This window comes from Pseudomonas sp. NBRC 111130 (assembly GCF_001320485.1).
GTDB classification, from domain to species: domain Bacteria; phylum Pseudomonadota; class Gammaproteobacteria; order Pseudomonadales; family Pseudomonadaceae; genus Aquipseudomonas; species Aquipseudomonas vlassakiae.
The window spans coordinates 1-57,671 of sequence record NZ_BCBG01000032.1 but is presented as its reverse complement, the minus strand read 5'-3'; the positions used below and the strand labels follow the sequence as shown (position 1 = coordinate 57,671).

Here is a 57,671-nt window from a genome sequence, read left to right as displayed (position 1 = left end):
GCATCAGGAGCGGGAGACGGCACTCCACAGAAACACACGAAAATACCCGACTGTGATTTTCCATGGACGCGCGTACCTTCACTGTCTACGGTACTTTTCATGGCATGCCCAACTCGCGCCTGGCATTCTGCGGCGAATATCGAGACCCTTTGACTGGCCATTATCATCTTGGCCGCGGCCATCGTACCTACGACCCATTACTGATGAGATTCCATAGCGCTGATGCCCTGAGCCCCTTCGGTATAGGCGGCATCAATGCGTACAGCTATTGCTCCGGCGATCCTGTCAATCGAGTCGATCGCAATGGCGCATTCTCCTTACCGAACTCACTTTTCCTGACAGCCTTGGCAGAGGGTGCCCTCAACGTCATCGATGGGGTCTTGTCAGCGCTCAAGGTAGTCGTACAGGGGCGTTTGCAAAATGCCGCGCCTTCACTTACCCAGCAACTTCAGGTACTCGCCAAGACACACAAGGGTACTTTGAAAGTGACTGCATCGGCTTTGGTCTGGTCCGAACTAGGCAGTCCAAGCGTTCCATTGATAAAGGACAGTATCGTGGTGGGGGCTGCGGCCACCAGCCTCGGTGTCACGGAGCGCTTGCTGAATATCCAGCAGCATGCGGCTGTGGTGGTGCCCTATCTGTGGCAGTCACCAGCCCAGTTGCCCAGTGTAGCCGTTGAAGCACTGGGGATCCTGACAGGGGTAACCCCGGTGCTGACGGCAGGCAAAAATGTCATGCAGAGAATTCGTGGGAACGCGGTAGATCTGCCTGCTCGTGGATGAGCCAAGCACCAGGCAGCCAATCGCTTGCCTGCCTGGTTCGACCCTGTCTATTGCGCCTGCACTTCCTTCAGATACGGCGCCGGCTCCGCCCCGAGGTTGTTCAACACCCGCTGGCTGTACCAGTCAATGAAGTTGACCACACCAAACTCGTAAGTCTTCGAGTACGGCCCAGGCTGGTACGCAGTGGAGTTGATCCCGCGCTGGTTCTCTTCCGCCAGGCGGCGGTCCTGATCGTTGGTGGCGTCCCACACCTTGCGCATGTGCTCCGGGTCGTAGTCCACGCCTTCCACGGCATCCTTGTGCACCAGCCACTTGGTGGTGACCATGGTCTCCTGGGCGCTGATCGGCCACACGGTGAAGACGATCATGTGGTCGCCCATGCAGTGGTTCCACGAGTGCGGCAGGTGCAGGATGCGCATCGAGCCCAGGTCCGGGTTCTTGATGCGGCCCATCAGCTTCTGGCAGGCCTGCTTGCCGTCCATGGTCATCGACACGGTGCCCTTGAGCAGCGGCATGCGCACGATGCGGTTACGCAGGCCGTGGCTCTTGTGCAGGTACGGGATCTTCTCGGCTTCCCAGGCAGCGGCGGAGGCGGCCACGTGGTCCTTGAAGGCCTGGTCGGCGCGAGGGTCGTTGGTGTCGTCCCACTCCAGCAGGGTTTGCAGCAGTTCTGGGTGGGAACCGGAGCAGTGGTAGCACTCGCGGTTGTTTTCCAGCACCAGCTTCCAGTTGGCCTTTTCCATCAAGGTGGTCTGCACCGCCACCTTGGTGTTCTCCATGTCGTACGGTTCCATGTAGTGGTCCAGGGTGGCCAGGAACTCGTCGATAGCCGGTGGGTTTTCCGCCAGGCTGATGAAGATATAGCCGCCGGCCACCTTCACGTGCACAGGCTTGAGGCCGTATTGCTTCATGTCGAAATCGGCGCCCATTTCGGTGCCCGCGAACAGCAGGCGACCGTCCAGCTCATAGGTCCACTGGTGGTAGTGGCAGACCAGCTTGGCCACCTTGCCTTTGTCGCTCACGCACAAACGCGAACCGCGGTGGCGGCAGACGTTATGGAAGGCGTGTACCTTGCCTTCGGCACCCCGCACCACGAGGATCGGGTTCTTGCCGATCTGCAGCGTGATGTAGTTGCCCTTGGCCGGGATCTCGCAGGTCATGCCGGCGATCAGCCATTCCTTCTGGAAGATCTCCTGCATGTCGATCTGGAACAGACGCTCGTCGGTGTAGAACGGCTGGGGCAGCGAGTAGGTGCGCTCGCGGGTCTGCAGCATCTCGGCGGTGGCCTTGCGTGCAGGTTCCAGTGGATCGCCCAGGCTCAGGGTTGCGGTGACGTCCATCGTGTATTCCTCGGGGCCGTGCGCGGCCGGCTAAAGGTGGCTAATCGTTGTTGTGGTGCCGCAAGGCTGCTTTTCGCAAACAAACAGCTGGTTGTTTTGCCGTGGAGTGTGCGTCCGAAGGCGCCATGAACCGTATCCATGGGCGACATGGCCGATTTGAATTACGACGCGCCAGCCCTTGTAGCGCGGGGCTGGTCGCGATAAGCACGCCGATGTCGCTGGCAGGAATGTACGTCGCTCACGGCTTGCGCATTATCGGAGCCATAAAAAGGGCCATAGTCGGCCGCTGGAGATGAACATGTCCGATACCTTCCTCAATCCGGTCACCACCCAGACCTGGGCCAACGGCCGCCACATCGTGCGCTGCGTCAAGGTCATCCAGGAGACCTGGGACGTGCGCACCTTCTGCTTCATGGCCGACCAGCCGATCATGTTCTTCTTCAAGCCCGGGCAGTTCGTCACCCTGGAGCTGGAGATCGAAGGCAAGCCGGTGATGCGTTCGTACACCATTTCCAGTTCGCCGTCGGTGCCCTACAGCTTCTCGATCACGGTCAAGCGCGTACCGGGCGGGCTGGTGTCCAACTTCCTCCACGACACCATGCACGAAGGCGCCGAGCTGCCGGTGCATGGCCCGGTGGGGTTGTTCAACGCCATCGATTTCCCGGCGGGCAAGGTGCTGTACCTCTCCGGTGGCGTAGGCATCACCCCGGTGATGTCGATGGCGCGCTGGTTTTACGACACCAACGCCAACGTCGACATGGTGTTCGTGCACAGCGCCCGTTCGCCGAAGGACATCATCTACCACCGCGAGCTGGAACAGATGGCGTCGCGCATTCCCAACTTCAGCCTGCACATCATCTGCGAGAAGCATGGGCTGGGTGAGCCTTGGGCGGGCTACCGCGGTTACCTCAACCAGCGCCTGATGGAGCTGATCGCGCCGGACTACATGGAGCGCGTGGTGTTCTGCTGCGGCCCGACGCCGTACATGACCGCGGTCAAGCGCATGCTCGAAGCGGTCGGCTTCGACATGAAGAACTACCACGAGGAGTCGTTCGGCGCGACGCCCCCTGAGGCCAAGGCCGATGCCGTGGAACATGCCGAGCAGGCGGCCGACGCACCGGAAGTGGATGCATCGGACCTCAACCTGGTGGAGTTCATCGGCAGCGAGAAGAGCATTCGCGTCGCCCCGGGCGAGACCGTGCATGCAGCGGCAGCGAAGGTTGGCCTGATGATCCCGAAAGCCTGCGGCATGGGCATCTGCGGGACCTGCAAGGTGCTCAAGCTGGGCGGCGAAGTGGAGATGGAGCACAACGGCGGGATTACCGAGGACGACGAAGCCGAGGGCTACATCCTGTCGTGCTGCAGTGTGCCAAAGGGGGATGTGCGGATCGATTACTGATCCGAGATTGCCGGGGCTGCTTCGCAGCCCTTTCGCGACACAAGGCCGCTCCCACAGGTACTGCGCAGATTGAAGGCCTGCGCGGTACCTGTGGGAGCGGCCTTGTGTCGCGAAAGGGCCGCAAAGCGGCCCCGGCATTTTGAAGTCAGGTGCGGAACCGAGCCACCAGGCCATTGAGGTCCACCGCCAAACGCGACAGCTCGGCACTCGCTGCGCTGGTCTGATGCGCCCCGGTAGCACTCTGCACCGACAGGTCATTGATGTTCACCAGGTTGCGGTCTACTTCCCGCGCCACCTGCGCCTGCTCTTCCGCCGCGCTGGCGATCACCAGGTTGCGCTCGTTGATCTGCGCCACAGCCCCGGCAATGGTATCCAGAGCCATGCCCGCACCCTTGGCGATATTCAGCGTCGATTCGGCGCGCTCGGTGCTGGTGCGCATCGATTCCACCGCCTCTTCGGTACCGCCCTGAATGCTGCCGATCATGCGCTCGATCTCGCTGGTCGACTGCTGGGTGCGGTGCGCCAGCGCCCGCACTTCATCCGCCACCACGGCAAACCCCCGCCCGGCCTCACCGGCACGCGCCGCTTCGATCGCCGCGTTCAGCGCCAGCAGGTTGGTCTGGTCGGCCAGGCCGCGGATCACGTCGAGGACCTTGCCGATATCACGCGACTGTTCGGCCAGGTGGGTGATCAGCCTGGCGGTGGCCTGCACGTCGCCGCTCATGCGCTCGATGGCACCCACGGTTTCCATGACCAGGTCACGACCGTCGCCGGCCGAGCGGCTGGCTTCGCTTGAAGCCTCCGAAGTGCTGACCGCATTGCGCGCCACTTCTTCCACGGCGCTGGTCATCTCGGTAACGGCGGTGGCCGCCTGTTCGATTTCATTGTTCTGCTGCTGCAGGCCGCGGGCGCTTTCGTCGGTGACGCAGTTCAGTTCCTCGGCTGCGGAGGCCAGCTGGGTGGCGGAACCGGCGATCAGTTGCAGAGTGTCGCGCAGCTTGTCCTGCATGCGCGCCATGGCGCGCTGCAGACGGGCTGCTTCGTCGGTACCTTCGGCGCGGATGACTTTTGTCAGGTCGCCGTCGGCCACCTGCTCGGCGGCCTGCAGCGCTTCTTCGATCGGCTTGACGATGCTGCGGGTCAGCAGGAAGGCACAGAGGAAGGTCAGCGCCGTGGCGGCAATCAACAGGCCGATCACCAGGGCGAACGCAGTGTCGTACTGCTGGGCGGCGGTTGCGTTGGTGGCGCGGGTCTGCTCGGTGTTGATCTGGACCAGGGTCTCCATGACCTTGTTGATCTGCTCGGAATTGGCCAGCAGGTCGCGGTTGAGCAAGTCACGCAATTCGTCGAGGCGGTCGGCCTGGCTCAGGCTGCGCATGCGTGACTCGAGCTGTCGGTACTGGTTGAGCAGCTGGGTGTACTGCTCGAAGGCGGCACGCTCGTCGGCTGCCGTGATCATTGGCAGGTAGGCCTGCCGGGCACGGTCGATCTGGGCGTTGCGCTGGTCCAGCAGGTTGAGGGTGTCGCGCTGGGTTTCTGCTTCGCGGTTGAGCAGCAGCCGGTAGGACAATGAGCGCAGGCGCAGGTTGAGCGCAGCCAGTTCGTCGAGCGTCTTGATGCTGGGCACGCTGTTGACTTCAATGGTTACGCCGGCCTGTCGGATGTTGCCCATCTGCATCAGCGAGAAGATACCGAGGCCGAGCATGAGCGCGCCGATCAGAGCGAACCCGAGCAACGCGCGCGGTGCAATGTTCATGTTGCGTAGTGACATGGAGAGAGTCCAGGCTGGGTGGGGTGGCGCGGTCCATGCGACGGAATATGACCTACCTGTCTATCGGTCGTGACTGAACAGTCTTGAGGATGACCACATGAAACTTTTCAGCTCGCTGGCCCTTTACCTGACCGGCGGTTGATCCAGGTCGGAACAAGGGGCCAGATACCCTGTCAATCTGCGGGTTAGAAACCTTGAGAATCCGATATTTAATGGCGGGGGCTCACGCTTTTCTTTATCGTGTGCGCCCTTTGCAACAACCCGAGATAGACCCATGCTGGAAGCCTCCCTGAATCAACTCGAGCAACTGGTCAGCGACCTGATGCAGAAAAACGCTCAACTCACCGAGCAGAACACCGCCCTCGACCAGGCACTGGCCCAGGCCAAGGAAGAAAACGAAACCCTGCAACTGTCGCTGATGGAGCAGGAAGAGAAGCACGGCGCCACCGCCGCGCGCATCCAGGCGCTGGTTGAACGCGCCAGCGCTGGCGTCGTCGGCGCATGAGACTGCAAGCGCAGCCGATCAATGTCGTGTCGATTCTTGGCAGCGACTATTCGATCAAGGCGCCCGCAGGCCAGGAAGAAACCTTGGCCCAGGCCGTGCGGATGCTAAACACCGCGCTGAGCGAGACCAAACGCCAGTACCCGACCCTGATCGGCGACAAGTTGCTGGTGCTGGCCGCGCTGAACCTGTGTTCCAAGCAGGTCGAACTGCAAAAGGAACATCAGCAGACCCTCGAGCGCACCCAGGCGCAGATCGACGCCACGGTGGACGCCATCGTCAAGACTATTGCTGAGTCCTGATCGAATGCTGGGGGGCGCGTTGCGCCCCTTTCCGACCGGTCCGGCGCCCGGGCAAGGCCGCTCCTGCAACGCAAACGCGATCTCCTGTAGGAGCGGCCTTGTGTCGCGAAAGGACTGCAAAGCAGTCCCATTGTTCCAGATCACTGGATTAACTGAATACGCAAGTGTATACACTTCCCGCAAAACAATAATGAGCGGGGAACAGGGCATGCGTATCTGGCGTAAAAGCATCCAGTGGCAATTGATTGCAAGCATGGGTGCCGCCCTGCTGGCGAGCATCCTGGTGGTGGTGATCATCTTCACGGTGGCACTCAACCGCCTGACCGAACGTTACCTGGTCGACACCGCATTGCCGGCCAGCATCGAAGCCATCCGCAACGACATCGAGCGCATGCTCGGCCAGCCTCTGGTGGCTGCAGCCGACATTGCCGGTAATACGCTGCTGCGCGATTGGCTTGCCGCTGGCGAAAACCCCGCTCAAACCCCGCAATTCCTCGAATACCTGCAGGCTGCCAAGCAACGCAACCATGCGTTCACCACGCTGTTCGCCTCGACCGAAACGGGCAACTACTACAACGAGAATGGCCTGGACCGCATCCTCAGTCGCGGCAACCCCAATGACAAATGGTTCTACGGCTACATCGACAGCGGCGCCGAACGCCTGGTGAATATCGACATCGATCACGCCACGGGTGAGCTGGCGTTGTTCATCGACTACCGCGTGGAAAAGGCCGGCAAGCTGGTCGGCGTAGCCGGCATGGGCCTGCGCATGACCGAACTGTCGAAACTCATTCACGACTTCAGTTTCGGCGAGCACGGCAAAGTCTTCCTGGTGCGCAATGACGGCCTGATCCAGGTGCATCCGGACGCGGCCTTCAGCGGCAAGCGTCAGCTCGCCGAACAACTCGGCGCAGAAGCTGCCAAGGTGGTGATGACCGGTGGTGAAGGCTTGCGCAGTAGCCGCTTCAACCGCGACGGTGAAAGCTACCTGGCGCTCGGCCTGCCTCTGCGCGACCTCAACTGGACCCTGGTGGCCGAGGTTCCGGAGCAGGAAATTTACGCGCAGATGCACCAGACAGTGGGGCTGACCAGCCTGATCGGCGGCAGCGTGGCCCTTGTGTCGCTGCTGCTGGTGGTGCTGCTGGCGCGTGGCCTGGTGCGGCCGATCCGCCGCGTCACCGCCGCGCTGGTACAGATCGGCAGTGGCGGTGGCGACCTCAGCCACCGGCTGGACGATGCCCGTCAGGATGAGCTGGGCGATCTGGCCCGTGGCTTCAATCGCTTCCTCGACAGCCAGCGTGGCCTGATCGGTGAAGTGTTGCGCACCAGCGAGCGCCTGCACCAGTCAGTAGAGCAAGTGACCCAGGTGGTGAATAACACTGCCGAGCGCTCCGGCCGGCAGCAGGAAATGACCGAGATGGTCGCCACCGCCGTGCACGAGATGGGCCTGACTGTACAGGACATCGCCCGCAATGCTGGCGATGCGGCGCAGGCATCGCAATCGGCGCGGGATGAGGCGCTGCAGGCGCGCGAAGTGGTGCGGCGCTCGATCCAGGGCATCGAGGGCATGTCCGGGGATATCGGCAAGGCTGCCGATGCGGTCAGCCAGTTGGCCGATGAAGTCGCCTCGATCGATCAGGTGTTGGCGGTGATTCGCAGTATTTCCGAACAGACCAACCTGTTGGCGCTGAACGCTGCCATCGAGGCGGCCAGGGCAGGGGAGATGGGCCGTGGGTTTGCCGTGGTGGCTGACGAAGTGCGGACGTTGGCCCGGCGTACACAGCTGTCCACCGATGAAGTGCAGCAGATGATCCAGCGCCTCAAGCAGGGGGCGGGTTCTGCCGTGAGTTCGATGCAGGCGGGGCAGCAGGCGACTGGCAGTGGTGTGGCATCCAGCCAGCGTACTGGCGCGTCTTTGGGCGCGATTACCGACCAGGTCGAGCACATCAGCGACATGAACCACCAGGTGGCCACGGCGACCGAAGAGCAGTCGGCGGTGACCGAAGAGATCAACCGCACGGTGCAGGGGATTTCTGATTTGGCCCGGGAGACGGCGGCCGAGGTGCAAGGGTGTCGGGAGGAGTGCCAGGCGCTGCGTGGCCTGGCTGATGACCTGGCGCGGCAGATGGGTGGGTTCAAGCTCTAGATTGCCGGGGCCGCTTCGCGGCCCTTTCGCGACACAAGGCCGCTCCTACAGGTAATGCGTTCCCCTGTAGGAGCGGCCTTGTGTCGCGAAAGGAGGGCGAAGCCCTCCCGGCAATCTGTCAGGCGGTGATGATGCTGCGGATATCCGCCGCCAGTTCACGCACACGCTCTTGCTCGGTATCCCACGAGCACATGAACCGCGCCCCACCGCTACCAATGAAGGTATAGAACCGCCAGCCCCTGCTGCGCAGCGCTTCAATGGCAGGCTCCGGCATCTGCAGGAACACCCCGTTCGCCTCCACCGGGAACATCAGCTCGACCCCCGGCAGGTCACTCACCAGCGAGGCCAGCAACTGCGCGCAATGGTTGGCGTGATTGCCATGGCGCAACCAGGCGCCATTTTCCAGCAACCCGACCCACGGCGCCGACAAGAAGCGCATCTTCGACGCCAGCTGCCCGGCCTGCTTGCAGCGGTAGTCGAAGTCCTCGGCCAGCTGGCGGTTGAAGAACAGGATCGCCTCGCCCACCGCCATGCCGTTCTTGGTGCCGCCAAAGCACAGCACATCGACGCCAGCCTTCCAGGTCAGCTCGGCCGGGCTGCAGCCAAGGAATGCGCAGGCATTGGTGAAGCGCGCGCCGTCCATGTGCAGGTTCAGGCCAAGCTCCTTGCAGGTGGCGCTGATCGCCCTGAGCTCGTCGGGGCGGTAGACGGTGCCGACTTCGGTGGCTTGGGTGATGGTGACCACGCGTGGCTTGGGGTAGTGGATGTCCTGGCGCTTGAGCGCCACTTCGCGGATCGACTCGGGCGTCAGCTTGCCATTGACGCTGGGCGCGGTCAGCAGCTTGGAGCCGTTGGAAAAGAACTCTGGCGCGCCGCATTCGTCGGTTTCGACGTGGGCGGTCTCGGAGCAGATCACGCTGTGGTAGCTCTGGCACAGCGAGGCCAGGGCCAGGGAGTTGGCGGCGGTGCCGTTGAAGGCGAAGAACACCTCGCAGTCGGTTTCGAACAGGTTGCGGAAGTACTCCGATGCACGCTCGGTCCACTGGTCGTCGCCGTAGGCGCGGTCGTGACCTTGGTTGGCCTTTTCCATTGCCGCCCAGGCTTCGGGGCAGATGCCGGAATAGTTGTCGCTGGCGAATTGTTGGCTCTTGTCTGTCATGGCACTGTCCTGTGAACGACGCAGAACAGCACTCTAAACCATCGATTCAGCGGTTGCCTATACAACCCGTGCGCGACTTGATTTTGCCTGTGCCGGCCCCTTCGCGGGCACGCCCGCTCCCACAGGGTATCCATTGTCATCAAGGTTGGCGCAAAACCTGTGGTAGCGGGCGTGCCCGCGAAGAGGCCAACACCACAACCAATGTCGTAAACGCGCCATTGCAAGGCGTGCGCAGGCATCTGACCCGCCCCGCCCAGTCATAACATCGCCACAAAGGGCCACAGTGCCCCACGACAAAAAACGATCGCTGCCGGGAGATACACGATGTTCAGCAAGCAAGACCAGATCCAGGGTTATGACGATGCACTGCTGGCGGCGATGAATGCCGAAGAACAGCGCCAGGAGGACCACATCGAGCTGATCGCCTCGGAAAACTACACCTCCAAGCGCGTGATGCAGGCCCAAGGCAGCGGCCTGACCAACAAGTACGCCGAAGGCTACCCGGGCAAGCGCTACTACGGCGGCTGCGAGCACGTCGACAAGGTCGAGGCCCTGGCCATCGAGCGCGCCAAGCAGCTGTTCGGCGCCGACTACGCCAACGTCCAGCCGCACTCCGGTTCTTCGGCCAACGGCGCGGTCTACCTGGCCCTGCTGCAGGCCGGCGACACTATCCTCGGCATGAGCCTGGCCCACGGCGGCCACCTGACCCACGGCGCCAAGGTGTCGTCCTCGGGCAAGCTGTACAACGCTGTGCAGTACGGCATCGACACCACTACCGGCCTGATCGACTACGACGAAGTCGAGCGCCTGGCTGTCGAGCACAAGCCGAAGATGATCGTTGCCGGCTTCTCGGCCTACTCCAAGACCCTCGACTTCCCACGCTTCCGCGCCATTGCCGACAAGGTGGGTGCCTACCTGTTCGTCGACATGGCCCACGTTGCAGGCCTGGTTGCCGCAGGCCTGTACCCGAACCCGATCCCGTTCGCCGATGTGGTCACCACCACCACCCACAAGACCCTGCGCGGTCCACGTGGCGGCCTGATCCTGGCCAAGTCCAACGAAGAGATCGAAAAGAAACTCAACGCTGCCGTATTCCCGGGCGCCCAGGGCGGCCCGCTGATGCACGTGATCGCTGCCAAGGCCGTGTGCTTCAAGGAAGCGCTGGAACCTGAGTTCAAGAGCTACCAGAAACAAGTGATCGAGAACGCCCAGGCCATGGCCCAGGTATTCGTCGATCGCGGCTACGACGTGGTCTCCGGTGGCACCGACAACCACCTGTTCCTGGTCAGCCTGATCCGCCAGGGCCTGACCGGCAAAGATGCCGACGCCGCCCTGGGCCGCGCGCACATCACCGTCAACAAGAACGCCGTGCCGAACGACCCGCAGTCGCCATTCGTCACCTCCGGCCTGCGCATCGGTACCCCGGCAGTGACCACCCGCGGCTTCAAGGTTGCGCAATGTGTCGCCCTGGCCGGCTGGATCTGCGACATCCTCGACAATCTCGGTGACGCCGACGTCGAAGCCGATGTGGCGAAGAACGTCGCGGCGCTGTGCGCTGACTTCCCTGTTTACCGCTGAGTGGAGTAAACGAACATGCAACGCTACTCGGGCTTCGGCCTTTTCAAACACTCCCTCAGCCACCACGAAAACTGGCAGCGCATGTGGCGCACGCCGACCCCTAAAAAGGTCTACGACGTGGTCATCGTCGGCGGTGGCGGCCATGGCCTGGCCACGGCCTACTACCTGGCCAAGGAACACGGCATCACCAACGTTGCGGTGATCGAAAAGGGTTACCTGGGTGGCGGCAACACCGCCCGTAACACCACCATCGTGCGTTCCAACTACCTGTGGGACGAGTCGGCGCACCTGTACGAGCACGCCATGAAGCTGTGGGAGGGCCTGTCCCAGGACCTCAACTACAACGTGATGTTCTCCCAGCGTGGCGTCTACAACCTGTGCCACACCCTGCAGGACATGCGTGACTCCGAGCGCCGCGTCTCCGCCAACCGCCTCAACGGCGTCGATGGCGAGCTGCTCAACACGGCCCAGGTCGCGGCTGAAATCCCGTACCTGGACTGCTCGAAGAACACCCGCTACCCGATCCTCGGCGCCACCGTTCAGCGCCGTGGCGGTGTAGCCCGTCACGATGCCGTGGCCTGGGGCTTCGCCCGTGCCGCCGATGCCTTGGGCGTGGACCTGATCCAGCAGACCGAAGTGATCGGCTTCCGCAAGGAAAACGGCGCGGTCATCGGCGTGGAAACCAACAAAGGCTTCATCGGCGCCAAGCGCGTCGGCGTGGTCACCGCCGGTAACTCCGGGCACATGGCCAAGCTGGCCGGCTTCCGCCTGCCGCTGGAATCGCACCCACTGCAGGCGCTGGTCTCCGAGCCGATCAAGCCGATCATCGACAGCGTGATCATGTCCAACGCCGTGCACGGCTACATCAGCCAGTCCGACAAGGGCGACCTGGTGATCGGCGCCGGTATCGACGGCTGGGTCGGCTACGGCCAGCGCGGTTCGTACCCGGTGATCGAGCACACCCTGCAGGCCATCGTCGAGATGTTCCCCAACCTCTCGCGTGTTCGCATGAACCGCCAGTGGGGCGGCATCGTCGATACCTCGCCAGACGCCTGCCCGATCATCACCAAGACGCCGGTCAAGAACATGTTCTTCAACTGCGGTTGGGGGACTGGCGGCTTCAAGGCGACCCCGGGTTCGGGCAACGTCTTCGCCGCGAGCCTGGCCAAAGGCGAAATGCACCCATTGGCCGCGCCGTTCTCCATGGACCGCTTCTACAACGGCGCACTGATCGACGAACACGGCGCCGCCGCCGTCGCCCACTAACCGGAGCCACCGTCATGTTGCATATTTTCTGTCCCCACTGTGGCGAGCTGCGCTCCGAAGAAGAGTTCCACGCCTCTGGCCAGGCGCACATCGCCCGCCCGCTGGACCCCAACGCCTGTTCCGACGAGGAATGGGGTACCTACATGTTCTACCGTGACAACCCACGCGGTATTCACCACGAACTGTGGGACCACGTTGCCGGTTGCCGCCAGTACTTCAACGTCACCCGCAACACCGTGACCTACGAGATTCTGGAAACCTACAAGATTGGCCAGAAGCCGCAAGTGACCGCTGATGGCAAAGCTGCGATCGCACCGTCCGCCGTCAAAGGCCAAGGGGAAAAAGTATGAGCCAGACCTATCGCCTCGCCAGCGGCGGCCGTATCGACCGCAGCAAGGTCCTGAACTTCACCTTCAACGGCAAGACCTACCAGGGTTATGCCGGCGACAGCCTGGCCGCCGCGCTGCTGGCCAACGGCGTCGACATCGTTGGCCGCAGCTTCAAGTACTCGCGCCCACGCGGCATCATCGCCGCCGGTAGCGAAGAGCCGAACGCGATCCTGCAGATCGGCTCCAGCGAAGCCACCCAGATCCCCAACGTGCGAGCCACCCAACAGGCGCTGTACGCAGGCCTGGTCGCTACCAGCACCAATGGCTGGCCGAACGTCAACAACGACGTCATGGGCATCCTCGGCAAGGTCGGCGGCAACATGATGCCGCCGGGCTTCTACTACAAAACCTTCATGTACCCGAAATCGTTCTGGATGACTTATGAGAAGTACATCCGCAAGGCAGCCGGCCTGGGCCGTGCGCCGCTGCAGAACGACCCGGACAGCTACGACTACATGAACCAGCACTGTGACGTGCTCATCGTCGGTGCCGGCCCTGCTGGCCTGGCCGCCGCGCTGGCCGCGGGCCGCAGCGGTGCCCGCGTGATCCTGGCTGACGAGCAGGAAGAGTTCGGCGGCAGCCTGCTTGACACCCGCGAAACCCTCGACGGCAAGCCTGCCGCCGACTGGGTCAACGCCGTGGTCAAAGAGCTGCAAAGCCTGCCGGAAGTGACCCTGCTGCCACGCGCCACGGTCAACGGCTACCACGACCATAACTTCCTGACCATCCACGAGCGCCTCACCGACCACCTCGGCGACCGCGCACCGATCGGCCAGGTGCGTCAACGCGTGCACCGTGTCCGCGCCAAGCGCGTGGTCCTGGCTGCCGGCGCTCACGAGCGCCCACTGGTGTACGGCAACAACGACCTGCCGGGCAACATGCTGGCTGGCGCAGTTTCCACTTACGTCCGCCGTTACGGCGTGGCCCCAGGGCGCAAGCTGGTGCTGTCGACCAACAACGACCACGCCTACCGCGCCGCGCTGGACTGGCACGACGCCGGCCTGCAAGTGGTCGCCATTGCCGACGCTCGCCACAACCCGCGTGGTTCGCTGGTTGAAGAAGCGCGTGCCAAGGGCATCCGCATCCTCACCTCCAGCGCCGTGATCGAGGCCAAGGGCACCAAGCACGTCAGCGGCGCCCGTGTGGCGGCCATCGATGTGCAGGCGCACAAGGTCACCAGCCCCGGTGAAACCCTCGAATGCGACCTGATCGCCACCTCCGGCGGTTACAGCCCGATCGTGCACCTGGCTTCGCACCTGGGCGGTCGCCCTGTCTGGCGTGAAGACATTCTCGGCTTCGTGCCGGGCGATGCCCCGCAGAAGCGCGAATGCGTGGGTGGCATAAATGGCGTCTACGCCCTGGGCGATGTGCTTGCCGATGGTTTCGAAGGCGGTGCCCGCGCCGCCACTGAAGCGGGTTTCAAGGCCATCGTTGGCAGCCTGCCGAAAACCGTGGCGCGCAAGGAAGAGGCCACCGTGGCGCTGTTTCAGGTGCCGCACGACAGGGGCACTGCCCGTGCACCCAAGCAGTTCGTCGACCAGCAGAACGACGTCACCGCCGCCGCCATCGAACTGGCCACCCGCGAAGGCTTCGAGTCGGTCGAGCACGTCAAGCGCTACACCGCGCTGGGCTTCGGCACCGACCAGGGCAAGCTGGGCAACATCAACGGCCTGGCCATCGCCGCCCGTTCGATCGGCATCACCATCCCGGAAATGGGCACCACCATGTTCCGCCCGAACTACACGCCGGTGACCTTTGGCGCGGTAGCCGGTCGTCACTGTGGCCACCTGTTCGAGCCGGTGCGCTTTACCGCCCTGCATGCCTGGCATGTAAAGAACGGCGCCGAGTTCGAAGACGTCGGCCAGTGGAAGCGCCCTTGGTATTTCCCGAAAGCCGGTGAAGACATCCATGCCGCGGTTGCCCGTGAATGCAAGGCCGTGCGCGACAGCGTGGGCCTGCTGGACGCGTCGACCCTGGGCAAGATCGACATCCAGGGGCCGGATGCGCGCGAGTTCCTCAACCGCATCTACACCAACGCCTGGACCAAGCTCGACGTGGGCAAGGCCCGCTACGGCCTGATGTGCAAGGAAGACGGCATGGTCTTCGACGACGGCGTGACCGCCTGTGTCGGCGACAACCACTTCATCATGACCACCACCACCGGCGGCGCTGCCCGCGTATTGCAGTGGATGGAGCTGTACCACCAGACCGAATGGCCAGAGCTGAAGGTGTACTTCACCTCGGTCACCGACCACTGGGCCACCATGACCCTGTCCGGCCCGAACAGCCGCAAGCTGCTCAGCGAGCTGACCGACATCGACATGGACAAGGACGCCTTCCCGTTCATGACCTGGAAGGAAGGCAACGTCGGCGGCGTGCCGGCCCGCGTGTTCCGTATCTCGTTCACCGGCGAGCTGTCGTACGAAGTCAACGTGCAGGCCAACTACGCCATGGGCGTGCTGGAACAGATCATCGAGGCCGGCAAGAAGTACAACCTGACCCCGTACGGCACCGAGACCATGCACGTACTGCGCGCCGAGAAGGGCTTCATCATCGTTGGCCAGGACACCGACGGCTCGATGACCCCCGACGACCTCAACATGAGCTGGTGCGTGGGCCGCAACAAGCCGTTCTCGTGGATCGGCCTGCGTGGCATGAACCGCGAAGACTGTGTGCGCGAGAACCGCAAGCAACTGGTGGGCCTGAAGCCGATCGACCCGACCAAGTGGCTGCCGGAAGGCGCCCAGCTGGTGTTCGATCCCAAGCAGCCAATTCCGATGGACATGGTTGGCCACGTGACCTCCAGCTACGCCTCCAACTCCCTGGGCTATTCGTTCGCCATGGGTGTGGTCAAGGGCGGCCTCAAGCGCATGGGCGAGCGCGTTTACTCGCCGCAGGCCGATGGCAGCGTGATCGAGGCGGAGATCGTGTCTTCGGTGTTCTTCGATCCGAAGGGTGAGCGGCAGAACGTCTAAGGCCCCGGTACCAACCGATGTCCAGTTTGGAATGAGGTCTCTGTGGGAGCGGGCGTGCCCGCGAAGAGGGCGGTGAATCCACCCTCGCATTCGCGGGCATGCCCGCTCCCACAGGATGACCGTCTCCGGCAGGCATCGTGGTCGAATCCAGAATTCAAGGCAGGTAAGAAATGAGCGCTATCAACGTCTTCCAGCAAAACCCCGGCGCCGAGGCCAAGGCCCAGTCGCCACTGCACCACGCCGACCTGGCCAGCCTGGTTGGCAAAGGCCGCAAGAACGCAGGCGTGACCCTGCGTGAACGCAAGTTCCTCGGCCACCTGACGATCCGTGGCGATGGCCACGACCCGGAATTCGCCGCTGGCGTGCACAAGGCCCTGGGCCTGGAGCTGCCGGTTGCCCTGACCGTGGTCGCCAACAATGAGATGTCGCTGCAATGGGTCGGCCCTGACGAGTGGCTGCTGATCGTCCCGGGCGGCCAGGAACTGGCGGTCGAGCAGAAGCTGCGCGCGGCCCTCGACGGCCAGCACATCCAGGTGGTCAACGTCAGCGGCGGGCAGAGCCTGCTGGAACTGCGTGGCCCGAACGTGCGCGAAGTGCTGATGAAATCCACCAGCTATGACGTGCACCCGAACAACTTCCCGGTCGGCAAGGCCGTCGGCACCGTGTTCGCCAAGTCGCAACTGGTGATCCGCCGTACCGCCGAAGACACCTGGGAGCTGGTGATCCGCCGCAGCTTCGCTGACTACTGGTGGCTATGGCTGCAGGACGCTTCGGCCGAATACGGCTTGAGCATCGAAGCTTAAGGAGAGCGAACATGAGTCGGGCACCGGATACCTGGATTCTCACCGCCGACTGCCCGAGCATGCTCGGCACCGTCGACGTGGTGACGCGTTACCTCTACGAGCAGCGCTGCTACGTCACCGAGCACCACTCCTTCGATGACCGGCTGTCGGGGCGTTTCTTCATTCGCGTGGAGTTCCGCCAGCCGGACGATTTCGACGAGGCGGGCTTGCGTGCCGGCCTTGCCGAGCGCAGCGAAGCGTTCGGCATGGCCTTCGAGCTGACCGCACCCAATCACCGCCCCAAGGTGGTGATCATGGTGTCCAAGGCCGACCATTGCCTGAACGACTTGCTCTATCGCCAGCGCATCGGCCAACTGGCCATGGACGTGGTCGCGGTGGTGTCCAACCACCCAGACCTCGAGCCCCTGGCGCACTGGCACAAGATTCCTTACTACCACTTCGCCCTCGACCCGAACGACAAGCCGGCGCAAGAGCGCAAGGTGATCCAGGTGATCGAAGAAACCGGCGCGGAGCTGGTGGTGCTTGCCCGCTACATGCAGGTGCTGTCGCCGGAGCTGTGCCGGCGCCTGGATGGCTGGGCGATCAACATTCACCACTCGCTGTTGCCCGGGTTCAAGGGCGCCAAGCCTTATCACCAGGCTTACAACAAGGGCGTGAAGATGGTCGGCGCCACGGCGCACTACATCAACAACGACCTCGACGAAGGGCCGATCATTGCCCAGGGCGTCGAGGTGGTGGACCACAGCCATTACCCCGAAGACCTGATCGCCAAGGGGCGCGACATCGAATGCCTGACCCTGGCGCGGGCGGTGGGGTATCACATCGAGCGGCGGGTGTTCCTCAACGCTAACCGGACAGTCGTTCTCTGAACATTTCTGGGGCTGCTTTGCAGCCCTTTCGCGACACAAGGCCGCTCCTACAGGTATCGCATTCGCCTGTAGGAGCGGCCTTGTGTCGCGAAAGGGCCGCACAGCGGCCCCGGCTTTTCCCCTGCCGTTTAAAGGCATCTCCCTGTCGTTTCCAGTCAGTGCAAATCGCCGATTCAGGCCCACAATTCCTGCATTCCAGTAACACAAGCCGCCCATGGATGGCGGCGCTTTCCACCACCGCTGCATAAATAAAAATCAAGCGAGGTAAGAGCATGTCTGGCAATCGTGGAGTGGTGTATCTCGGCGCGGGCAAGGTCGAGGTGCAGAAAATCGACTACCCGAAAATGCAAGACCCACGCGGCAACAAGATCGAGCACGGCGTGATCCTCAAGGTGGTTTCCACCAATATCTGCGGCTCCGACCAGCACATGGTCCGCGGCCGCACCACTGCCCAGGTCGGCCTGGTCCTGGGCCACGAAATCACCGGTGAAATCGTCGAGATGGGGCGTGATGTCGAACGCCTGAAGATCGGCGACCTGGTGTCGGTACCGTTCAACGTCGCGTGCGGGCGCTGCCGCTCGTGCAAAGAGATGCACACCGGTGTCTGCCTCACCGTCAACCCGGCCCGCGCCGGCGGCGCCTACGGCTACGTCGACATGGGCGACTGGACCGGTGGCCAGGCCGAATACGTGCTGGTGCCATATGCCGACTTCAACCTGCTGAAACTGCCGGACCGCGACAAGGCCATGGAGAAGATCCGTGACCTGACGTGCCTGTCCGACATCCTGCCGACCGGCTACCACGGCGCTGTCACTGCCGGTGTAGGCCCTGGCAGCACCGTCTACGTCGCCGGTGCCGGCCCGGTCGGCCTGGCCGCTGCTGCCTCGGCGCGCCTGCTGGGCGCCGCCTGCGTGATTGTCGGCGACCTCAATCCGGCGCGACTGGCCCACGCCAAGTCCCAGGGCTTCGAAGTGGTCGACCTGTCCAAGGACACCCCGTTGCACGAGCAGATCGTCGACATTCTCGGCGAGCCGGAAGTGGACTGTGCTGTCGACGCGGTTGGCTTCGAGGCCCGTGGCCATGGCCACGAAGGCGCCAAGCATGAAGCCCCGGCCACCGTGCTGAACTCGCTGATGCAGGTGACCCGCGTGGCCGGCAACATCGGTATCCCGGGCCTGTACGTGACCGAAGACCCAGGCGCGGTGGATGCCGCCGCCAAGATCGGCGCGCTGAGCATCCGTTTCGGCCTGGGCTGGGCCAAGTCGCATAGCTTCCACACCGGCCAGACCCCGACCATGAAATACAACCGCCAGCTGATGCAGGCGATCATGTGGGACCGCATCAACATTGCCGAAGTGGTGGGGGTGCAGGTGATCAACCTGGATCAGGCGCCGGAAGGCTACGGCGAGTTCGATGCAGGTGTGCCGAAGAAGTTCGTGATCGACCCGCACAAGATGTGGGGCGCGGCTTAAAGCCAAATAAAGATGCCCTCGTTTGAGGGCATCTTTGCATTATCAGGACTGCGAGCGCCTGATTTGAGTATTGGCATCGGCTGCTGGTGTTGTGTTCGGGCTAACGGGTGTCGTGCTTTTTCGCCATAGCGCTTCGCCGGAGCGGGCAATTATCTCATTCTCGTTCATAAGGCTTGCAGCTTTTTCCAGATAGTTCAAAGCGGGGGCTTTGTCGCCTTCGTAATGCAGTCTGGTTAGCACACCAATTTCGGCACGGTTGCGCTTGAATGTCTCCACATCCGTTGCCTTGACGTGTGCGACTTCAGTGTTCGTGCTTGGGTTTCGGAATAGCTCGAAGACCCTGTTATCAGTACTCCTTTCAGTGACCGGGTTGTCGGCCTTCACCCTGAGGGGCTTGTTTAATTTTGAGCCAATTAGCCTCTTTCGATGAGCTGCGGTGTTGAAATTTGGCGACTTCAACCAAGAACCACCAGCCATCGCGATATTCTCGCGAGTAATCATTATCTGGCCATTTGACAGGTAAGTACGCATGTGTCCGCTTGGGTCGCTGCTGTTTATGGGGTCACCCTCGCAGTAGCAATATGCGTTCAGGCCCCCCTGTCCAAACGGGCTCCAACTATCGGCGGCAAGAAAGCGGCTGAGGCGTGCTGAGTAGGCGCGGTATCCATGCCCAAGCAAGTAGCAGGTGGAACTCAAGTCGAGAATTTCGCTATTGAAGCAAGCCGTAGTCCTTGTTGATGGCAGGGTTGGGTCGTGGCCGTAGGCTGAGTAAAGATGCTCCTCCAGGTCGCCTTCATCCGCAGCAACGAGAACCGATCCCTTATCATCAGTGGCTAGCAACGCGGTGCTTTGGTCACCCCCCACTTGATGCTCGGCTAATGGCTGAGCCTCATGCCGGAAGATGGTGCGATGCTGGTCGCCTTGCTTCACGGTGACCAGCTTGTTGCCTTGGTAAAAGAATAGTGAGTTGTTCGATGCTTTGCTCATGATCACGTCCTTGCTGCGCTGGATGAATGGACTCTGCTTATGCATCAGGCTAAACATTCTTGAAAATCATGTATTTCGTATTTCGGATTGTCTGTCCTGATAGTTGGCATCGTCGTAAGGGTCATCCCTAGGTGTGCGGGTGTCGAAGAAACCTCTTTTAGGTTTTGCACTGGGTGAAATCTTGGGTCTAAGAGTTTCCTGCAGAAGCTTCCTAGCCATTTCTATTTCTGGGTGACTATACGAGGTATCTGGTGGTGCGTATTTTTTTATGCCCTCAAGTTTTCTGATAGCTCTTGCTAAGGGAACAGAAAGATTTTCCTGTGCAGCTTTCAAATGGTTTTCTTTTTCCAAGTCGAATATTTTATTTTTATTGTACTTTTCGTGGATGGCACTTAGTTGCTCTCTCTTTTTTTGAAGCGTCGGTCTGATCTTTTCCAAAGCCTTGAGTCGTTGGGTAGTCTTTGTTGCCGAGCTTCTAAACCAAGTGCGCGGTTTGAGTAGCGAGAAGTGACCCGATGGATCGACCCTGTTGACAGGGTCGCCTTCGCAATAGATATAAGTGTTTAGTCCGCCTTTACTAAAGGGGCTAAATGCGTCTGGGCTGCAGAAACGCCCTAAACTGGGGCTATATGTTCGGTATCCATTGCCCAGTGCGTAACCTTTCGTTAGCAGATCAAGCCGTTGTCCGTTGAACGCGATTAAAGCTGTTGTATTGCTCGCTTCAAAATGACCATAGGGTGAATACGCCGTTGTATCAGGCGCCATGCCGAGAACAGAGTTGGCTTGATCCACTTGAAGCATTTGGGCTGCCTTCGCCTGCTCCAGTTGAACCAACGCGATGTCTTGTGACCACAGTAGGTGGCGAATGCCCTTGCCAGAAAGCTCACTTGCCAAGTGATCATTTTGATAAAAATGCATGAAACGCCCTTCTGCCAGCATTCTTCGACTTTTGCTCGATGGGGTTGTGCTTGATGCTTTGTTGTCCGTATTGGTCGCCATGTCTTCGAGTCTCAAGAAGCAATTGGAGATTCCAAATCTGCGCGTCTGCGCTTTCGGTCACAACTGGCAGATTTGTCAGGTGACAGGCTGCCCGGAACAAACCTCTGAATCTCCAGTCAAATCCGTCGTTTCCCAGGCCATCCCGGCCGACGAGGTCCCTCACGATGAAAGCATTCACCCTGGCAACCCTGATGACCCTGGCCGCAAGCCCGGTGTTCGCCTTCAACCTCAGTGATGCCGCCAACGCCGTCTCCGCCATGCAGAACCAGAAGCAGCAAGGCCAGGTACAGGCACCCGCAGCACAGGCCAACCTGCTCAACACCCTGGGCAGCCAGCTGAACATCACCCCCGAACAGGCCGTGGGCGGGGCAGGGGCCATGCTGGGGCTGGCGCGCAACAACCTGAGCAGCGACGACTATGGCCAGCTGACCAAGGCCGTGCCCGGCCTGGACCTACTGTCGGGCGCAAATGCCCTGGGCGGGCTGAGTGGGTTGGGTGAGTTGCTGGGCAACGACAAGGGCAGCCAGTCGGCCCTGGACAAGGCGCTGGGCAACGATGTGGAAAACCGTGGCGACCTGGACAATGCGTTCAAGGCGCTAGGGATGGATACCGGGATGATCGGGCAGTTTGCGCCGTTGATTCTGCAGTACCTGGGTCAGCAGGGGATTGCCGGGTCGTTGTTGCAGAATCTGGGGAGTTTGTGGACGACGCCGGCGCCGTTGACTCAGCCTTCGGTCTAAAACATCGCGCTGTACCTGTAGGAGCGGCCTTGCGTCGCGAAAGGGGTGCGTAGCCCCCCCAGCGACAAAAGGCCGCTCCTACAAGGGATCGCGCAAGCCCGGGAAAGCGGGGTTAGGCGGCTTCTGTGAAGTCCACCAGGCGTACCGGGCGGCGGAAGCCAGCGGTCAGTACCGCCAGGTAAGCCAGGCCGAAGGCAAACCAGCACAGGCCGATCACCAAGGTCAGGGCCGACAGGCTGGTCCACAGCCACAGGGTCAGCGCCAACCCCACCAGCGGCACCAGGCCATAGCACAGCAGCCCCTTGAGGTTACGCTGGGCGCCATCGTCCATCAGGTGCGTCTTCACCACCGCCAGGTTCACCGCCGAGAACGCCACCAGCGCACCGAAGCTGATCAGCGAGGCGAGGGTCGCCAGGTCGATCACCAACGCCAGCAGCGAGAACGCCGACACCAGCGCAATGGCGAATACCGGCGTGCCGAAGCGTGGCGACAGGTAGCCAAAGCTGCGCCGTGGCAGCACGTTGTCACGCCCCATGGTGAACAGAATGCGCGACACCGCTGCCTGCGAGGCCAGCGCAGAGCCCAGGCTGCCAGCGACGTACGCGGCGGTGAAGAAGTTGGCCAGGAACTGGCCGCCCGCCTTGAACATCACCTCGTTGGCCGCCGCATCGGCATTGGCGAAGGTGGTGCCCGGCAGCACCAACTGGCTGACGTAGGCCAGCACGGTGAACAGCACACCGGCAAACAGGGTGGTGAGAATGATCGCCCGTGGCACGTCGCGGCGGGCGTCGCGGCACTCTTCGGCCAGGGTCGAAACAGCGTCGAAGCCGAGGAACGACAGGCACAGCACCGCCGCACCGGCCATGATCGCGCCGAAACCAGGCTTGGAGCCATCACCCAGCAGCGGCGCCAGCAGGTCCAGCGGCTGGCCGGCCAGCGACTGGCACGACAGCGCCACGAACACCACGATGAATACTATCTGCGCGCCGACGATCAGGTTGCTGGTCTTGGCCACCGAGTGAATGCCAACCACGTTCAGCACCGTTACCAGCACAATCGAGGCCAGGGCGATGGACCATGCCGGGATGGCCGGGAATGCGATATTGAGGAAGAGGCCGATCAACAGGTAGTTGATCATCGGCAGGAACAGGTAATCCAGCAGCAGCGACCAGCCGGCGAGGAAGCCGACGTTGGGGCCGAAGGCCATGTTGGTGTAAGAGTACGCCGAGCCCGCGACCGGGAAGCGCTTGACCATGAAGCTGTAGGACGCGGCGGTGAACAGCATGGCTACCAGGGTGACCATGTAGGCGCCGGCAGTGCGGCCACCCGTCAGTTCGGTGACGATTCCGTAGGTGGTGAAGATGGTCAGCGGGACCATGTACACCAGGCCGAAGAACACCAGGGCGGGGAGGCCGAGGACACGGCGCAGTTGGGCGGAGTTGGAGCTGGGTGGGTTGGCCATCGATCGATCCAGGCATTTTTGTAGTTGTGCTTTGGTCGATTTTTATCCACTTGGGTGGGTGATGACAAAAAAGTATTACTTATTCTGATTATTAGCCTGGGTTTTAATTGGGGTTATTTGCATTTCTGTGCCGGCCTCTTCGCGGGCACGCCCGCTCCCACAGGGATGCCACAAGTCTTGAGCGCTGCGCTGTACCTGTGGGAGCGGGCGTGCCCGCGAAGAGGCCAGTACAGGCAATAAATTCAGTTCATCTCAGCGCGTAATTGCTCGATCCGCTGGTCCTTTTCCAGCCACAGCTGGTTGACCCAGGCCTGCACGGTCTGGCGGAAGGCCGGGTCATTCTCGTAATCCCCATCCCACAATGCCGGGTCCAGTTCACGCACCTGAATGTCGATAATCACCCGGCTGATGCTGCCATTGAGCAGGTCCCAGAACCCGGGCGCCTTGTTGCCGGGGTAGACGATTGTCACGTCCAGCAGCGCGTCCAGCTGCTCGCCCAGCGCTGCCAGCACGAACGCCACACCGCCCGCCTTGGGCTTGAGCAGGTAACGGTAAGGCGATTGCTGTTCGCGGTGCTTGGCCTCGGTGAAGCGGGTGCCCTCGAGGTAGTTGACCACGGTGACCGGCTGGCGCTTGAACAGCTCGCAGGCAGCCTTGGTGATCTCCAGGTCCTTGCCCTTGAGCTCCGGGTGTTTTTCCAGAAACGCTTTGCTGTAGCGCTTCATGAACGGGTAATCGAGGCCCCACCAGGCCAGGCCCAGCAGCGGCACCCAGATCAGCTCCTTTTTGAGAAAGAACTTGAAGAACGGCGTGCGGCGGTTGAGGCTTTCGATCAGCGCCGGGATATCGACCCAGGTCTGGTGGTTGCTGACCGCCAGGTACGAGGTGTCCTTGCGCAGGTTCTCGACGCCGCGAATGTCCCACTGGGTCGGGATGCACAGGGCGAAGATGGCCTTGTCGATTTCCGACCAGGTTTCGGCGACCCACATCACCGCCCACGAGACATAGTCACGCCCACGGCCCGGCAGCACCAGCTTGAGCAGGGCGAAGACCAGCAGCGGGCAGATCAACACCAAGGTGTTGAGCAGCAGCAGGATGGTCGTGAACAGGCCGGTAAGCAGGCGACGCATAAGGAAACTCTTGTTGTGGGAAATTAGCAGGGCGCAATGATAAGCAGCGCTGCGGCCTACGCCAAATGTCCAATGCCCGACGGCAGGGACAAATGTTTCACAACATGTTGGTTAGGCTTGTGACAGCGAACCTATCCTGCCAGTGCAGTCTAAGCACTGACCCTTCTCAAGGAAGCCTGCCTGTGAAATCTCTGCTTGCCCTGTTATCGCTGTTGGCGTTGCCGGTGATGGCCGCCGAACCCACGGTCTATGGCCGTTACGAGAACATCAAGTTGCCCGAGCTTGGCCAGACCCTGAAAGCCAAGATGGACACCGGTGCCTGGACGGCCTCGCTGTCGGCCAAGGACATCGAGCTGTTCACCCGCGATGGCGAGGAGTGGGTACGTTTCCGCCTGGCGACCAAGGACTCCGACGGCAAGGTGTATGAGCACGAGGTCTCGCGGATCAGCAAGATCAAGGGGCGTGCCGAGGAAGAGGACGAGGGCGATGCGCCGGAAATCTCCAAGCGGCCGGTGATCGACCTGGAGATGTGCCTGGGTGGCCAGAAGCGCACCATGGAGGTCAACCTGGTGGACCGCAGCCACTTCAACTACCCGTTGCTGATCGGTTCCAAGGCGTTGCGCCAGTTCAAGGCGGCGGTGAACCCGGCCAAGAAGTTTACGGCGGGCACGCCTGACTGCTGATTTGTTGCTGCCTGTACCGGCCTCTTCGCGGGCACGCCCGCTCCCACAATTACTGCACAAGCCTTGAATCCTGTGCAGTACCTGTGGGAGCGGGCGTGCCCGCGAAAAGGCCCTTCAGGCCACAGGTGCTGTAGCCACCATCGACGGCCGCTTGGCCACCTCGGCATACCACGCCGCCAGGCCAGGCTGGCGCTCACGCCAGCCGAACTGCGGCTGGCGCAGGTCCAGATAGCCTAGCGCACAGGCCACGCCGATCGCCGCAATATCGAACCCGGACGCCAGCTCCGCCAGGTGCTCCTGCTCAAGGTTCGCCAGGCTGCGGCGAATCTTCTCGGCCTGCGCTTCGAGCCAGCCATCCCAGCGCTTTGCTTCAGGCCGCAGGAAGCTCTCGTAGCGGCTCAGCACCGCCGCATCCATGATCGCGTCAGCCTGCGAAGCCAAGGTCATGCGCCGCCAGCGCGCCGAGCCCTCGCGTGGCAGCAGCGGCTGGCCGACATGCTGCAGGTCGAGGTACTCGCAGATCACCCGGCTGTCGTGCAGCACGGTGCCGTCCTCCAGGCGCAGGGCAGGGATCTTGCCGATCGGGTTGTCCTGGTTGAGCTGCTCGTCGCCGTTCACCGGGCTGATGTTCACCGGCTGCAGCGCGACACGGTCAAGCTGGCCGGTCTCGTGCAGCACCACCATGACCTTGCGCACGAAAGGTGACAGCGGCGAGTGGAACAGGGTCATCGTGCTCATGGTTCAGTTGCCCTGCAGGCTCGGAGGCAGGCACACGCCGGTGCCGCCGATACCGCAGTAGCCGTCCGGGTTCTTGGCCAGGTATTGCTGGTGGTAGGCCTCGGCGAAGTACACCGTCGGCGCCTGGTCGATTTCGGTGGTGATTTCGCCGAAGCCGGCCTTGCTCAGTTCAGCCTGGAAGGCGTCGCGGCTGGCCTTGGCTTGCTCCAGTTGTTCCGGGCTGGTGCAGTAGATAGCCGAGCGGTACTGGGTGCCGATGTCGTTGCCCTGGCGCATGCCCTGGGTCGGGTTGTGCAGTTCCCAGAACATCGCCAGCAGCTCGCGGTAGCTGACCTTGTCCTTGTCGAACACCACCAGCACCACCTCGGTGTGGCCGGTCAGGCCCGAGCAGACTTCTTCGTAGGTCGGGTGCGGGGTGAAGCCACCGGCGTAGCCGACCACCGTGCTGACCACGCCTTCTCGCTGCCAGAAGCGGCGCTCGGCGCCCCAGAAGCAGCCCAGGCCGAAGATGGCGAAATCGATGGCGCCGTCGAAGAACGGGCCGAGCAGTGGGGTGTCTTTGAAGACGTAGTGGAATTCGGGCAGCTGCATGGGCGTTTCGCGGCCAGGCAGGGCTTGCTCCGCGGTTGGCATGACGTTTTTGTTCACCAGGATTTCCGAACGCAGGACCATGGCCGTTCCTCTGTATGTCAGGTAGATAGGGGCTGGGGCATTCGCGGGCACGCCCGCTCCCACAGGTACAGCACAGGTTTCGAAGGTTGTGGTGTCCCTGTGGGAGCGGGCGTGCCCGCGAAAGGGCCCGAATGGGTTCTATAGTGCCCGAGCTTTGCGCAGCTGTCAGGCCATTGGACCGCGCGGGTAGCGCTTGAGTTTTTCTTCAAGCTCGCGGCCGGGGATTGGCCGGTCGAACAGGTAGCCCTGGCCGACATCGCACCGGTGCCGACGCAGGAACGCCAGCTGCGCCGGCGTCTCGATCCCTTCGGCCACCACCTTGAGCTTGAGGTTGTGGGCCATGGCCACCACCGCCGAGGTGATTTCCATGTCGTCCTGGTTGTCGGGGATCTCGTTGATGAAGCTGCGGTCGATCTTGATGATGTCGATCGGGAATTTCTTCAAATAGCTCAACGACGAATAACCGGTGCCGAAGTCGTCCATGGCCAGGGTCAGGCCCAGGGCCTTGAGCTCGTCGAGCTGGCGGTGGGTGTCTTCGGTCGCTTCCAGCAGCAGGCCCTCGGTGAGTTCCAGCTCCAGCAGGTGCGGGGGCAGGCCTTCTTCCTTGAGGATCAAACCGATCGAGGCCACCAGGTCGGGGTCGGAGAACTGCTTGGGCGAAAGGTTGATGGCCACGTGCAGGCAGCCCATGCCGGCTTGCTGCAACTGCTGGCTCATGCGGCACGACTGGCGCACCACCCACTTGCCAATCGGGATGATCAGGCCGGTTTCCTCGGCAACGCTGATGAACTGGTCCGGACGGATCATGCCGCGCTCGGGATGGTTCCAGCGTAGCAAGGCCTCAAGGCCAAGCAGGCGGCCGCTGCGCAGGCACAGCTTGGGCTGGTAGAACACCTCCAGCTCGTTCTGGGTCAGGGCGCGGCGCAGGTTGTTCTCGACGAACAGCTTGTAGCTGGCTTCGGCATTGAGCACTTCGGTGAACACCTGCACCTGGTGCTTGCCGTTGGCCTTGGCCTTGTGCAGGGCGAGCCCGGCGTTCTTCATCAGGGTGGTCGGGTCGCTGCCGTGCAGCGGCGCGCACGCCAGGCCCACCGAGGCGGTGACGTTGATCAGCTGGTTGTCGACGAACATCGGTTTGTCGAGGGTACGCAGCAATTGCAGGGCTACGCCCTGGCCGTCTTCCAGGCCGGTGTCGTCGAGCAGCACGGCGAACTCGTTGCTGGCGAAACGGGCGAGCACGCCGTTGACGCTCAGGCTGTTGCGCAGGCGCCGGGCCAGGCTGATCAGCAGTTTGTCGCCGGTCTGGTGGCCGAGGCTGTCGTTGATCCGCTTGAAGTTGTCGATGTCCACCAGCAGCAGGCAGATCGGGTTCTCGCTGTCGCGGGCGAAGCGCTCGTCGAGCTTGCGGATGAATGCCGGGCGGTTGCCCAGGTTGGTCAGGTTGTCGGTGTAGGCCAGGCGCTCGATGCGTTGTTGGGCCAGCTTGGTCTGGGTGACGTCTTCGTAGATGCCGATGTAGTGCGTCAGCTCTCGGTTGTCGCCATACACCTTGGAGATCGACAGCTGGCCCCAGTAAGGTTCGAGGTTCTTGCGCCGGCTCTTGAATTCGCCTTGCCAGCTGTTGCCCATGGCCAGGCTCGAAGGCGAGTCGAACAGCAGCTCGCTGAGGTTTTCCAGGGCGGGCAGCTCGGCCAGGTGGTGGCCCTGGACTTCCTCGGTGCTGTACTGGGTGATGGCGGTGAAGCTTGGGTTGACGTACTCCACCACGCCGTCGCGGTTGACCAGCAGGAAGGCGCTGGCGCTTTGTTCCACGGCCCGCTGGAACAGGTGCAGGGCGCTGGCGGCGGTGCGCCGGTTGTGGTTGGTGATGACCTGGGCGAACTGGTCGGCGAGCTCACCGGCAAAGGCGATTTCATCGGACTGCCAGGCGCGCGGCTGGCCAGTCTGCTCCAGGCACAACACGCCGACTACCTGGCCATCGACGCGGATGCTGGCGTCGAGCATGGCGTTGTTGTCGGCATACAGGCTCTCGGCCAGGTCACGGGTGCGCGGGTCGTGGTTGGCGTTGTGCGCGTCGATGGCACGGCTGGCGTGCAGGGCGTCCAGGTAGTCGGGGAAGCGGCTGGCATCGATCGGTTCGGGCAGGCGGTGCGCCTGCTCGTCGCGCAGCCAGGCGCTGATCGGCTCCAGACGCTGCTCTTCCAGGTGCCAGATGCTGGCGCTGTCAACCTTGTAGATCTCGCAGGCGCTGCGGGTGATCAGCTGGGCGGCTTCGAGCAGCGAGTTTTCGGAGCTGTAGCGCTGGCGGGCCAGGCGCAGGATGAGGTCTTGCTGGGCACGCACGCGTTCCAGGTGCTCAAGTTGCTCCTGCTGGGCACGCTGGTTGACCTGCAGGGCCAGTTGCAGGCGGTTGTTGCGCGATTCCAGGTCGTCGGTGTCGAGGTCACTGTCGTCGTCATCGAGCACCGTGAGGAAGCCGCGCAGCAGCTGGCGGTTGTGCTGCTTGAATGCCTCGCCGGCTTCCAGCAGGCGCAGCGCGCGGGCCTGGGTGTGCAGGGTGTAGCGCACACGGTAGTAGCCGCGGTTGCTCAGTTGCAGCTGGATTTCATCGTGCAGCCGGTAACGGGCCTCGGGCTCCATGAGGCTGGCATAGGGCGCATCGATCAGCGCACACAACTCGGCAGCGGGCAAGCCGAACTGGCGTTCGCAAGCAGGATCGAGGTAAAGCATCGCCCAGTTGGCTTCGTTCAGCCTTTCGAAACGCAGCATGCCGAGCCGCGAGGGCACGGGGAGCTGCGTCACGACCTCGGCCGCCACACGGCTGGCGGCATCGGGTTGGCTTTTCATCGAAGACTCGCTTGAAGGGGACGCGGCCTGGACGGCGGCGTATCTGGCAAGGTTGCATCATGTCCCTGAGGCTGGCAAGCGGCCATGAGGGCTGTCATGTATATGTTTTCGGCCGCCTGGCTGAAATCCTTAATTTGCCTTGAGAATTTGGGGCCGCTTTGCCCTCCCGGCTTTTCCACAGGCAAAAAAAAGCCCCGCCATTTGGCGGGGTTGAGGTACGAGCGTGGCAGCTCGAAAAGGGTGCTGCCCCTCCGCGCAGGGGCAGTGTGCCGCCTTACAGCAGCATGGTGCGGATATCGCCCAGCACGTCGCCCAGGCGCTTGGTGAAGCGCGCGGCGGCAGCGCCGTTGATCACACGGTGATCGTAGGACAGCGACAGCGGCAGCATCAGCTTCGGCTGGAAGGCCTTGCCATCCCAGACCGGCTGCATGGTCGCCTTGGAGACGCCCAGGATCGCCACTTCCGGCGCGTTGACGATCGGCGTGAAGCCGGTGCCGCCAATGTGGCCGAGGCTGGAGATGGTGAAGCAGGCACCTTGCATGTCGTCGGCCGACAGCTTCTTGGTGCGCGCCTTCTCCGCCAGTGCAGCGGCTTCGGCAGCCAGTTGCAGCAGGCTCTTCTGGTCGACGTTCTTGATCACAGGGACCAGCAGGCCGTCCGGGGTGTCCACGGCGAAGCCGATGTGCACGTACTTCTTGCGGATGATGGCTTTGCCGCTTGGCGCCAGCGAGCTGTTGAAGTCCGGCAGTTCCTTGAGCAGGAAGGCGCAGGCCTTGAGCAGCAGTGGCAGCACGGTCAGCTTGACGCCAGCCTTCTCGGCCACGGCCTTCTGCGCAACGCGGAAGGCTTCCAGCTCGGTGATGTCGGCGGAGTCGAACTGGGTCACGTGCGGCACGTTCAGCCAGCTGCGGTGCAGGTTGGCGGCACCGACCTGCATCAGGCGGGTCAGGGCGACCTCTTCCACTTCACCGAACTTGCTGAAGTCCACGGCCGGGATCGGCGGGATGCCAGCGCCGCCGGTAGCGCCAGCGGCTGCCGGGGCTTCCTTGGCCTTTTGCATCATCGCCTTGACGTAGACCTGCAAGTCTTCTTTGAGGATGCGGCCGTGCGGACCGGTGGCGGCCACTGCGCCCAGGTCGACACCGAATTCACGGGCCAGCTGACGAACAGCCGGGCCTGCGTGAACCTTGGCGTTGCTGCCGGCAGCCGGTGCGGTAGCGACCGGCGCCGGAGCTGCGGCCGGAGCAGCAGCCGGAGCGGCCGCGGCAGGCGCGGCAGCCGGGGCAGGTGCAGCGGCGGCTGGAGCCGGGGCAGCAGCAGGCGCTGCGCCAGCCACCTTGAGCTTGAAGATCAGGTCGCCAGTGCCGACTTCGTCTTCCAGCTTGCACAGGACTTCTTCGACCACGCCGGCAGCCGGCGACGGGATTTCCATGGAGGCCTTGTCGGACTCCAGGGTAATCAGCGACTGGTCGGCTTCGACGGTGTCGCCGACCTTGACCAGCACTTCGATGATCTTGGCCTTGCCCGACGAGCCGATGTCTGGCACGTGGATGTCCTGCACGCTGGCGGCAGCCGGGGCTGCGGCCGGAGCAGGGGCGGCTTCGGCGGCCGGAGCCGGCGCAGCAGCCTGGGCTGGAGCAGCGGCAGCAGCCGGAGCTTCAGGGGCCGCAGCAGCGGCGCCCTCGGCTTCCAGAACCAGCAGCTCGTCGCCTTCTTTCAGGCGGTCGCCCAGCTTGACCTTCAGTTCCTTGATCACGCCGGCCTTGGGCGCCGGGATCTCCATGGAGGCCTTGTCGGACTCCAGGGTCAGCAGGCTCTGGTCAGCCTCGATACGGTCACCGACCTTGACGAACAGCTCGATGATTTCACCTTCACCGCTGCCGATGTCAGGTACGCGAATGAGTTCGCTCACTTAAAAATACTCCTCAGCAGTCCAGTGGGTTGCGCTTGTCCGGGTCGATGCCGAACTTGACGATGGCGTCAGCCACAACCTTGGGTTCGATCTCGCCGCGGTCAGCCAGGGCTTCCAAGGCAGCCAGCACCACGAAGTGGCGGTCGACTTCGAAGAAGTGACGCAGCTTCTTGCGGCTGTCGCTGCGACCGTAACCGTCGGTACCCAGGACCTTGAACTCTTTGCTCGGCACCCACTGGCGGATCTGCTCGGCGAACAGCTTCATGTAGTCGGTGGACGCGATGACCGGGCCCTTGCGACCGTTCAGGCACTGCTCGACGTAGGTCTGCTGTGGCTTCTGGCCAGGCTTCAGGCGGTTGGCGCGTTCCACGGCCAGGCCGTCGCGACGCAGTTCGTTGAAGCTGGTGACGCTCCACACGTCGGCACCGACGTTGAACTCTTCACGCAGGATCTTCGCGGCTTCGCGGACTTCGCGCAGGATGGTGCCGGAGCCCATCAGCTGTACGTGGTGCGCGGCTTCGCGGGTGTCTTCTTCGAGCAGGTACATACCCTTGATGATGCCTTCCTCGACACCGGCCGGCATGGCTGGCTGCTGGTAGGACTCGTTCATCACGGTGATGTAGTAGAAGATGTCCTGCTGCTCTTCGGTCATCTTCTTCATGCCGTCCTGGATGATCACCGCCAGCTCGTAGCCGTAGGTCGGATCGTAGGTGCGGCAGTTCGGGATGGTGCCCGCCATCATGTGGCTGTGACCGTCTTCGTGCTGCAGGCCTTCACCGTTGAGGGTGGTACGGCCGGCGGTACCGCCGATCAGGAAGCCACGGGTGCGGCTGTCGCCGGCAGCCCAGGCCAGGTCGCCGATGCGCTGGAAGCCGAACATCGAGTAGAAGATGTAGAACGGCAGCATCGGCTGGTTGTGGCAGCTGTACGAGGTACCGGCAGCGATGAACGACGACATGGCGCCGGCTTCGTTGATGCCTTCCTCGAGGATCTGGCCCTTCTTGTCTTCGCGGTAGAACATCACCTGGTCTTTGTCGACTGGCTCGTAGAGCTGGCCGACCGACGAGTAGATGCCCAGCTGGCGGAACATGCCTTCCATACCGAAGGTACGGGCTTCGTCCGGGATGATCGGGACGATGCGCTGGCCGATGTCCTTGTCCTTGACCAGTTGCGCCAGGATGCGCACGAAGGCCATGGTGGTGGAGATTTCGCGGTCGCCCGAACCGTCCAGGATCGCTTTCAGCGTTTCCAGCGGCGGGGTCGGTACGCTGAAGCTCTTCGCACGGCGCTGTGGCACGAAACCGCCGAGGGCAGCACGGCGCTCGGCCAGGTACTTGGCTTCGGCAGAACCTTCTTCAGGCTTGAAGAACGGCAGGTTCTCGAGGTCCGCATCCTTGACCGGGATGTCGAAGCGGTCACGGAAGTGACGCAGGCTGTCGACGTCGACCTTCTTGGTGTTGTGCGCGGTGTTCTTGGCTTCGCCGGCACCGGTACCGTAACCCTTGATGGTCTTGGCCAGGATGACGGTTGGCTGGTCCTTGTGGTTGACCGCCTGGTGGTAGGCCGCGTAGACCTTGTACGGGTCGTGGCCGCCACGGTTGAGCTTCCAGATCTCGTCGTCGGACAGGTCTTCGACCATGGCCTTGAGCTCTGGGGTGTTGAAGAAGTTCTCACGAACGTACGCGCCGTCTTTGGCTTTGTAGTTCTGGTACTCGCCGTCGATGACTTCGTCCATGCGGCGCTGCAGGGCACCGTTGGTGTCCTTGGCGAACAGTGGGTCCCAGAAGCGGCCCCAGACCACCTTGTTGACGTTCCAGCCACCGCCACGGAACACGCCTTCGAGTTCCTGGATGATCTTGCCGTTGCCGCGAACCGGGCCGTCGAGGCGCTGCAGGTTGCAGTTGATGACGAAGATCAGGTTGTCCAGCTTCTCGCGGCCGGCCAGGGCGATTGCGCCCAGGGATTCCGGCTCGTCGCACTCGCCGTCGCCCATGAAGCACCAGACCTTCTGCTTGCCGGCCGGGATGAAACCACGGGCTTCCAGGTACTTCATGAAGCGTGCCTGGTAGATAGCCTGGATCGGGCCCAGACCCATGGATACGGTCGGGAACTGCCAGAAGTCAGGCATCAGCCATGGGTGCGGGTACGAAGACAGGCCGTTGCCGTCCACTTCCTGACGGAAGTTGTTCATCTGCTCTTCGTTGATGCGGCCTTCCATGAAGGCACGGGCGTAGACGCCTGGCGAGGCGTGGCCCTGGAAGAAGATCAGGTCGCCGCCATGCTCTTCAGTCGGCGCCTGGAAGAAGTAGTTGAAGCCGATGTCGTACAGGGTGGCACTGGAAGCGAAGCTGGAGATGTGGCCGCCCAGGTCCGAATCCTTCAGGTTGGTGCGCATCACCATGGCCAGCGCGTTCCAACGCACCATCGAGCGAATGCGGCGTTCCATGAACAGGTCGCCAGGCATGCGTGCTTCGTGGGTGACAGGGATGGTGTTGCGGTATGGCGTGGTGATCGCGTACGGCAGCTGGGAGCCACTGCGGGTGGCCAGCTCGCCCATGCGGGTCATCAGGTAATGAGCGCGGTCTTCGCCTTCTTTGTCGAGGACCGACTCCAGGGCATCCAGCCATTCCTGGGTTTCGATTGGATCGAGGTCTTGCATGGCTTGCTCCAGGGCGGAAAGGCCACCAGAATCGGGGGCCTGAGTTTGCGACTGGCCTTATGGGCAGACGTCGTGAATTCTTGGATTACCGGGGTGTCTCCCGGCGCCGTGTAGTTTTACTACATTTGCTTCGGCATTTCATGCTTTTGCACGTCACGGGTAGTAGTAAAACTACACAAATGCGACGTTTGGTCGCACCTCGGCTTGTGAGGAAAAACGTTCATGTTGGTTGGCGGTGTGTCGCGAACAGGTGGATCTTGATGTTTCTTGCCAATGTTTCGTTTTTTTCAGCTATTTCCAACTTTTGTATGACAGTCCAACCGAGGTCCGGCTCCCTCTTGGCCGCTTTTTCCCCTCCATTTCACGCCGATCAAGGATAGACCATGCGCCTACCTTTGCCGCTCGAACTGCCTGCTTCCCTGCAACCGCTGGTCGTTCGCAACCAGCAGTTCCTGCGCGATGCCGTGGCAGGCCACGCTGACCTCGACCTGAACACCTGGACGCCGTTGCACCGGCAACAGTTCGATCAGGTCGCCGCCGCCAGTGATTTTGTCCTTGGCGTTGCCCAGCGCGAGCCGGCCATGCTGTTCGCTTTGATCGCCAGCGGTGAACTGGACCGCCGTTACGCACCGGGCGAGCTTCGCGGGCAGATCGCCGCTGCAGCCCAGGCCGCGCAGAGCGAGGACGAGCTGGCGCGCAACCTGCGTCGCCAGCGCAATCGCCATCAGCTGCGCATCATCTGGCGTGACATTACCCGCCAGGCCGAGCTGGGCGAGACCTGCCGCGACCTGTCCGACCTCGCCGATGCAGCCATCGACGAAGCCTACCAGTGGCTGTACCCGCGCCACTGCCAGCAGTTCGGCACGCCGATCGGCAACCGTAGCGGCCAGCCGCAGCACATGGTGGTGCTGGGCATGGGCAAGTTGGGCGCGGTGGAGCTGAACCTGTCGTCGGACATCGACCTGATCTTCGCCTTCCCCGAAGGCGGTGAAACCGAAGGGGTCAAGCGCTCGCTGGAAAACCAGGAATTCTTCACCCGCCTGGGCCAGCGCCTGATCAAGGCGCTCGACCCGGTGACCGTCGACGGCTTTGTATTCCGTGTCGACATGCGCCTGCGCCCCTACGGCTCGGCCGGCGCCCTGGTGCTCAGCTTCAATGCGTTGGAGCAGTACTACCAGGACCAGGGCCGCGACTGGGAACGCTACGCGATGATCAAGGCGCGGGTGGTGGCCGGTGACCAGGCCGCTGGCGCGCAACTGCAGGAAATGCTGAAACCGTTCGTGTATCGGCGTTATCTGGACTTTTCTGCGATCGAAGCACTGCGCACCATGAAGCAGCTGATCCAGCAGGAAGTTCGGCGCAAGGGCATGGCCGACAACATCAAGCTGGGCGCTGGTGGCATCCGCGAAGTCGAGTTCATCGCCCAGGCCTTCCAGCTGATTCACGGTGGCCGTGACCTGAGCCTGCAACTGCGGCCATTGCTCAAGGTGCTGGCAATCCTGGAGGGCCAGGGTTACCTGCCGCCCGCCGTGGTGGCAGAACTGCGCGAAGGCTATGAATTCCTGCGCTACACCGAACACGCCATCCAGGCCATCGCCGACCGCCAGACACAGATGCTGCCCGATAGCGAACTCGACCGTGCGCGTGTCGCCTATATGCTTGGTTTTGCCGACTGGCAGAGCTTCCACGATCAGTTGATGTACTGGCGCGGCCGGGTCGACTGGCACTTCCGTCAGGTCATTGCCGACCCGGATGAGGACGAAGGTGAAGGCGAGCTGGTGGTCGGTGGCGAGTGGTCACCGCTGTGGGAGCAGGCCCAGGATGAAGAAGCCGCAGGTCGCCAGCTGGAAGAGGCCGGTTTCAAGCAACCGACCGAAGCCTTGCGCCGCCTGGCAGCGCTGCGCGCCAGCCCGCAGCTGCGTTCGATGCAGCGCATCGGCCGCGAGCGCCTGGATGCCTTCATCCCGCGCCTGCTGGCCCAGGCCGTGGAACACGACAACCCGGACCTGGTACTGGAGCGGGTGTTGCCGCTGGTCGAGGCCGTGGCACGGCGCTCGGCCTACCTGGTGCTGCTCACCGAAAACCCGGGTGCCTTGCGGCGCTTGCTGACCCTGTGTGCGGCCAGCCCGTGGATCGCCGAGCAGATTGCTCGCTACCCGTTGCTGCTCGATGAACTGCTCAACGAAGGCCGCCTGTTCAGCCCACCACTGGCGCCGGAGCTGGCTGCCGAGCTGCGCGAGCGGCTGACGCGCATCCCCGAGGACGACCTGGAACAGCAGATGGAAGCGCTGCGCCACTTCAAGCTGGCCCATAGCCTGCGTGTGGCAGCGTCGGAAATCAGCGGCAACCTGCCGTTGATGAAAGTCAGCGACTACCTGACCTGGCTGGCCGAAGCCATACTCGACCAGGTGCTGGCCCTGGCCTGGCGCCAGACCGTGGCCCGCCATGGTCAGCCCCGGCGCAGCGACGGTAGCCTGTGTGACCCAGGCTTCATCATCATCGGCTACGGCAAGGTCGGTGGCCTGGAGCTGGGCCATGGCTCGGACCTGGACCTGGTGTTCATTCACGATGGCGACCCGCAGGCGGAAACCGACGGCGCCAAACCGATCGACAGTGCGCAGTTCTTCACCCGCCTGGGTCAGCGCATCATCCACTTGCTGACTACCCAGACCAACTCCGGCCAGCTGTACGACGTCGACATGCGCCTGCGCCCGTCTGGCGCGGCGGGGTTGCTGGTCAGTTCGCTGGGGGCGTTCGAGCGCTACCAGCAGAGCGAGGCCTGGACCTGGGAGCACCAGGCCCTGGTGCGCGCCCGTGTGCTGGTGGGCTGCAAGCAGGTGGCGACGGCATTCGAGGGCGTGCGCGCCAAGGTCCTGGGCCAGCCCCGTGACCTGGGCAAGTTGCGCAGCGAAGTGAGCGAGATGCGTGCCAAGATGCGCGACAACCTCGGCACCAAGGCCACCCTTGCCGGCACTGCGGCCAATGCCTTCGATACCGGTGTGGCGTTCGATATCAAGCAGGATGCCGGCGGTATCGTCGATATCGAATTTATGGTGCAATACGCCGCTTTGGCCTGGTCTCACGAGCACCCGGCCATACTCCGATGGACCGATAACATCCGCATTCTGGAAGAACTGGAGCAGGCAAGGTTGATGCCGGCCAGTGACGCGGTGCTGTTGCGTGAGGTGTACAAGGCGTTCCGCTCGGCGTCGCACCGCCAGGCCCTGCAGAAGCAGGCCGGGGTGATCGATGCGGCGCAATTTGCCGATGAGCGTCGCGAAGTGCGGCGGATCTGGGGCGAATTGGGACTTACTTGAGATCGTCGGGGCCGCTTTGCGGCCCTTTCGCGACACAAGGCCGCTCCTACAGGCGATCGCATTCCCTTGTAGGAGCGGCCTTGTGTCGCGAAAGGGGCGCGAAGCGGCCCCAGCGGTTCCCCGGTGGTACACTGTCCGCCACATAGCCTGAATATAAAGAGGGGAGGCCAGGCTGTATGCAGCCTGTAGCCTCCCCGAGCGTTTCTGGACTAAGCATGAGAATACTGATCATTGGCCCCAGCTGGGTCGGCGACATGGTGATGGCGCAGACCCTGTTCCAGTGCCTGAAACAGCAGCACCCCGACTGCGTGATCGACGTGCTGGCGCCCGAGTGGAGCCGGCCGATCCTTGAACGCATGCCCGAAGTGCGTCAGGCCTTGAGCTTCCCGCTCGGCCACGGCGCGCTGGAACTGGCTACGCGTCGGCGCATCGGCAAGTCCCTGGCCGGCCAGTACGACCAGGCCATCCTGCTGCCCAACTCGTTGAAGTCGGCACTGGTGCCGTTCTTTGCCGGCATTCCCAAGCGCACCGGGTGGCGCGGTGAAATGCGTTTCGGCCTGCTCAACGACGTGCGCAAGCTGGACAAGGCCCGCTACCCGTTGATGATCGAACGTTTCATGGCCCTGGCCTACGCACCCGGTGCCGAGCTGCCGCAGCCGTATCCGCGGCCAAGCCTGCAGATCGAAGCGCAGAGCCGCGAAGCCGCCCTGGCCAAGTTCGGCCTGGCGTTGGACCGCCCGGTGCTGGCGCTGTGCCCGGGCGCCGAGTTCGGTGAGGCCAAGCGCTGGCCGAGCGAGCACTACGCCGCCGTGGCCGATGCGATGACCCGCCAGGGCTGGCAGGTGTGGCTGTTCGGCTCGAAGAACGACCACCCGGTCGGCGAGCAGATCCGCGACCGCCTGATACCGGGCCTGCGTGAAGAGTCGTACAACCTGGCGGGCGAAACCTCGCTGGCCGAGGCCATCGACCTGATGTCCTGCGCCGATGCCGTGGTGTCCAACGACTCTGGCCTGATGCACGTGGCGGCGGCGTTGAACCGCCCGCTGGTCGCGGTGTACGGTTCCACTTCGCCTGGCTTCACGCCGCCGCTGGCCGAACAGGTGGAAGTGGTGCGCACCGGCATCGAGTGCAGCCCGTGCTTTGACCGCACCTGCCGCTTCGGCCACTACAACTGCCTGCGCCTGCTGGAGCCGGGCAGAGTGATCGCCGCCCTGCACAGCCTGGGTGGTCCGAACCTGATCGATACCGTGGCCGAGGTCGACTAAGTGCGGGTACTGATCATCAAGACTTCGTCGCTGGGTGATGTGATCCACACCCTGCCGGCGCTGACCGACGCCGCCCATGCCATCCCGGGCATCCGTTTCGACTGGGTGGTGGAAGAAGGCTTTGCCGAGATCCCCAGCTGGCACCCGGCAGTCGACCAGGTCATCCCGGTGGCGATCCGCCGCTGGCGCAAGAATCTCTGGCAGACCCTCAAGAGCGGCGAATGGAAGGCGTTCAAGCAGCGCGTTCGCGAGCGCCAGTACGACCTGGTGATCGATGCCCAGGGCCTGGTCAAGTCGGCTTGGCTGACCCGCTACGTCAAGGCCCCTGTCGCCGGGCTGGACCGCTATTCGGCCCGTGAAGGCTGGGCCAGCCGGTTCTATGACCGGCCGCTGTCGGTCGCCGTTGGCCAGCATGCCGTGGAGCGAGTACGACAATTGTTCGCCATGGCCCTGGCCTATGACCTGCCGGAAGGCATCGGCCAGTACGGTCTCGACCTCGACCGCCTGCAATTGCCGCCGGCTGCGCCTTACGTGGTGTTTCTGCATGGCACCACCTGGGCGACCAAGCACTGGCCTGAAGCCTACTGGCGTGAACTGGCCGAGCGCATGGGCCGGCACAAGCTGCAGGTACGCCTGCCTTGGGGCAACCCCGCCGAAAAGGCCCGTGCCGAGCGCATTGCCCAGGGCTTGAACAACTGCCAGGTGCTCCCCAGATTGAACCTTGCCGGCGTCGCCCGTGTGCTGGCGGCGGCCAAGGCCTGTGTGGCGGTGGATACCGGCCTCGGCCACCTGGCTGCAGCGCTGGACGTACCGACCATTTCGCTGTTCGGCCCGACCAACCCAGGCCTGACCGGCGCCTACGGACGGACTCAGATTCACCAGGCCAGTGACTGGCCTTGCGCCCCCTGCCTGCAAAAGAAATGCACCTACAAACCGAGCGCCGACGACCTGCGCCGGTTCGATCTGAAACGCGAGTGGCCGCTGTGCTTCACTCGCCTGAATCCCGAGCATGTAGCGAGCCGCCTGAGCGCGCTGCTGCTGGCTGAGGATGTTCGTTGATGCAACTGGCTTTCGTGCTTTACAAATATTTCCCCTTCGGCGGGCTGCAGCGCGATTTCATGCGCATTGCCCTGGAATGCCAGAAGCGGGGCCACCAGATCCGCGTGTACACGCTGATCTGGGAGGGTGACATTCCGCCGGGCTTCGAGGTGTTGGTGGCGCCGGTCAAGGCGATCTTCAACCATCGCCGCAACGAGAAGCTCAGCGCCTGGATGGCCGCGGACCTGGCCAAGCGCCCGGTCGACCGCCTGATCGGTTTCAACAAGATGCCGGGGCTGGACGTCTACTACGCCGCCGACGGCTGCTTCGAGGACAAGGCGCAGACCCTGCGCGGCGGCCTGTACCGCCGCTGGGGCCGCTACCGGCATTTTGCCGAGTACGAACGTGCCGTGTTCGCCAAGGACGCGCGCACCGAAGTGCTGATGATTTCCGAAGTGCAGCAGCCGCTGTTCATCAAGCACTACGGCACCCCGGTGGAACGCTTCCACCTGCTGCCGCCAGGCATCTCCCAGGACCGCCGCGCGCCGGCCAACGCCGCCGAGATCCGCGCCGAGTTCCGCAAGGAATTCAACCTCGGCGATGACGACCTGCTGCTGGTGCAGATCGGCTCCGGCTTCAAGACCAAGGGCGTCGATCGGAGCCTCAAAGCCCTGGCCGCGCTGCCCTCGGCGCTGCGCAAACGCACCAGGCTGATGGTCATCGGCCAGGACGACCCCAAGGTGTTCCAGTTGCAGAGCGCCGCCTTGGGCTTGGGGGAGCAGGTGCAGTTCCTCAAGGGCCGCAGCGACATCCCGCGCTTCCTGCTGGGTGCCGACCTGCTGATCCACCCGGCCTACAACGAGAACACCGGCACGGTGCTGCTCGAAGCGCTGGTGGCCGGCTTGCCGGTGCTGGTGTCCAAGGTCTGCGGTTACGCTCACTACATCGCCGAGGCCGACAGCGGCCTGGTGCTGGACGAGCCGTTCGAGCAGGAGCAGCTCAATGCTTGCCTGCAGCGCATGCTTGAAGACGGGCAGGCCCGCGCCGGCTGGTCGCGCAACGGCCTGGCCTTTGCCGACAGTGCCGACCTGTACAGCATGCCGCAGCATGCTGCCGATGTGATTCTGGGACAGGAGAACGCATGAAGCTGATTTTGGCCGAACCCTTCAAGCATCTGTGGGCCGGGCGGGACGCCTTCGAGGCCGTGGAAGCGCTGCAAGGCGAGGTCTATCGCGAGCTGGAGGGCCGTCGCACGCTGCGTACCGAGGTCGATGGCGAGGGCTTCTTCGTCAAGATCCACCGTGGCATCGGCTGGGGCGAGATCTTCAAGAACCTGCTCACTGCCAAGTTGCCGGTACTCGGTGCCGGCCAGGAATGGCAGGCCATCCAGCGCCTGCATGAAGTGGGCGTGCCGACCATGACCGCGGTGGCCTATGGCGAGCGTGGCAGCAACCCGGCCAGCCAGCATTCGTTCATCGTCACCGAAGAGCTGGCGCCTACCATCAGCCTGGAAGATTTCAGCATCGACTGGGTCAGGCAGCCGCCCGAACCACGCCTGAAGCGTGCGCTGATCGCTGAAGTGGCAAAGATGACTGGCGGCATGCACCGCGCCGGGGTCAACCACCGAGACTGTTACATCTGCCACTTCCTGCTGCACACCGACCGGCCGGTGACGCCGGAAGACTTCAAACTGTCGGTCATCGACCTGCATCGCGCCCAGACCCGGGCGAAAATCAGCCGCCGCTGGCGCGACAAGGACCTGGCCGCGCTGTACTTCTCGGCGCTGGACATCGGCCTTACCCGGCGTGACAAGCTGCGTTTCCTGCGCGGTTACTTCCAGCGCCCGTTGCGGCAGATTCTGGCCGAGGAGGCCGCGCTGCTCGCCTGGCTCGAGCGCAAGGCGCAGAAACTCTACGATCGCAAGCAACGCTATGGGGATGCACTCTGATGGCGAGTTGGACACTGGCGCCAGGCTACGAACATCTGGCGTCGGACTTCGGCAGCCTCGATGCGGTCTTTGCCCTCAAGGGCGAACACCTCACGCGTGACCCGCTCAGCGAGGTTATCCGCGTCGAGCGTGACGGGGTCAACTACTACGTCAAGCGTTACACCGGCGCTGGCAAGCACATGCGCCGCTACCTGGGCCGGCCACGCATCAAGGCCGAATGGCAGAACCTCAAGCAGTTCGCCAAGTGGGAAATTCCCACTGCCGAGGTGGTGGCCTGGGGCCTGGAACGCAAGGGCCTGGCTTTTGGCCGGGGGGCGATGATCACCCGCGAGCTGCCGCGTACCGAAGACCTTTCGGCGCTGGCCGAGCGCAACGACCCACGCCTGGCCGACCGGGTCTGGGTCGACAAGCTGAGCCGTCAGCTGGCGCGCCACACCCGGGTGATGCATGAACACCGTTTTGCCCACAACGACCTGAAGTGGCGCAACCTGCTGGTCGACGACCTCGGTACGCTGTTCTTCATCGACTGCCCGACCGGCGACTTCTGGCGCGGCTTCATGTGGCGCCACCGCATGATCAAAGACCTGGCGTGCCTGGACAAGGTGGCTAAATATCATCTGTCGGCGACCCAGCGCCTGCGTTTCTATCTGCAGTACCGTGGGCGTCAGCGCCTGAATGTGCGCGACAAGCGGCGCATTCGCCAGGTGCTGAGCTTCTTCGAGGGAAGGGAATGACCGATTACCTGGCCAGCGCGGACCTCGCGTTGCTCAAACGCCATGGCTTGAACGATTTCGAAGCGCTGTGGGCGCTGCAGCTCGACGCCGTGGACGAACCCAACACCGGCCGCGGCGGCTGGAGCAGCGTCTATCGCCTGGAGCTGGAGGGCAAAGGCTATTACCTCAAGCGCCAGAGCGATTACCTGACCCGCACCTTGCACCGGCCGTTTGGCGAACCGACCTTCGCCCGCGAGTTCCGTAACATCAGCCGTTACCACAAACTGCACATCCCGGCCTTGCAGGCCGTGTTCTACGGCGAGCGCAAGCAGAACGGCAAGCACCGGGCAATCCTGATGACCCGTGCGCTGGACGAGTGGAGCGACCTCGAAGGTTTGCTGGCTCAGTGGCCACAGCTTGCCGATGACGCCCGGGCAGGGATCCTCAAGGCCTGCGGCCAGTTGGCGCGCACCCTGCACGGTGCAGGCCTGGTGCACGGCTGCTTCTATCCCAAGCACATCTTCCTGCGCCAACGGCGCGAAGGCTGGGAAGCGCAACTGATCGACCTGGAAAAGACCCGGCCGCTGCTGTTCGGCATGCGTGATCGCCTGCGCGACCTGGAGCCGCTGCTGCGACGTGCCGGGGCCTGGAGCGAGGCGGACGTGCGCCAGTTGTTGGCGGCCTACCTGCAGCAGCCTGGCGACAGCGCCCTGGTCGGCACTTGGCTGCAACGCCTGACGCAACGCCGTCGTGAAAAAGAGGCCCGCTGATGCGTTTGTCCGAACTCAAAGACGCCGGGCGCAGCCCGGCGCTGCCGTTGAGCATCACCCTGGCCGATGCCGCTGGCCCGGCTGACCTGCAATTGCTCAGCCTGCTGCGGGTGCTGCCCGGCCAGCGCTATGTCGGCGCTGGCATCTGGCGTGGCACCCCGGTGCTGGCCAAGCTGCTGGTCGGTGGCAATGCCGCGCGGCATTTCCAGCGCGAACTGGATGGCGTGAAGCTGTTGGCCAAAGAGGGCCTGACCACGCCGCAACTGCTGGCCGACGGCCTCAAGGAAGGCGAGGGTGGCTGGCTGCTGTTCGAATTCCTCGATGGCGCTGAAAGCCTGGCCGATGCCTGGGCGGCGGTGGAAAGCCTGCCGGTGCTGGCTGACGAGCAGCACCTGGTACTGGGCGAAGCCCTGACTGCCGTGGCGCACATGCATGCCCAGGGCCTGTGGCAAGAAGACCTGCACCTGGACAACCTGCTGCGCCACGGCGGCAAGCTCTACCTGATCGACGGCGCCGGCATCAAGGCCGAGACACCCGGCCAGCAGTTGTCGCGCCCGCGTGTGCTGGAAAATCTCGGGGTGTTCTTCGCCCAGTTGCCCAAGCGCCTGGAGCCGTTCATCGAAGAGCTGCTGGTGCACTACCTGCTGGCCAACGCCGAGCACGCGCTGCCGCTGGAAGCGCTGTTGAAGCAGGTGGACAAGGTGCGCAGCTGGCGGCAGAAGGATTACCTGGAGAAGGCTGGCCGCGAGTGCAGCCTGTTCAGTGTCGAGCGCAGCCTGTCAGGCCTGCGCGTGATCCGCCGCAACGAGGTGGAGGCCATGCTGCCGGTGCTCGAGCAGGCGGATGCACTGATCGACCAGGGCCACCTGTACAAGACCGGTGGTGCGGCCAGTGTGGCGCGTATCGAAGTGAACGGCCGCAAGCTAGTGCTCAAGCGCTACAACATCAAGAACACCGCCCATTGGTTCAAGCGCTTCTGGCGCCCGAGCCGGGCCTGGCATTCGTGGATAGAAGGGCATCGCCTGGAATTCCTCGACATCGCCACGCCGCGCCCGCTGGCGGTGCTGGAACAGCGGGTGATGGGCCTGCGCAGCCGCGCCTACCTGGTCACCGAATACATCGATGGCCCGGACCTCACCGCCTGCTTCGCGCCCTATGTGGACAACGGCGATGCCCCTGAAGAGCAGGTCGATGCGCTGGTACACGTGATGCAGCAGCTGATCCGCGAGCGCATAAGCCATGGCGATTTCAAAGGTCACAACCTGTTCTGGGACAAGGGCCAGTGGTCGCTGATCGACCTCGACGCCATGTGCCAGCACGCCACCCAGCTCAGTTTTGCCCCGGCCTACGCCCGTGACCGGGCGCGGCTGTTGCGTAACTGGCCGAGTGGCAGCGCGCTGCATCAACGACTGGACCGCCTGCTGCCGAGGCTGACCGAGTAAGACTCGGGCAGGGCCAGCCAGTCGCTGCTGCGTCCTGCCTGACGCACACGAATTCGCCACTGCCCGTCGCGCCAGCGCAGGATCGCCCAGGGTACTACTCCCGCTGTCTCGGCCTGGGCGATCGGTAGGTGGTAGCGGTCGGCAAGCAGGTGCCGGCGCAGGGGAAGCTGCCCTCCTTGGGTCTGCAGATACAGTTGCTCGTCGGCCTGGTGCAGGCCATCGATGGCTTCGAACGCTTCACCTTCAAGGGTTTCCGGCAGCCGGCACTCGGCGAGTAGCTGGGCCAGGTCGGGCACACCGTCGTACCACAGCACCGGCGAGTCAATGACCCAGTTGCCACTGGCCAGGCGTTTTACCGGCTGCTGCAGGTAGGCGTCTGGCTGTACCGGGTCGATTACCCGCCAGCGCTGGCCGTCGAAGGCCACCTTGTAGTAGCGCTGCTGGGCATCTTGGATGTAGTACTGGCTGAGCCCTTCGAACTCGGAGGCCTTTTCATAGACCCCTTCGGCGTAGATGCCGTCGATCCGGAAGCGCAGGTTATCCACCGTGGGCGTCACGCTGTAGCGCGAGGGCAATGGCAGCGGCGGTTGTGACGGCACGCCGCGCAGCACGCGCCGCATCAGGCCGGTGGCGGCCAGGCTGGTACCCGCATCGTTGGCATGGCTAAGGGCGTTGTAGGTGTGCTGCAGCACGCCATCAATGTCCTCTTGGCGATAGGCCTGCGCGCCACCCCAGATCTCGATCACCATTCGCCCCAGCGAGAGGGGGATGAACGCGCGGGCGGGCAGTGCCAGGCTGACCAGATCGAGCAGGCGCCAGGCCAGATCGATTCCTTGTTGCACATCGGCCTCTGCGGTGGTGCGGCTATTGGCGTCTGCGACGGCAATCAACCCGCGTGCCATGGACAGGTAATAGGCATGGAACAGGTCATCGTCAACGGCTGGCATGTGTAGCGCTGTACCGAGGCCACCCCTGATGAACAGGCGCCGGGCCTCTTCCCTGGGTAACTGTGGCAGGCGATCCAGCGTGTAATCCATAAGGCTGGTTTTCTGGCGCAGCAGGCGCAGCAGCGCGCGTGCGCTGGCCAGGCTGCGCCAGGCGCGTCGGTCAGGGGCATCGGGGGTATACAGGACGAACGAGCGTACGCCGGCCGTTTGGCTGTCGAGCAGCAGTACGCCCTGCACGGTATGGTTGTTGATCGTCAGTTGGTGCACGGTGACACGCACCCCGTCGACAGCTGGGCGCAGGGCATTGTGCGGGTAATCCAGCACCTTTCGCACCCAGCGGTAGTCGCGTTCCGAGTGGTCGCTGGCAAGGTGCCTGGCGTAACGTGCCTTGGCCAACTCGGCCTCCATGCGGGCACGGTTGACCTTGGCATGGGCGTTCAGCCGCCAGGCCCCCAGTGGAGCGTCGATCAGCTGTTTTTGCAGAAATTCGGTATAGCTGCCACCGACGCTGAGGCTTCTCACCAGGGCCTTCAGGTAGCTCGCAGTCAGTGCCGCTGGCAGCGGCTTGCCATGGCGGTGGGCGGCCCGTGCTGTCAGCCAGTAGTCATAGTCGAACCAGCTCACGTTACGCAGCGCCAGCTCATCCAATGGGTAGCTTTCCTTGATGGTTTCGATCAGTTCGCCACCGACTTTCTGTACGCCGCGCCAGGTGATGAAGCTGGAGGGGTGGAAGGGGTTGATATGTGGCCCGACCTGCCGGGTATGGACCACATGCACCAGGATGTCGCTGGCCGGGTAGGTCAGGCCGAGGTCGCTGCGCAAGCGTTCCTCGACTCTGTCCTTGGCCCAGTTGCGCAGGGTGTGCCTCTGGCGGAACTGGGCAAAGGTGAGTATGCCGGCAGTGGCGACGCTGTCGGCGGCTGCCACCAGCAGCTGCATGGTTTGCATGATATGGGTGAGCCCTTGCTCGCTGGCCGAGCGCAGCCAGTTGGGCAGGTTTTTTTCCAGTAGCAGTGAATAGCGGGTGTCGAGTAATGCTTGCTTGCCAGCCTCGTCTGTCAGGGCCATGGCCTTGCGCAACGCCTCGGCCGTGATCGGCAGGGTGGGCGTGTTCGTCCAGCTTTGCTGAAGGCGTTGACGCTGTGCCTCCAGCAGGCTGTCGACCTGCGCCTGGACCGGGTCGTCGGCGTACCATTCATAACGCAGGCGGTCGGCCAGGCAGGCGTTGCGCTCGCGCTGCGGATCGACCAGCAGGCGCAGAAGAGGCTTGCTCTGGATGGGATCATCAAGGCGCTCGCAGAGCTCCTGGTGCAACGCGGTGAGTGACGGGTAGGCCTCGATCCCTTGAGCGGTGCCGCACAGCAGTGCCGGCCCGGTGGCCTGTTGGCCGTCTAGCTGCTCGCCTTCCGGGCGGCCGGCCAGCACCACGAACATGCCGGGCAGTGCTGACCGCCAATGCGGGCGGTTGCGGCTGAGCACCGGGCGATAGACCTGGGCACGGCGTGCGAGTGGCTGGTGGTGGCGTTGCCAGGCCGCAGGCAGGTCCAGGCAACCGCGCAGCAGGTCGGCCTGCTCGGCAGCCAGTGTCTGGTCGCCCAGGCGCAGGTCAAGTTCGGCATGCATCAAAGCCCGGCGCAGGTCGGTGAGACGCATGCGCCGTGAGCGGCCCTGACTATCGGCATCGGCCCAGAATTGCGCCAGTCCGGCATGCAGTTGCTGGCGGGTCTGGGTGAGCGGGTCGGGGTTCGGCAAGGCGCTTAGCAGCGCCACGACTTGTTGGTCGAGAAACTCGATACGTTCCAGTGGCAGCATGGTGTACTCCATAAAAGTAGGCGCACACAAGCTGGCCATTGGCGCAGTGCAATGGGCGGTAACCGGTTATCGACCGCACAGTGCCCGCAGGCTGAGCACGGCCGGGATGCCCAGGCCCAGCCAGGCCAGGGCATCCCACGCGCCGTCACCGAGCAAGGCGGCGAACAGGCCGGCGGCGCCGAGCACGGCAATGCTGGCCGGCCAGGCGAAGACGCGCCGGGTGGCTTGCGACCTGTGGCTCATGCGCGCGTCTCCCGGGTCTTGCGCTGCTTGCCCCACCACAGGTACAGGCCGCTGCCGAGCACGATGAGGGTTAGCACATCGAGCACTGCCCAGAGGATCTGCATCGGTCGACCGCCGTAGTCGCCAAAGTGCAGCGGCTGCGACAACCCCATGGCGTCCATGTACCAGGGCCGCTCACCGACCGCCGTCACCTCGAGGGTGCGGGCGTCGATCAGCACCGGCGTGAAGAGGTGTGAGCTCAGGTGCGTGGCGCCATTCATGAACACTGCGTAATGGTGTTCGCTGGAGAAGCGCGTGCCGGGGAAGGCAATGAAGTCGGGGCGCATACCGGGTGCGGCCTGTTCGGCAATGTTCAGCAGGCGGGTGGCAGGTGCGCGATCAGTGAGTGTCGGGGCATCACGATAGGGTGCGACCATCGCGGCCAGGCTGTCGTTGCGCCAGGCAGCAATGACCAGGTCGGACAGGGCGCTGATCACGCCGGTCACGCCGACGGTGAGCGCCCAGGCCAGGGTGACCACGCCAATCAGGTTGTGCAGGTCGAGCCAGCGCAGGCGGCGGGACTTGTCGTGGCGCACGGTGGCGAAATCGAGACGGCGCATGAACGGCGCGTAGAGCACGGTGCCGGAGACGATCGCGACGACGAAAAGCACACCCATGAACGCCAGCAGCAGCTTGCCGGGGAGCCCGGCGAACATGTCCACGTGCAGGCGCAGCATGAGCATCATGAAGCCACCGTTGGCGGCGGGCATGGCCACGGCTTCGCCGGTGCGGGCGTCGAGCATGAAGGTGTGCGACGAGTTGGGTTCGGTGCCGGCAGTTGCGGCGGTGATCGCGAGTACGCCGTCGGGTTCGTCCTCGTCGAAGCCGAAGTACTGCACGACCTCGCCGGGGCGGTGCTGTTCGGCTTTGACGACCAGCTGTTGCAGGTCCAGATGCGGGGTGCCTGCCGGCATCTCGCGCAGTTGCGCAGCATCGCCGAGCAGTTGTTCGAGTTCGTGGTGGAAGATCAGCGGCAGGCCGGTGAGCGACAGCAACATCAGGAACAGGGTGCAGACCAGGCTGCTCCAGGTATGGATCACCGACCAGCGGCGGATGGTTGGGCTTTTCATCACGGTACCGATTTCTGTCTGTTGGACCGTGGGGCTGCTGCGCAGCCCTTTCGCGACACAAGGCCGCTCCCACAAGGAATAGATGATTTCCTGTGGGAGCGGCCTTGTGTCGCGAAAGGGGCGCAAAGCGCCCCCAGCTCACTCAGAACTTGTAGGAAGCACTGGCCACGACGCTGCGCTCGTCGCCGTAGTAGCAGTAGAAGCTGTCGCAGGTAGAGATGTAGTCCTTGTTGAACAGGTTGGTGGCGTTGACCGCCACCGACGCGCCCTTGAGGCTGGTGCTCAGGCGACCGAGGTCGTAGTGCACGGAGGCGTCGAACACGGTGTAGGCGTTGGCCTTGCCCAGGTAGGTGTTGGCCTGGTCGCCGTAGGTGTTGCCGGTGTAGCGCGCACCGCCGCCGATACCGAAGCCATCGAGCACGCCGCTGTGCCAGGTGTAGTCGGCCCACAGCGAGGCTTGCTGGTTGGGCATCAGCTGCAGGCGGTTGCCCTGGTACTGGCCATCCTGCACTTGCGACTTGGCCAGGGTGTAGGCGGCGGTCAGCTTGAGGTTTTCGGTGACATCGGAAACCGCTTCCAGCTCCAGGCCGTGGACTTTGACTTCGCCGGTCTGGCTAGTGATGGTTACCCCGCCGACGTTGTCGGTTACCGAGACGTTTTTCTGCGTCAGGTCATACACGGCTGCCGAGAGCAGGGTGCTGGAACCCGGTGGCTGGTACTTGACGCCCAGCTCCCATTGCTTGCCTTCGGTCGGTTTGAACGACTCGGAAGCGGACACTGCAGCGTTGCTGGACGGCTGGAACGACTCGGCATACGACAGGTACGGCACGAAGCCCGAGTCGAACACGTAGCTGATGGCCGCGTTGCCGCTGAATTTCTTGTCGCGCTGGGTGTTGGTGGCATCGCCTTTGTTGAGGAACTTGGTGCTGGTGTGCACCCAGTCTTCGCGACCGCCCAACGTCAGGCGCCAGTTGCCAAGGGCCATCTGGTCCTGGATGTAGACGCCGGTCTGATAGGTTTTCTGGTCGTAGTCGTAGAACGCCGTGGAGCGGTCCGGGCGAGTGATTGGCACTCCATAGACCGGGTTGTTTACGTTGCTGTCCGGCACGGAGCCGAAGATCGATAAGTAGTTGGTATTGACGCGCTGGTGGTCCAGGCCCAGCAGCAGGGTGTGGGTCACGTCGCCGGTGGCGAAGTCGGCCTGGAAGTTGTTGTCCACTGCAAACTGGCTGATGTCTTCATCGGTGTTGGTGGACATGCGGCTGACAGTACCATCGTCCTGCACCGGTGGTGTGGTCGGGTTATAGCTGCCGGGCGTGATGGTCTGGAACGCCAGGTCGGTCTTGGTGTAGCGCAGGTTCTGACGGAACTGCCAGACATCGTTGATGCGATGCTCGAAGGCGTAGCCCAGCGCGTAATAGGTACGGTCGTAGAACTCGTAGTCCGGGTCACCGAGGTTCTTGTGGTGGGAGACCTTGCCGAACGGCATATCGATTTTGGTGCCCTGGATCGGCCGGAACTGGCTGGTGGCGCCGGTATCGTCGCGGGTGAACTGGGTCAGCAGTGTCAGCGAAGTGTCTTCGTCGATGTTCCAGGTCAAGCTCGGGGCAATGTTGTAGCGCTTGTCGTCGATATGGTCGATCTGCGTGCCGCCATCGCGAACAACACCACTTACGCCGTAAAGGAATCGGCCCTCGTCATCAACCTTGCCGGTGCTGGCAAAGTTGATCTGGCGGTGGTTGTCGCTGCCGTACTGAAGTTCGATCTCGTGAGCGCTTTCAGCCTGGGGGCGGCGGCTGACCATGTCCAGCAGGCCGCCGGGCGGGGTCTGGCCATACAGCGAGGAAGCCGGGCCACGCAACAGCGCCAGGCGGTCGAGATTCCAGGTTTCGGCTTTCGGGTTGGCGTACACGCCGCGTGGCAGCGGCAGGCCGTCAAGGAACTGGGTTGGTTCGAAGCCGCGCACCCGCATCCAGTCGTAACGGGTGTCGCTGCCGAAGCTGGCGGAGACGATGCCCGGCATGTATTTCACGGCATCGTCGAGGCTGTGCACGCCACGGTCATTCATCTGCTGACGGGTGGCCACGGAGATCGACCGCGGCACTTCGACCAGCGCGGTGTCGGTCTTGGTTCCCGCTGCAGTGCGCTTGGCCAGGTAACCGTCGACCGGGCCCCAGGCGCTCTCGGACGCGCTGGCGGCATTCACGGTGGTCTCCGGCAGGGCCAGGGCGCCATCCGGCACGGCGACCAGGCTGTAGCTGCCCACGCTGCTTTGCTGCAATTGCAGGCCGGTGCCCTGCAGTGCGGCTTGCAGGGCGCCGAGGCCATTGTATTGGCCGTTGACCGGGGCCGAGGTCCGGCCGCTGACCAGCGCCGGGTCTATGGCCAGGGCGATGCCCGACTGGCTGGCGATCTGGTTCAGCGTAGTGGCCAGCGGCGCAGCGGGCAGGTTGTAGGCGCGTGGTGCCGACTGCTCGGCGGCGAACAGGGCGGTGCTGGACAAGGGCGCGGCCACGGCGATGGCCAGGGCCATCAGGCTGGGGCGCAGGATACGATCAACGGCACGGGACATGCAGCGGTTCCTCGACGGATAAGTGCTTACTGCTTCCTTGCCGAGCGAGATTGCGCAAGTGACAGGGGGAATCGGAAAAAAAGTGAGAATTATTTGAATCTGGCTTTCGCCTGCACTAACCCTTTCGCGGGCTCGCCCCACAGCGGGATCACAGTTTTCGAAGCTGTGATATTCCTGGGGGAGCGGGCGAGCCCGCGAAGGGATAGAAACTCATCTACTTGGGAACGACGGTCACCCACCACGGCGTATGCCGCTCGATCTTCACCGGCAGCGCCGGCACCAGCGAAGCCAGGGCCAGGTCGGTGTTGGTCAGCGGGAAGCTGCCGGTCACGCGCAGGTCGGCCACTTCATCGGCTACGCCCAGGTGACCGCTGCGGTAGCGGCCCAGCTGTTTCAGCAGGTCGGCCAGGCGCATGTTGTCGACCACCAGCATGCCGCGGGTCCAGGCATCGGCCCCGGCTGGCACCGGGCCTATCTGGCCGAGGCCGTTGGTGTTCATCAGTACTTGCTGGCCTTCGTGCAGGACCAGTTCGTCGCCGCTGTTGTGCGGCATGGCGGCTACTGACGACTGCAAGACTTCAAGGCGCGTGCCGTGGTCTTCGCGGCGCACCTGGAAGCGCGTGCCCAGCGGGCGCAGGCGGCCATCGTCGGTACGTACCAGTAACGGCCGAGGATCGTCGTGGCCGGTTTCCACCGAAATTTCGCCTTGGTGCAGCACCAGCACGCGCTGGTCGCCGTCGTAGTCGATATCCACGGCGGTGTGGCTATTGAGGCTCAGCAACGTGCCGTCGGTCAGGCGCAGGGTCCGCAGTTCACCGGTGGCGGTGCGCTGATCAGCGAGCCAGTAACTGGGTGCCAGCGACGGTGCGCCGACGCCGGCCAGCAGGGCACCTAGCAGGAACAGACCGGCCAGCCCCCCGCCGGCCTTGCCTATCCGGCGGCGCAGGCTGGCGCGCGATTGCAGCAGGGCCTGGCGAGCCGGGCCGGCAGCGGCGCTGACGCGCTGGTCGAGAGCGCCGAGCTGGCGCCAGGCACGGGCATGTTCTTCGCTGGCGGCATGCCAGCGGATGAACTCGTTGCGCTGGTCAGGCGTGCCGCTGCCATCGTCCAGGCTCATTTTCCAGGCGATGGCGGCCTCCAGCACGCGCGACGAAACCGGTGTGTTGTTCACCTGGGTTCCCCATACAGGGCCACGTAGCACTGGCGCATGCCCTGGGCGATGTACTGGCGCACGCGCGACACCGAAACGCCCAGGCGTTCGGCGATTTCGGCGTGGCCCATGCCATCCAGGCGGTTGTGCAGGAAGGCTGCACGGGCCTTGCTCGACAACTTGCCGAGCAGGCGGTCGATGGCCTTGAGGTCTTCGAGGATCAGCTGCTGGGTTTCCGGGGACGGGTGTTGTGCTTCGGGCATCGACGCAAGCTCCGCGAGGTAGGCCTGCTCCAGCGCCGCACGGCGGAAGTGGTCGAACATCAGGCCCTTGGCCACGGCGGCAAGGAAGGCGCGCGGTTCGCGCGGGGTGTCCAGCTGGTCGCGGCCGAGCAGGCGCACGAAAGTGTCCTGGCTCAGGTCTTCGGCGCGCTGGCGGCAGGCCATGTTGCGCTGCAGCCAGGCAAGCAGCCAGCCGCGATGGTCGCGGTACAGCGAGCCGACCAGTTCTGCGTGTGGGCGGTGGGCAGCAGACATGCAGCGTCCCCCGGAACGAATGCATTAACTAACGATAATTATTCGCGATTGTTACAGAGGCGGGGGGTGGGGTGCAATGGACGCTTATCGGATTGCCATCATTCAAGTCATGTTGCCTGTGCCGGCCCTTACGCGGGTAAACCCGCCCCGCGAAAGGGTCGGCAAAGCCACTGCATGATCAAAGACCGTGATGATGCGCTTTGCGCCGGCGCCAGCTGGCCAGCCGCTGCTCCAACTGCAACGGGCTGTCGAGCTGCTGGCGGCGGGCCTGGCTGAACAGGATCAGCGCCAGCTCCGCCGTGACCTGCGCATCGGCGCTGGCATGGTGACGCTCATCCACCTGCAGGCCGAAGCGCGCCACCCAGTCGTCCAGCCCGGCTTCGCGCAATACGGTGTCGGGGTTGAGCATCGGCGCCAGTTCCGCAACGTCGAGGAAAGGCAACTGCAAGCGATAACCGAGGCTTTCTTTCAAGGCCCTGGCAAGCATGCGCTGGTCGAACGGCGCATGGAACGCCAGCACCGGGCTGTCGCCCACGAACTCGAGCAGGTCGAGCAATGCCTCGGCCGGGTCGCAACCAGCCGCCAGGGCGCTCGGCCCGAGGCCGTGGATCAGCACGCTGGCGTTGGTTTTCTGCTCAGGGCGGTGCAGGGTGCGTTCGAATTGCTGGGCGAAATCGATGGCCCCGTCTTCGATAGCCACCGCGCCGATCGACAGCACAAGGTCGCGATGGGGGTTCAGGCCGCTGGTTTCCAGGTCAAGCACGACCCAGCGCTGCTCGCGCAACGAGCACACCCCCAACGGCCGTGCCTTGGGCAGCCGGGCCAAGCGCTGGCGCAAGGCGTCGTCCACCAGTGGGGCCGCGGGGCGCAGCCAGGCGAACAGGCTCACAACTGATACCGCAGCGCCAGGCTGCTCTGCAGGCGCTGGGCCTGGCGCAGGGATTCGCGCAGGATGCGCCGGTCCAGATGGTTGAGGCTGTCTGGATCGAGGCGGTTGGAGTAGGGCAGGTTGTCGCGAGTCTGGCGCTGGTGCTGCTGCATGCGGGTTTGCTGGATGAAGTGGTAGGCCTCTTCATAAGCTGCGCCGTCGAGCGCTTCGATGACCCCTTTGTCGACCAGCTGACGCAGGCGCTCGAGGGTGTTGCAAGCACCAATGCCATTGGCCAGGGCCAGCAGACGGGCACCGTCGACGAAGGGGGTCAGGCCCTGGACCTTGAGGTCGAGGGTGGCGGCCTTGTCGTTGCCCTGGCGGGTCAGCACGAATTCGCGCAGGCGGCCCACTGGTGGACGCTGGCGCAGCGCGTTTTCGGCAAGCATGCGCTGGAAGATGCGGTTGTCCGCCACCTGCTCGAGCAGCTGCCGACGCAGCTGTTCACAGCCCTGTTCATCGCCCCAGACCACGCGCAGGTCGAAGTAGATGCTCGAACCCAGCAGGTTCTCTGGGCTGGCTTCGCGCACAAAACCGGCAAAGCGCCGCGCCCACTGGGCACGTGACAGGCACAACTCGGGGTTGCCGGCCATGACGTTGCCCTTGCACAGGGTGAAACCGCACTGGGCCAGGCACTGGTTGATGTACTGCGCCAAGGGCAGCAAGCGTGCACGAATGATTTCGGCTTGGGCGTCGTCGGCGGCCTCGAAGAGGATGCCATTGTCCTGGTCGGTATGCAGGGTCTGCTCGCGGCGCCCTTCGCTGCCGAAGCACAGCCAGCTGAACGGCACGCCGGGGTCGCCGCGTTCGGCTATGGCCAGCTCGATCACCCGGCATACCGTGTGGTCGTTGAGCAGCGTGATGATCTGGGTGATCTGGGTCGAGGAGGCGCCATGAGCGAGCATGCGCTCGACCAGCTGGCCGATCTCACCGCGCATTTGTACCAGTGAATCAAGGCGTGGCGCGTGGCGGATGGTACGCGCCAGGTGTACCAGGTCGACCCGCTGCAACGAAAACAGGTCACGCTCGGAAACCACGCCACACAGCCGCTGGTTATCCACCAGGCAGACATGGGCGATGTGCCGTTCGGTCATCGCCATGGCGGCATCGAAGGCGCTGGCCTGGGGGCTGAGGTAAAAGGGCCTCGCTGTCATGTGCTGTTCGATCGGTGCAGCGAGCTCGGCATCGGCGGCGGCCACCACCTGGCGCAAGTCGCGAAGGGTGAAGATGCCGATCGGGTAGCGCTGCGGGTCGACCACGACGATGCTGCCCACCTGCTGTTCGTGCATCAGCCGTACCGCCTCGCGCAGCGGTGTATCCGGCGCGCAGACCACCGGGTGTCGCATGGCCAGTTCGCCCAGCGGGGTATTCAACGAGTACTGGGTGCCGAGGGTTTCCACCGCACGTTGGCGTACTTGCTGGTTGACTTGGTCGAGCAGGCTGCTGACACCGCGCAGTGCAAAGTCTCGAAACACGTCCGACATCGAGAACACGCGGATGAACGCGGCCTTGTTCAACTGCAGGCAGAAGGTGTCTTCACCCGCCAGGTGTTCGGTGCGCGTGGCACGCTCGCCAAGCAGCGCCGCCAGCGGGAAGCACTCGCCGCCAGTGATCTCGAAGGTGGTTTCCACCCCGGGCTTGACCAGGTGCTGGCGCTCGCCGACCACACGGCCTTGCTTGACGATGTAAAAGTGCTCGACGGGGCCATCCGTGGGTTTGATGATGCTTTCGCCGCTGGCATAGAAGCGCAACTGGCATTGTTCCACCAGAAAGGCCAGGTGGCTCTGCTCCATCTGGTTGAACGGCGGGAAACGCTGCAGGAACTGCAGGGTGCCCTGGATGTTCTGCAGTACTGCCGTTCTACCCGCCTGACTGTAGACGTCCTTTTTGCTCATGACACTGACCGTATCGCTACGCCGAACTATATATATCTATATATAGGTGCCGGCCTTGTTGTTCTCGGCCCCCATGGTCGGCTGGCAGCGGGGTGGTGCCCATTGGACGTAAGTCTAGTGAAGCATGACTGTCAAAGCGCCGACGAAAGGTGAGCCGATTTACGTAGCTTTCGTGGTCATAACCCTTGAGCGGGATTTTTTTGACGAGATGAACATGGCTGAGCATGACGACATCCTGAGTGACGCCGAACGCGAGGCCCTGGCCGTGCTCAGTGCGCCCATTGCGCACAGCCCGGTGGTGTTGATCGTCGATGACGACCCGGTCAACAGCGATGCGCTGAAGTGGTACCTGAAAAGCTGGGGTATCGAATGCATGACCGCTGACGGCGTTGAGGAAGCGATGTTCAAGCTGCATTACGAGCCGCGCATTGCGCTGTTGATCACCGATCTGCGGATGCAGCCCTGCAATGGCCTGGACCTGATACGGCAGATCCGCGAATCGGAACGGGCAGCATTGTCGATCATCGTGGTGTCGGGCGACACCGATGTGGAGGAGGCGGTGGACGTGATGCACCTGGGGGTGGTGGATTTTCTGCTGAAGCCGGTGGATCTGGAGAAACTGCTGGGGTTGGTGAAGAAAGAACTGAAGATCGAGTAGTGCAGGGCTGGGGCTGCTTTGCAGCCCTTTCCGACCGGTCCGGCGCCCCGGTCGGAAAGGGGCGCAAAGCGGCCCCATGCGGTTTAAAGCCCGTTACGCGCCTTGAATTCGCGACGGCGGCGGTGCAGCACTGGCTCGGTGTAGCCGTTCGGCTGCTTGGCACCTTCGATGACCAGCTCGATCGCCGCCTGGAACGCGATGTTGTCGTCGAAATTCGGCGCCATCGGGCGGTACAGGGCGTCGCCAGCGTTTTGCTTGTCGACCACTGCAGCCATGCGCTTGAGGCTTTCCAGCACCTGCTCCTGGCTGACCACGCCATGGCGCAGCCAGTTGGCCAGCAGCTGGGCCGAGATGCGCAGGGTGGCGCGGTCTTCCATCAGGCCGACATCGTTGATGTCCGGTACCTTCGAGCAACCTACGCCCTGATCGATCCAGCGCACGACATAGCCGAGGATGCCCTGGGCGTTGTTGTCCAGCTCGTTGCGGATCTCTTCAGCCGACCAGTTGGTGTCGGCCGCCAGCGGGATGGTCAGGATGTCGTCGACCGAAGCCGGGGTGCGCAAAGCCAGCTCGCGCTGACGCGCCTGCACGTCGACCTTGTGGTAATGCAGAGCGTGCAGGGTGGCGGCGGTTGGCGACGGTACCCAGGCGGTGTTGGCGCCGGCCAGGGGGTGAGCGATCTTCTGCTCGAGCATGGCGGCCATCAGGTCAGGCATCGCCCACATGCCCTTGCCGATCTGCGCACGGCCTTGCAGGCCAGTGGCCAGGCCGACGTCGACGTTGTTGTTCTCGTAGGCGCCGATCCACTTCTCGTTCTTCATGGCGCCCTTGCGCACCACTGCGCCGGCTTCCATCGAGGTGTGGATTTCATCACCGGTACGGTCGAGGAAGCCGGTGTTGATGAACACCACGCGCTCGGCGGCCGCCTTGATGCAGGACTTCAGGTTGACCGTGGTACGGCGTTCCTCGTCCATGATGCCGACCTTCACGGTATTGCGCTTCATGCCCAGCAGGTCTTCTACGCGGCTGAAGATCTCGGCGGCGAAGGCGACTTCTTCCGGGCCGTGCATCTTCGGCTTGACGATGTACACGCTGCCGGTGCGGGTGTTTTTGCGGCTGGTGTTGCCGTTGAGGTTGTGCAGGGCGATCAGGTTGGTGAACAGGCCGTCCTGGATGCCTTCAGGGATTTCGTTGCCCTGAGCATCGAGGATCGCCGGGTTGGTCATCAGGTGACCGACGTTGCGCACGAACAGCAGCGAACGGCCGTGCAGGGTTACGCTGCCGCCATTGGGCGCGGCGTATTCGCGGTCCGGGTTCATGGTACGGGTGAAGGTCTTGCCGCCTTTGCTCACGTTTTCGGCCAGGTCGCCCTTCATCAGGCCCAGCCAGTTGCGGTAGACGATGACTTTGTCATCGGCATCGACGGCGGCGACCGAGTCTTCGCAGTCCATGATGGTGGTCAGTGCCGATTCCATCAGGATGTCTTTGACGCCAGCGGCATCGGTGCTGCCGACTGGCGTGCTGGCGTCGACCTGGATTTCGAAGTGCAGGCCGTTGTGCTTGAGCAGCACAGCGGTCGGTGCCTTGGCATCGCCATGGAAGCCGATCAGCTGGGCGTCGTCACGCAGGCCGCTGTTGCTGCCGCCTTTCAGGGCAACGACAAGCTTGCCGCCTTCGATGCGGTAGCCGGTGGAGTCGACGTGCGAACCGGCAGCCAGTGGCGCGGCTTCGTCGAGGAAGGCGCGG

45 protein-coding genes and 1 pseudogene (1 of these 46 running past the window's edge) are annotated in these 57,671 nt (G+C 63.3%); 24 read left to right on the top strand and 22 right to left on the bottom strand.

Features of this window, described 5'->3' with window-relative positions; all coding sequences use genetic code 11:
* Window positions 1–56, top strand: partial view of an RHS repeat-associated core domain-containing protein gene (locus tag APH33_RS26685; RefSeq protein ID WP_082433619.1) — the end only. 805 nt of this gene lie to the left of the window's left edge; 56 of the gene's 861 nt are visible here — the last part of the coding sequence; the start codon falls outside the window, past its left edge; its stop codon occupies window positions 54–56.
* Between the two features lie 6 nt (window positions 57–62).
* Complete coding sequence (locus APH33_RS15780) at window positions 63–782, top strand: RHS repeat-associated core domain-containing protein (protein ID WP_082433618.1); 720 nt, start codon at window positions 63–65, stop codon at window positions 780–782.
* 47 nt (window positions 783–829) lie between these two features.
* Here the strand turns inward: APH33_RS15780 and gbcA are convergent, their stop codons facing one another.
* Window positions 830–2,122, bottom strand: coding sequence for a glycine-betaine demethylase subunit GbcA (gbcA, locus tag APH33_RS15775; RefSeq protein WP_054886039.1), 1,293 nt, complete (start codon window positions 2,120–2,122; stop codon window positions 830–832).
* Between the two features lie 298 nt (window positions 2,123–2,420).
* Here gbcA and gbcB point away from each other — a divergent pair, with 298 nt between their 5' ends.
* Window positions 2,421–3,521, top strand: coding sequence for a glycine-betaine demethylase subunit GbcB (gene gbcB / locus APH33_RS15770; RefSeq protein WP_054886038.1), 1,101 nt, complete (start codon window positions 2,421–2,423; stop codon window positions 3,519–3,521).
* 145 nt (window positions 3,522–3,666) lie between these two features.
* Here gbcB and APH33_RS27980 read toward each other — a convergent pair whose 3' ends face one another.
* Both APH33_RS27980 and APH33_RS27975 read right to left on the bottom strand, forming a co-directional pair.
* Window positions 3,667–4,530 (bottom strand): methyl-accepting chemotaxis protein, encoded by an 864-nt coding sequence (locus tag APH33_RS27980; protein ID WP_371263254.1) that lies wholly within the window; start codon window positions 4,528–4,530, stop codon window positions 3,667–3,669.
* A pseudogene (locus tag APH33_RS27975) lies at window positions 4,522–5,277 on the bottom strand (MCP four helix bundle domain-containing protein); the annotation flags it as partial. The pseudogene APH33_RS27975 and the gene APH33_RS27980, both read right to left, overlap by 9 nt.
* A 289-nt stretch (window positions 5,278–5,566) precedes the next feature.
* Here APH33_RS27975 and APH33_RS15760 point away from each other — a divergent pair.
* From APH33_RS15760 to APH33_RS15750, 3 genes are all read left to right on the top strand, one after another.
* A complete protein-coding gene (locus APH33_RS15760; RefSeq protein WP_054886036.1) occupies window positions 5,567–5,797 on the top strand; it encodes a hypothetical protein in 231 nt (76 codons plus the stop codon).
* The gene (locus APH33_RS15755) at window positions 5,794–6,096 is read left to right on the top strand and encodes a cell division protein ZapA (RefSeq protein WP_054886035.1); all 303 of its coding nucleotides are present in this window, start codon (window positions 5,794–5,796) and stop codon (window positions 6,094–6,096) included. The genes APH33_RS15760 and APH33_RS15755 overlap by 4 nt, the downstream gene beginning before the upstream one ends.
* 208 nt (window positions 6,097–6,304) lie before the next feature.
* A complete protein-coding gene (locus APH33_RS15750) occupies window positions 6,305–8,242 on the top strand; it encodes a methyl-accepting chemotaxis protein (protein WP_054886034.1) in 1,938 nt (645 codons plus the stop codon).
* Window positions 8,243–8,360: 118 nt separating this feature from the next.
* Here the strand turns inward: APH33_RS15750 and APH33_RS15745 are convergent, their stop codons facing one another.
* Window positions 8,361–9,401: a low specificity L-threonine aldolase gene (locus tag APH33_RS15745; protein WP_054886033.1), complete on the bottom strand. Its 1,041-nt coding sequence runs from the start codon at window positions 9,399–9,401 to the stop codon at window positions 8,361–8,363.
* Window positions 9,402–9,725: 324 nt separating this feature from the next.
* Between APH33_RS15745 and APH33_RS15740 the strand changes: the two genes are divergently transcribed.
* The 7 genes from APH33_RS15740 (at window position 9,726) to fdhA (ending at window position 18,753) form a co-directional block, all read left to right on the top strand.
* Window positions 9,726–10,979 (top strand): serine hydroxymethyltransferase, encoded by a 1,254-nt coding sequence (locus tag APH33_RS15740; RefSeq protein ID WP_054886032.1) that lies wholly within the window; start codon window positions 9,726–9,728, stop codon window positions 10,977–10,979.
* Between the two features lie 15 nt (window positions 10,980–10,994).
* Window positions 10,995–12,245: a sarcosine oxidase subunit beta family protein gene (locus tag APH33_RS15735; protein ID WP_003255680.1), complete on the top strand. Its 1,251-nt coding sequence runs from the start codon at window positions 10,995–10,997 to the stop codon at window positions 12,243–12,245.
* A gap of 14 nt (window positions 12,246–12,259) precedes the next feature.
* Entirely contained in the window at window positions 12,260–12,595 is a 336-nt protein-coding gene (locus APH33_RS15730) for a sarcosine oxidase subunit delta (protein WP_054886031.1), read from the top strand.
* Window positions 12,592–15,609, top strand: a complete 3,018-nt coding sequence (locus APH33_RS15725) for a sarcosine oxidase subunit alpha (protein ID WP_054886030.1) — start codon at window positions 12,592–12,594, stop codon at window positions 15,607–15,609. The genes APH33_RS15730 and APH33_RS15725 overlap by 4 nt, the downstream gene beginning before the upstream one ends.
* Before the next feature lie 170 nt (window positions 15,610–15,779).
* A complete protein-coding gene (locus APH33_RS15720) occupies window positions 15,780–16,412 on the top strand; it encodes a sarcosine oxidase subunit gamma (protein ID WP_054886029.1) in 633 nt (210 codons plus the stop codon).
* 11 nt (window positions 16,413–16,423) lie between these two features.
* On the top strand, window positions 16,424–17,281 hold the full coding sequence (gene purU, locus APH33_RS15715) for a formyltetrahydrofolate deformylase (protein ID WP_054886028.1): 858 nt from the start codon (window positions 16,424–16,426) through the stop codon (window positions 17,279–17,281).
* A 272-nt stretch (window positions 17,282–17,553) separates the two neighbouring features.
* Window positions 17,554–18,753, top strand: coding sequence for a formaldehyde dehydrogenase, glutathione-independent (gene fdhA / locus APH33_RS15710; RefSeq protein WP_051095434.1), 1,200 nt, complete (start codon window positions 17,554–17,556; stop codon window positions 18,751–18,753).
* Between the two features lie 42 nt (window positions 18,754–18,795).
* Here fdhA and APH33_RS15705 read toward each other — a convergent pair whose 3' ends face one another.
* A complete protein-coding gene (locus APH33_RS15705; RefSeq protein WP_177332405.1) occupies window positions 18,796–19,740 on the bottom strand; it encodes an RHS repeat-associated core domain-containing protein in 945 nt (314 codons plus the stop codon).
* 66 nt (window positions 19,741–19,806) lie between these two features.
* Window positions 19,807–20,739 carry an RHS repeat-associated core domain-containing protein gene (locus tag APH33_RS26675; RefSeq protein ID WP_082433617.1) on the bottom strand — a complete coding sequence of 311 codons (933 nt, stop codon included), beginning with the start codon at window positions 20,737–20,739 and terminating at the stop codon, window positions 19,807–19,809.
* Between the two features lie 164 nt (window positions 20,740–20,903).
* On the opposite strand from APH33_RS26675, the gene APH33_RS15700 reads away from it, so the two are divergent.
* Window positions 20,904–21,479 (top strand): DUF2780 domain-containing protein, encoded by a 576-nt coding sequence (locus tag APH33_RS15700; RefSeq protein WP_054886026.1) that lies wholly within the window; start codon window positions 20,904–20,906, stop codon window positions 21,477–21,479.
* Window positions 21,480–21,591: 112 nt separating this feature from the next.
* Here the strand turns inward: APH33_RS15700 and APH33_RS15695 are convergent, their stop codons facing one another.
* On the bottom strand, window positions 21,592–22,941 hold the full coding sequence (locus APH33_RS15695; protein ID WP_054886025.1) for an APC family permease: 1,350 nt from the start codon (window positions 22,939–22,941) through the stop codon (window positions 21,592–21,594).
* A 242-nt stretch (window positions 22,942–23,183) separates the two neighbouring features.
* Window positions 23,184–24,071 carry an acyltransferase gene (locus APH33_RS15690; RefSeq protein WP_054886024.1) on the bottom strand — a complete coding sequence of 296 codons (888 nt, stop codon included), beginning with the start codon at window positions 24,069–24,071 and terminating at the stop codon, window positions 23,184–23,186.
* Window positions 24,072–24,253: 182 nt separating this feature from the next.
* Between APH33_RS15690 and APH33_RS15685 the strand changes: the two genes are divergently transcribed.
* On the top strand, window positions 24,254–24,754 hold the full coding sequence (locus APH33_RS15685) for an ATP-dependent zinc protease (protein WP_054886023.1): 501 nt from the start codon (window positions 24,254–24,256) through the stop codon (window positions 24,752–24,754).
* Window positions 24,755–24,868: 114 nt separating this feature from the next.
* On the opposite strand, the gene APH33_RS15680 is transcribed toward APH33_RS15685, so the two are convergent.
* The 5 genes from APH33_RS15680 to aceE all read right to left on the bottom strand — a co-directional run bounded on the left by APH33_RS15680 (window position 24,869) and on the right by aceE (window position 33,582).
* Window positions 24,869–25,492: a glutathione S-transferase gene (locus APH33_RS15680; RefSeq protein WP_054886022.1), complete on the bottom strand. Its 624-nt coding sequence runs from the start codon at window positions 25,490–25,492 to the stop codon at window positions 24,869–24,871.
* A gap of 3 nt (window positions 25,493–25,495) precedes the next feature.
* Window positions 25,496–26,164 carry a peptide-methionine (S)-S-oxide reductase MsrA gene (msrA, locus tag APH33_RS15675; protein WP_054886021.1) on the bottom strand — a complete coding sequence of 223 codons (669 nt, stop codon included), beginning with the start codon at window positions 26,162–26,164 and terminating at the stop codon, window positions 25,496–25,498.
* 165 nt (window positions 26,165–26,329) lie between these two features.
* Complete coding sequence (locus APH33_RS15670) at window positions 26,330–29,011, bottom strand: bifunctional diguanylate cyclase/phosphodiesterase (RefSeq protein WP_054886020.1); 2,682 nt, start codon at window positions 29,009–29,011, stop codon at window positions 26,330–26,332.
* 274 nt (window positions 29,012–29,285) lie between these two features.
* Window positions 29,286–30,923, bottom strand: coding sequence for a dihydrolipoyllysine-residue acetyltransferase (aceF, locus tag APH33_RS15665; protein ID WP_054886019.1), 1,638 nt, complete (start codon window positions 30,921–30,923; stop codon window positions 29,286–29,288).
* A 13-nt stretch (window positions 30,924–30,936) separates the two neighbouring features.
* Window positions 30,937–33,582 carry a pyruvate dehydrogenase (acetyl-transferring), homodimeric type gene (aceE, locus tag APH33_RS15660; RefSeq protein WP_054886018.1) on the bottom strand — a complete coding sequence of 882 codons (2,646 nt, stop codon included), beginning with the start codon at window positions 33,580–33,582 and terminating at the stop codon, window positions 30,937–30,939.
* 383 nt (window positions 33,583–33,965) lie between these two features.
* Here aceE and glnE point away from each other — a divergent pair, with 383 nt between their 5' ends.
* The 8 genes from glnE (at window position 33,966) to APH33_RS15620 (ending at window position 44,075) form a co-directional block, all read left to right on the top strand.
* Window positions 33,966–36,899: a bifunctional [glutamate--ammonia ligase]-adenylyl-L-tyrosine phosphorylase/[glutamate--ammonia-ligase] adenylyltransferase gene (gene glnE / locus APH33_RS15655; protein WP_054886017.1), complete on the top strand. Its 2,934-nt coding sequence runs from the start codon at window positions 33,966–33,968 to the stop codon at window positions 36,897–36,899.
* A gap of 215 nt (window positions 36,900–37,114) precedes the next feature.
* Window positions 37,115–38,164: a lipopolysaccharide heptosyltransferase II gene (gene waaF / locus APH33_RS15650; protein WP_054886016.1), complete on the top strand. Its 1,050-nt coding sequence runs from the start codon at window positions 37,115–37,117 to the stop codon at window positions 38,162–38,164.
* Window positions 38,165–39,223 carry a lipopolysaccharide heptosyltransferase I gene (gene waaC / locus APH33_RS15645; protein WP_054886015.1) on the top strand — a complete coding sequence of 353 codons (1,059 nt, stop codon included), beginning with the start codon at window positions 38,165–38,167 and terminating at the stop codon, window positions 39,221–39,223.
* Window positions 39,223–40,347 (top strand): glycosyltransferase family 4 protein, encoded by a 1,125-nt coding sequence (locus APH33_RS15640; RefSeq protein WP_054886014.1) that lies wholly within the window; start codon window positions 39,223–39,225, stop codon window positions 40,345–40,347. The genes waaC and APH33_RS15640 overlap by 1 nt, the downstream gene beginning before the upstream one ends.
* Window positions 40,344–41,150: a lipopolysaccharide core heptose(I) kinase RfaP gene (gene rfaP / locus APH33_RS15635; RefSeq protein ID WP_054886013.1), complete on the top strand. Its 807-nt coding sequence runs from the start codon at window positions 40,344–40,346 to the stop codon at window positions 41,148–41,150. Before APH33_RS15640 ends, rfaP begins: the two co-directional genes overlap by 4 nt.
* Window positions 41,150–41,884 carry a lipopolysaccharide kinase InaA family protein gene (locus tag APH33_RS15630; RefSeq protein ID WP_054886012.1) on the top strand — a complete coding sequence of 245 codons (735 nt, stop codon included), beginning with the start codon at window positions 41,150–41,152 and terminating at the stop codon, window positions 41,882–41,884. The genes rfaP and APH33_RS15630 overlap by 1 nt, the downstream gene beginning before the upstream one ends.
* Window positions 41,881–42,633 carry a lipopolysaccharide kinase InaA family protein gene (locus tag APH33_RS15625; protein ID WP_054886011.1) on the top strand — a complete coding sequence of 251 codons (753 nt, stop codon included), beginning with the start codon at window positions 41,881–41,883 and terminating at the stop codon, window positions 42,631–42,633. The genes APH33_RS15630 and APH33_RS15625 overlap by 4 nt, the downstream gene beginning before the upstream one ends.
* Window positions 42,633–44,075: a lipopolysaccharide kinase InaA family protein gene (locus APH33_RS15620; protein ID WP_054886010.1), complete on the top strand. Its 1,443-nt coding sequence runs from the start codon at window positions 42,633–42,635 to the stop codon at window positions 44,073–44,075. Before APH33_RS15625 ends, APH33_RS15620 begins: the two co-directional genes overlap by 1 nt.
* Here APH33_RS15620 and APH33_RS15615 read toward each other — a convergent pair.
* From APH33_RS15615 to APH33_RS15585, 8 genes are all read right to left on the bottom strand, one after another.
* Window positions 44,036–46,834 (bottom strand): dermonecrotic toxin domain-containing protein, encoded by a 2,799-nt coding sequence (locus APH33_RS15615; protein ID WP_054886009.1) that lies wholly within the window; start codon window positions 46,832–46,834, stop codon window positions 44,036–44,038. The genes APH33_RS15620 and APH33_RS15615 overlap by 40 nt on opposite strands.
* 66 nt (window positions 46,835–46,900) lie before the next feature.
* Entirely contained in the window at window positions 46,901–47,077 is a 177-nt protein-coding gene (locus APH33_RS27425) for a hypothetical protein (protein ID WP_177332403.1), read from the bottom strand.
* Window positions 47,074–48,186 (bottom strand): PepSY domain-containing protein, encoded by a 1,113-nt coding sequence (locus APH33_RS15610; RefSeq protein WP_054886008.1) that lies wholly within the window; start codon window positions 48,184–48,186, stop codon window positions 47,074–47,076. Before APH33_RS15610 ends, APH33_RS27425 begins: the two co-directional genes overlap by 4 nt.
* Window positions 48,187–48,328: 142 nt before the next feature.
* Complete coding sequence (locus APH33_RS15605) at window positions 48,329–50,758, bottom strand: TonB-dependent siderophore receptor (RefSeq protein ID WP_054886007.1); 2,430 nt, start codon at window positions 50,756–50,758, stop codon at window positions 48,329–48,331.
* A 214-nt stretch (window positions 50,759–50,972) separates the two neighbouring features.
* On the bottom strand, window positions 50,973–51,929 hold the full coding sequence (locus APH33_RS15600; RefSeq protein WP_054886006.1) for a FecR domain-containing protein: 957 nt from the start codon (window positions 51,927–51,929) through the stop codon (window positions 50,973–50,975).
* Window positions 51,926–52,444 (bottom strand): RNA polymerase sigma factor, encoded by a 519-nt coding sequence (locus APH33_RS15595; protein ID WP_054886005.1) that lies wholly within the window; start codon window positions 52,442–52,444, stop codon window positions 51,926–51,928. The genes APH33_RS15600 and APH33_RS15595 overlap by 4 nt, the downstream gene beginning before the upstream one ends.
* A gap of 178 nt (window positions 52,445–52,622) precedes the next feature.
* Window positions 52,623–53,333: a PolC-type DNA polymerase III gene (locus APH33_RS15590; RefSeq protein WP_054886004.1), complete on the bottom strand. Its 711-nt coding sequence runs from the start codon at window positions 53,331–53,333 to the stop codon at window positions 52,623–52,625.
* The gene (locus tag APH33_RS15585) at window positions 53,330–55,267 is read right to left on the bottom strand and encodes a putative nucleotidyltransferase substrate binding domain-containing protein (protein ID WP_054886003.1); all 1,938 of its coding nucleotides are present in this window, start codon (window positions 55,265–55,267) and stop codon (window positions 53,330–53,332) included. The genes APH33_RS15590 and APH33_RS15585 overlap by 4 nt, the downstream gene beginning before the upstream one ends.
* A gap of 214 nt (window positions 55,268–55,481) precedes the next feature.
* Between APH33_RS15585 and APH33_RS15580 the strand changes: the two genes are divergently transcribed.
* Entirely contained in the window at window positions 55,482–55,925 is a 444-nt protein-coding gene (locus APH33_RS15580; protein WP_054886046.1) for a response regulator, read from the top strand.
* An 83-nt stretch (window positions 55,926–56,008) separates the two neighbouring features.
* Here the strand turns inward: APH33_RS15580 and APH33_RS15575 are convergent.
* On the bottom strand, window positions 56,009–57,671 hold a 1,663-nt coding region (locus APH33_RS15575), incomplete at its 5' end, for a malate synthase G (protein WP_054886002.1).

Bases quoted from the DNA above. Each gene is read 5' to 3' on its own strand.
- APH33_RS15625 (WP_054886011.1), top strand. From the start codon at position 41,881: ATGACCGATTACCTGGCCAGCGCGGACCTCGCGTTGCTCAAACGCCAT.
- APH33_RS15680 (WP_054886022.1), bottom strand. From the start codon at position 25,492: ATGAGCACGATGACCCTGTTCCACTCGCCGCTGTCACCTTTCGTGCGC.
- APH33_RS15720 (WP_054886029.1), top strand. From the start codon at position 15,780: ATGAGCGCTATCAACGTCTTCCAGCAAAACCCCGGCGCCGAGGCCAAG.
- APH33_RS15595 (WP_054886005.1), bottom strand. From the start codon at position 52,444: ATGTCTGCTGCCCACCGCCCACACGCAGAACTGGTCGGCTCGCTGTAC.
- gbcA (WP_054886039.1), bottom strand. From the start codon at position 2,122: ATGGACGTCACCGCAACCCTGAGCCTGGGCGATCCACTGGAACCTGCA.
- APH33_RS15620 (WP_054886010.1), top strand. From the start codon at position 42,633: ATGCGTTTGTCCGAACTCAAAGACGCCGGGCGCAGCCCGGCGCTGCCG.
- APH33_RS15705 (WP_177332405.1), bottom strand. From the start codon at position 19,740: ATGAGCAAAGCATCGAACAACTCACTATTCTTTTACCAAGGCAACAAG.
- APH33_RS15610 (WP_054886008.1), bottom strand. From the start codon at position 48,186: ATGAAAAGCCCAACCATCCGCCGCTGGTCGGTGATCCATACCTGGAGC.
- APH33_RS15605 (WP_054886007.1), bottom strand. From the start codon at position 50,758: ATGTCCCGTGCCGTTGATCGTATCCTGCGCCCCAGCCTGATGGCCCTG.
- APH33_RS15730 (WP_054886031.1), top strand. From the start codon at position 12,260: ATGTTGCATATTTTCTGTCCCCACTGTGGCGAGCTGCGCTCCGAAGAA.
- APH33_RS27980 (WP_371263254.1), bottom strand. From the start codon at position 4,530: ATGCAGGACAAGCTGCGCGACACTCTGCAACTGATCGCCGGTTCCGCC.
- APH33_RS15750 (WP_054886034.1), top strand. From the start codon at position 6,305: ATGCGTATCTGGCGTAAAAGCATCCAGTGGCAATTGATTGCAAGCATG.
- APH33_RS27425 (WP_177332403.1), bottom strand. From the start codon at position 47,077: ATGAGCCACAGGTCGCAAGCCACCCGGCGCGTCTTCGCCTGGCCGGCC.
- glnE (WP_054886017.1), top strand. From the start codon at position 33,966: ATGCGCCTACCTTTGCCGCTCGAACTGCCTGCTTCCCTGCAACCGCTG.
- APH33_RS15670 (WP_054886020.1), bottom strand. From the start codon at position 29,011: ATGAAAAGCCAACCCGATGCCGCCAGCCGTGTGGCGGCCGAGGTCGTG.
- purU (WP_054886028.1), top strand. From the start codon at position 16,424: ATGAGTCGGGCACCGGATACCTGGATTCTCACCGCCGACTGCCCGAGC.
- APH33_RS15700 (WP_054886026.1), top strand. From the start codon at position 20,904: ATGAAAGCATTCACCCTGGCAACCCTGATGACCCTGGCCGCAAGCCCG.
- APH33_RS15690 (WP_054886024.1), bottom strand. From the start codon at position 24,071: ATGCGTCGCCTGCTTACCGGCCTGTTCACGACCATCCTGCTGCTGCTC.
- APH33_RS15725 (WP_054886030.1), top strand. From the start codon at position 12,592: ATGAGCCAGACCTATCGCCTCGCCAGCGGCGGCCGTATCGACCGCAGC.
- fdhA (WP_051095434.1), top strand. From the start codon at position 17,554: ATGTCTGGCAATCGTGGAGTGGTGTATCTCGGCGCGGGCAAGGTCGAG.
- APH33_RS15740 (WP_054886032.1), top strand. From the start codon at position 9,726: ATGTTCAGCAAGCAAGACCAGATCCAGGGTTATGACGATGCACTGCTG.
- aceE (WP_054886018.1), bottom strand. From the start codon at position 33,582: ATGCAAGACCTCGATCCAATCGAAACCCAGGAATGGCTGGATGCCCTG.
- APH33_RS15755 (WP_054886035.1), top strand. From the start codon at position 5,794: ATGAGACTGCAAGCGCAGCCGATCAATGTCGTGTCGATTCTTGGCAGC.
- APH33_RS15615 (WP_054886009.1), bottom strand. From the start codon at position 46,834: ATGCTGCCACTGGAACGTATCGAGTTTCTCGACCAACAAGTCGTGGCG.
- APH33_RS15640 (WP_054886014.1), top strand. From the start codon at position 39,223: ATGCAACTGGCTTTCGTGCTTTACAAATATTTCCCCTTCGGCGGGCTG.
- APH33_RS15760 (WP_054886036.1), top strand. From the start codon at position 5,567: ATGCTGGAAGCCTCCCTGAATCAACTCGAGCAACTGGTCAGCGACCTG.
- APH33_RS15580 (WP_054886046.1), top strand. From the start codon at position 55,482: ATGGCTGAGCATGACGACATCCTGAGTGACGCCGAACGCGAGGCCCTG.
- waaF (WP_054886016.1), top strand. From the start codon at position 37,115: ATGAGAATACTGATCATTGGCCCCAGCTGGGTCGGCGACATGGTGATG.
- APH33_RS15630 (WP_054886012.1), top strand. From the start codon at position 41,150: ATGGCGAGTTGGACACTGGCGCCAGGCTACGAACATCTGGCGTCGGAC.
- APH33_RS15780 (WP_082433618.1), top strand. From the start codon at position 63: ATGGACGCGCGTACCTTCACTGTCTACGGTACTTTTCATGGCATGCCC.
- rfaP (WP_054886013.1), top strand. From the start codon at position 40,344: ATGAAGCTGATTTTGGCCGAACCCTTCAAGCATCTGTGGGCCGGGCGG.
- APH33_RS15735 (WP_003255680.1), top strand. From the start codon at position 10,995: ATGCAACGCTACTCGGGCTTCGGCCTTTTCAAACACTCCCTCAGCCAC.
- APH33_RS15745 (WP_054886033.1), bottom strand. From the start codon at position 9,401: ATGACAGACAAGAGCCAACAATTCGCCAGCGACAACTATTCCGGCATC.
- APH33_RS15695 (WP_054886025.1), bottom strand. From the start codon at position 22,941: ATGGCCAACCCACCCAGCTCCAACTCCGCCCAACTGCGCCGTGTCCTC.
- APH33_RS15585 (WP_054886003.1), bottom strand. From the start codon at position 55,267: ATGAGCAAAAAGGACGTCTACAGTCAGGCGGGTAGAACGGCAGTACTG.
- gbcB (WP_054886038.1), top strand. From the start codon at position 2,421: ATGTCCGATACCTTCCTCAATCCGGTCACCACCCAGACCTGGGCCAAC.
- APH33_RS26675 (WP_082433617.1), bottom strand. From the start codon at position 20,739: ATGGCGACCAATACGGACAACAAAGCATCAAGCACAACCCCATCGAGC.
- msrA (WP_054886021.1), bottom strand. From the start codon at position 26,164: ATGGTCCTGCGTTCGGAAATCCTGGTGAACAAAAACGTCATGCCAACC.